Source organism: Fredinandcohnia onubensis, from assembly GCF_002734285.1.
Taxonomy (GTDB): Bacteria; Bacillota; Bacilli; order Bacillales; family Bacillaceae_L; genus Ferdinandcohnia; species Ferdinandcohnia onubensis_A.
This window is the reverse complement of sequence record NZ_NSEA01000023.1, coordinates 115344-173014: the sequence shown is the minus strand read 5'-3', so window position 1 is coordinate 173014 and position 57671 is coordinate 115344. Positions and strand designations below refer to the sequence as shown.

Genomic DNA, 57671 nt, shown 5'->3' with positions numbered 1-57671 from the left:
AAGCTTGAGGATTGGATAGCTGGAATTGAAGCAGTCACAAAGGAGGAAGTAGTCAATGTTGCCAAAAAAGTTGAACTTGATACCATCTACTTCCTTACTGGATTGGAGGGGCGGTCATAATGGATAAAATCACATTTGATCAACTCCAAGAGGTACTTTTTCACGAGAAGCTTGAAAATGGTCTTAACGTTTACATTCTTCCGAAAAAAGGATTTAATAAAACATATGCAACCTTCACGACTAATTATGGTTCAGTTGATAACCAATTTGTACCATTAGGGAAAAGTGAATTAACGGCAGTACCTGATGGGATTGCACATTTTTTAGAGCACAAGTTATTTGAAAAAGAAGATGGAGATGTGTTTCAGGACTTTAGTAAACAGGGTGCTTCTGCGAATGCTTTCACATCATTTACAAGAACAGCCTATCTTTTTTCGAGTACATCTAATGTTGAACTAAATCTAGAAACATTAATTGACTTTGTCCAAAGTCCTTATTTTACAGAAAAAACAGTTGAAAAAGAAAAAGGAATCATTGGTCAAGAAATTACAATGTACGATGATAATCCTGACTGGAGACTTTATTTCGGTGTAATTGAGAATATGTACAAAAATCATCCGGTCCGAATTGATATTGCTGGAACAATTGATTCCATCGCCAAAATTACAAAAGATATGCTCTACGAATGCTATGAAACCTTTTATCATCCGAGTAATATGGTTCTATTTGTTGTTGGTCCGATTGACCCGGAAAAAATAATGGCGCAAATCAAATCTAATCAATCCAAAAAAGATTATCAGGACCAATCTGAAATTAAACGCCATTTCGAGGACGAACCAATCGAAGTAAACGAAAAGAAGAAAGTACTAGAAATGAACGTTCAATCTTCAAAGTGTATGGTTGGTGTGAAGGCCCTAAATCCTTCACGTAAAGGTGATGAATTACTTAAACAGGAATTATCGATGACGATTCTCTTGGATTGGCTTTTTGGAAAAAGTTCCAAGCATTATCAGGCATTGTATGATGAAGGCTTAATTGATGATACTTTCTCGTTTGATTACACGGAAGAACAAGGATTTGGTTTTGCGATTGTGGGTGGAGATACCTCGAATCCCGATGAATTATCAGCAAAATTACGAAATATTATGCTCTCAAGTAAAAAACAAGGGATCACTTCAGAAGAATTGGACCGTGTTAAAAAGAAAAAGATTGGAGCATTTTTACGCTCTTTAAACTCGCCAGATTATATTGCAAACCAGTTTACAAGATATGCATTTAATGATATGAATTTATTTGACGTCGTTCCTATAATGGAAAGTATAACTGTTGATGATATTACGAAAACTGGAAATGAAATTTTCGATGAAATTAGAATGACGGAGTGTCAGGTAATACCTAAAAAGTAGTAAATGTTTAAGCATCCTTTACCAAAAGGATGCTTTTTTAAGGGGAAATGAATATGAAGAAATACGCATTAATTACAGGTGCTAGTGGAGGAATCGGAAGTGCTATTGCAAAAGAAGTTGCCAGTCTAGGTTATTCGTTATACCTTCATTACAACGAAAATGAAAAGGCAGTAAAAAGTTTAGCGGAAGCCTTAAATAGTAAAGGTGTAGAATCATATCTTGTAAAGGCTGATTTAAGTCAAAAAAACGGTGTAGAATCTGTGGTTACTCAAATCCAGCACCCAATTGACTCCATTGTTCATAATTCCGGAAAAAGCGTGTACGGACTAATGACTGATTTTAATCAAGAGACGGTCGATCAAATGGTGCAGCTTCATGTAAGTACACCTTATATGTTAACCCAAGCCCTTCTTCCTGCTATGATAACGAAAAAAAGTGGAAATATCATTGTTATTTCATCAATTTGGGGACTAACAGGGGCATCTTGTGAAGTGCTTTATTCCATGGTAAAGGGAGGTCAAATCTCGTTTGTAAAAGCATTAGCGAAGGAAGTTGCATTAAGTGGAATACGAGTGAATGCGGTGGCACCTGGTGCGATTAATACACACATGCTACAGGAGTTCACTGAAGATGATTTACAAGGTATTAGTGAAGAGATACCAATGGGAAGAATAGGTGAACCAATTGAGGTAGCGAATACGGTTGGATTTTTACTCTCCGACAAAGCTTCTTATATAACCGGACAAGTTTTGTCTGTAAATGGTGGTTGGCATTGTTAGTTTTTATAATGAGTGCAAGTGTGAAAACGTGACATAAATTTCAATGAATAATTTATCTTACAATCGACAAACTAACATTGTATTAACCTTATAAGGAGGGTCACTTATGTCAGTACTAGACAATTTTGAAGAGTGGAAAGATTTTTTAGGTGATCGCTTGCAGCATGCTAAATCTGAAGGAATGGATCAACAAGTTATCAGTAATATGGCTCAACAATTAGGTGATTACCTAGCTAATGAAGTAGAGCCAAAAAATGCTCAAGAAAAAGTATTACGGGACCTCTGGACCGTTGCTTCTGAAGAAGAGCAACAAGCGATTGCAAATGTAATGATTAAACTTGTCCAATAGGTTTGGTAGTAGGTTGAATGTAGAGAGGATTTTCCTCTCTTTTTTATTTAAGTAAATTTTATTCAATTTTTTTATGCCCCTCTATAAAATATGAACTGATTAGTTTATAATAAAAATGATGCAATATTTCATAGTTGGAAATTTTAACCACCGATTGTATGAGGGGCTGGGACACTTGGAGAAAAAAGAGTGGTATTTGGAATATGAAATAGCAAAAAATCGCCCAGGACTCCTAGGGGATATTTCTTCCTTACTAGGAATGCTTTCGATAAATATTGTTACAATAAATGGTGTAGACGATCGCAGAAGGGGCATGCTTTTATTAAGCGATAGCAATGAGCAAATCGAGAGACTTGAATCAATACTACATACAATGGATACGATAACCGTTACAAAGCTTAGGGAACCGAAGCTTCGTGATAAGCTTGCTGTTCGACATGGACGATATATTCAACGCGACGCTGATGATAAAAAAACATTTCGTTTTACGCGTGATGAATTGGGGCTGCTTGTTGATTTCATGGCAGAGCTGATTAAGCAAGAGGGGCATAAGTTAATTGGAATTCGGGGTATGCCGAGGGTAGGTAAGACCGAATCAGTTGTTGCTGCTAGTGTTTGTGCGCATAAAAAGTGGTTGTTTGTGTCATCTACATTATTGAAACAAACGATGCGAAATGAACTAATTCAGGATGAATATAATGCTGATAATCTTTTTATTATCGATGGCATTGTTTCAACAAGAAGGGCAACCGAGAGGCATCTACAGCTTGTTAGGGAAATTATGAGACTGCCCGCTGTTAAATTAGTCGAGCATCCGGATATATTTGTACGTCATACAGAATATACGTTGAATGACTTTGACTATATTATTGAACTTCGAAATAATCCTGAAGAGGAAATTACATACGATATAGAAGACCAACAGTTTTCTAGTTCTGATTTTTCCGGTTTTAATTTTTGAATTTATTAATGGATTAATCCTTTACTGAAAAAGAGAAAAATGCTAGTATTATGAACGCAAATAGGCCAATAGGTATCCCGGAATTGGTAGGTGAAAAAAATGTCTGAATTAGGATCTCGGCTTAAAGAAGCAAGAGAGCAAAAAGATTTAAGCCTCGATGATTTACAGCAAATTACAAAAATCCAAAAAAGGTATTTGGTGGGGATTGAAGAAGGAAACTATAATGTTATGCCAGGTAAATTTTATGTCCGTGCATTCATTAAGCAATATGCCGAGGCTGTGGGACTTAACCCTGATGAATTATTTGAGGAGTACAAGTCAGAAATTCCTGGTACATATAATGATGAAATTCCTGAACAAATATCAAGAGTGCAATCAAGAAGACAAATTTCTGCGACAAATTCGAAAATTGTTGATAAAGTACCAATCATCATATTGGCTCTTTTTCTTCTTGGTGGTGCAATGACAATCTACTGGTTTGTATCTAAAAAGGATGTTGCTGAGGAACCGGAAACACAACTAGAGAGTCAGGAAACGGAATACGACGAATCAAATGAACCACCTCCTGTTCAAGATCAACAAAAAGAAAAGCCTAAAGAAGGGGAGCAAGTAGCCGGTGAAACGGATAATACCCCTTCAGAAGAAGAAGAAGAGGAACCAGTGGAAGAAACTCCTGCTCAGGAGCTTGTAGAGGTTGAAAAAAAATCCAGTACTGCAACCTTTGAGTTGAAAAATGCAGATTCATTTAAGGTAAAAGTAACGGCGGCAGATGCTGGTCAATCTTGGGTCACACTTCAAAATCCCCAAAACGAAAGATTTATTTATGAAACCATTGCGAATGGTGCAACAAAAGAGGTTGATTTAACAAATCAAACTGAAGTGATTTTAACAGTTGGAAGGTCGTCTGATCTTCAAGTCGAAATCAATGGAGAGCCTTTTACGTACCCATTTGATACTGGCCAAATTGTTCGTCAAATTATTACGATAAAGTATACTCCAGGAACTGAAGAGTAATAAAAAGTCATCATTATGATGGCTTTTTGTTTCGTATAAGTGGTATTATCACTATTATAAGAATTTTAGTAAATGTTGGAGGTATAAGATTGTGAATTTACCAAATAAGATTACGGTAGCAAGAATTTGCTTAATTCCACTTTTTTTAATTGTCATGTTTGTTCCGTTTGGATGGGGTGATGTTGCGATTGGTTCAATGTCTATTCCAGTTGCCCATTTAGTAGGAGCAATTATTTTTATTGTTGCTTCTAGTACCGATTGGATTGACGGTCATTTGGCAAGAAAGCATAACTTAGTAACGAACCTTGGAAAGTTTTTAGACCCTCTTGCTGATAAGCTACTTGTATCAGCTGCATTAGTTAGTTTAGTTCAGTTTGGACTAGCACCAGCCTGGATGGTTGTTATTATTATAAGTAGGGAATTTGCTGTAACTGGCTTACGTTTATTACTAGCCGAAGGAGGAGAGGTTTCTGCAGCAAAAATGCTCGGGAAAATTAAAATGTGGGCTCAAGTAGTAGCTGTTTCTGCATTATTATTACATAACTGGCCGTTTGAATATCTTTCTATCCCATTTGATATGATTGCCCTCTGGGTAGCAGTTATATTTACAATTGTGTCTGGTTGGGATTATTTTGCGAAAAACAAAGGTGTCTTTGCAAACTCTAAATAGGATGGTGTGATTCTTCAATGAATGCTGAAATAATTGCCGTAGGTTCTGAGCTTCTCTTAGGTCAAATCGCAAATACTAATGCGCAGTTTCTTTCCAAACAGCTTGCTGAGCTTGGAATCAATGTGTATTACCATACAGTTGTTGGTGATAATTCTAACCGTTTAGAGGATGCAATAAAAATCTCTCAATCTCGTTCGGATTTAATCATTTTTACTGGTGGTTTGGGGCCAACAAAGGATGATTTAACAAAAGAAACAATTGCAAGGGTAGTAGGTAAACAGCTTGTATTTGATGAAGCTGCCTTACGGAGTATTGAAGATTACTTTAAGAAAACTAATCGCCATATGACCGAGAATAATAAAAAACAAGCACTCGTACTTGAGGGTTCTGAAATCCTTCCAAATGACCATGGGATGGCTCCTGGAATGGGATTTGAAGTTGATAAGATTACATATATGCTCTTTCCAGGACCACCAAAAGAGCTGAATCCGATGTTTCTATCATACGGTGCACCATTTTTATTAAAATCACTTGGTGTTGTAGAACGAATTGAATCAAGGGTGCTGCGTTTCTTCGGGATTGGAGAATCACAACTTGAAACAGAGATTGAGGATTTAATTGACAATCAAACAAACCCTACAATAGCCCCATTAGCTGGCGATGGTGAAGTTACACTTAGACTTACAGCAAAACATAACTCGCTTGATGTAGCAAATCAACTACTAGATTGTACTGAGGCTGAAATAGTAAAAAGAGTAGGTCAATTCTTATATGGGTATGACTCGACTTCGCTCGTTAATGAACTCATGAATAAGCTTAAAACTTCAAAGCTTACAATTGCGAGTGCAGAAAGCTTAACCGGCGGCTTATTTGCTGAGGAGCTTACCAATCTAGCGGGTTCGTCAGCAGTTGTGAAGGGTGGAATCGTCTGCTATACAAACGAAGTGAAAGAACATGTGCTTCATGTTAAGAAAGAAACCCTAGATACAGATGGGGCTGTTAGCAGTTCTACAGCAGAACAGCTTGCGGAGAACGTAAAGAAACTTTTAAAAACTGATATAGGAATTAGTTTTACAGGTGTAGCGGGTCCAAGTGAGTCGGAAGGAAAGCCAGTGGGGACAGTGTATATTGGAATTTCTTATTTAGATCAACCGACTAAGGTTTTTCCGTTGCAATTAGCGGGATCCCGTCAAGGTATTCGAGCTAGAACAGTCAAATATGGTTTTTATTATTTACTACAATTATTAAATGAACAGAGAAACTGATTTTTACTTCAAAAAGACGATCATGTTGGTCGTCTTTTTTGCTAATTTAAAAGGGTGTGATATACTTCAGTTCAATTATTAGAAATCAAATGAAATATCATTTACAATAATCATATTGTTTGAAACGGAGGAATGCATGATGTTAAATGACAAGCAGTCTAAATCTGAAGCATCTTCAACAGATGGAAAAGATGTTAATGGGGCATTGAAAGTACTGAATGGCATCAAGAAATTAAAAAGCTTGGACTTTGACAGTTCCTCAGGATTCGTCTGTGATATTAATACTGGGATTTGTGGTCCGGTAAATCAAGAGAAAGAGGGAAAACAATGAAAATAACAATTTGGTCAGATTTTGTATGTCCATTCTGTTTTATCGGGGAGTCCCATTTAGATAAAGCATTAGAAAATTTTTCACATGCAAAAGAAGTTGAAATCGAATATAAAAGCTTTTTACTTATGCCAGATGCGCAATATGTTCCTGGTCAAAATTATGCTGAAACCTTTTCTAGTATGAAGGGCGTTCCATTAGAACAGGCCGAAGCAATGCTTAAACAAGTGACAGACATGGCTAAAAATTCTGGTGTTGAGATCAACTACGATAAAGCTAAACTTACAAGCACATATGATGCACATCGCGTTTTTCAATATGCAAAGGAGCAGGGAAAAGGAAATGAATTTTTCAATCGTTTCTATGCTGCCCATTTTACTGAAGGTGAAGTCTTAAACGACACAGATACAGTTGTTCGCTTGGCTGAAGAGGTAGGTCTTGATGGGGCGCAAGTACGCAAAGTCATGGAAAGTAAAGAACACACTGATCAGGTGACGAATGACATCTCTGAAGCACGTTCGGTTGGTGTACAAGGGGTACCTTTCTTTGTAATTGATAACAAGTATGCTGTTTCAGGTGCTCAACCAGTTGAAGTGTTTAATCAAGTTCTGGATAAGGTATGGGAAGAAGAACATTTAAAATAAATAAAACGAATAAGTTGGAAAATATTTATAAAATGACGTAAGTGTGTCTGCTTACGTCATTTTTTATCATCTCTTTACTATTTTTGAAGAGCTGAAATGCAAATTTGGTGGTCTCTATCTCTTTGAAAATATGATTTTGGACTATCAAAAATTGGATTTAAGGGAAAAAACTATTAATAAAAATAAGCGAATAAATGTTCGACTTTTTGCTTGGCAAATCGAACAAAACATTGTATAGTAATAATAGTTTCACGAATAAAGGAGGAAATATAGTGAGTGATCGTCAAGCGGCCTTAGAAATGGCATTGAAGCAGATAGAGAAACAGTTTGGTAAGGGCTCAATCATGAAGCTTGGAGAACAAACTGATCGTAGAATTTCCACTATATCAAGTGGTTCACTAGCAGTAGACGTAGCATTAGGTGTTGGAGGATATCCAAGAGGACGGATAATTGAAATATATGGACCAGAAAGCTCTGGTAAAACAACTGTAGCACTTCATGCAATTGCTGAAGTACAAAAAACTGGTGGACAAGCAGCGTTTATTGATGCGGAACATGCGCTTGATCCAGCATATGCACAAAAATTAGGTGTAAACATTGATGAACTATTATTATCGCAGCCTGACACTGGTGAACAAGCATTAGAAATAGCTGAAGCATTAGTACGTAGTGGGGCAGTCGATATTTTAGTAGTTGACTCTGTTGCAGCCCTTGTTCCAAAAGCAGAAATTGAAGGTGAAATGGGAGATTCCCATATGGGTCTACAAGCCCGCTTAATGTCACAAGCATTACGTAAGCTTTCAGGTGCAATTAATAAATCAAATACAATTGCAATTTTCATTAACCAGGTCCGTGAAAAAATTGGGGTTATGTTTGGAAACCCAGAAACAACTCCAGGTGGACGTGCGCTTAAATTCTATTCTTCTGTAAGACTAGAGGTTCGGCGTGCGGAACAATTAAAACAAGGCAATGAACTTGTTGGTAATAGAACAAAAGTGAAGGTTGTTAAAAATAAAGTAGCACCACCATTTAAAACAGCTGAAGTAGACATTATGTACGGAGAAGGAATTTCAATTGAGGGCGAAATCATTGATATCGGTTCGGAACTTGATATCGTCCAAAAGAGTGGCTCTTGGTATTCTTATAATGAAGAAAGAGTTGGTCAGGGTCGCGAAAATGCAAAACAATTCTTAAAAGAAAACCCTGATGTTCGTAATGAAATCCTTCAGCAAATTAGAAATCATTATGGGCTTGACGGTGTTAAAGTAGCACCAGCTGATGAGGAACAGGAAGAGTTTGATTTACAAGACTAATCATCAAAGTCGAGGCACAGCTAATGTGTCTCTTCTTTATTTTCCCCATTAACTTACTTTTTTCAACACGATAGAAAAACCTCATTTCCTTCCAAAACCCTTTATAAACACATGATTAATCAATAAAATTTCCATTTTCATGTAATACTATTTCTGACAGGCCTTGACAATAAAAATTCACAGATTTACAATTAAAATGTATATTTTACATTTTGTTAGAATTAAAACGTTAGAAGCAAAACTCGGTTTGAGCTTTTGCTATTCAGACCCGGAGTAGTCTGAGCTGCTTTCGGTCGTAACCTAAGAATCTGATTAGCTTAAAAAGCCTTTGTGCTGTATATTATCTAACTTTATCAACAGGCTTTTAAACCCTGCTGATAAAGCTAAGCCTCCGGCGGATGCCACAGATTTTCAATGGAAGTTTTTCGAGCCTGCTCGAAAAAATCTGGGCGCAAATTCGCCAAGGCGCATTTGATTATGTACATGCCGACATTTTGATCTAGCAAGAAAAAGTTTATAGCAAGAGGAGGTGAAGAAGATGGATCCCATTTCTATAATCATCTCCGCTTTGGTTGGCCTGATCGTCGGTGCGATTGTTGGCTTTTATGTTCGTAAGTCTATTGCCGAAACTAAAATTGCTGGTGCAAAAAGTGTTGCCGAACAAATTATTGAAGATGCGAATAGAGAAGCAGATTCATTAAAGAAGGAAGCACTGTTAGAGGCAAAGGATGAAATTCACAAACTTCGTACAGAGGCAGAAAAGGAAATCCGTGATCGAAGAAACGAACTACAAAAACAAGAAAATCGTTTATTGCAGAAAGAAGAGAACCTTGATCGTAAGGATGAAACATTAGATAAACGTGAATCCATACTAGAAAAGAAAGAGGATTCTCTCGCTCAAAGACAACAGCATATTGAAGAGATGGAAAGCAAAGTGGAAGAGATGGTACACAAGCAACAAGCCGAACTTGAGCGTATCTCTAGCTTAACACGTGAAGAAGCAAAGCAAATCATCCTTGAACGTATTGAAAACGAGCTTTCCCATGATATAGCTATGATGGTTAAAGAAGCAGAAAATCGTGCAAAGGAAGAATCTGATAAAAAAGCAAAAGAAGTACTTTCTCTTGCTATTCAAAGATGTGCCGCTGATCATGTTGCAGAAACTACAGTATCTGTAGTTAACTTGCCTAATGATGAGATGAAGGGACGTATTATCGGAAGAGAAGGACGAAATATCCGTACACTTGAAACATTAACGGGTATTGACCTTATCATCGATGATACACCAGAGGCAGTTATTTTATCTGGCTTTGACCCAATTCGACGTGAAACAGCGAGAATCGCACTTGAAAAACTTGTTCAAGACGGACGTATTCACCCTGCACGTATTGAAGAAATGGTAGACAAATCAAGACGTGAGGTAGACGAATATATTCGTGAAGTGGGTGAACAAACAACCTTTGAGGTTGGTGTTCATGGTCTCCATCCGGATTTAATTAAGATTTTAGGTCGCTTGAAGTATCGTACAAGCTATGGCCAAAATGTCTTAAAACACTCAATGGAAGTATCGTTCTTAGCAGGCTTAATGGCTGCTGAGTTAGGTGAAGATGAAACATTGGCTCGACGTGCTGGACTACTACATGATATTGGTAAAGCGATTGACCATGAAGTGGAAGGTAGTCACGTTGAAATCGGTGTAGAACTCGCCACGAAATATAAAGAGCATCCAGTTGTAATTAATAGTATTGCTTCCCACCATGGTGATACAGAACCAACATCAATTATAGCTGTATTGGTTGCAGCAGCCGATGCTTTATCTGCAGCAAGACCAGGTGCACGAAGTGAGACACTTGAAAACTATATCCGCCGTTTAGAAAAGCTTGAGGAAATTTCAGAGTCGTATGAAGGCGTTGAAAAATCCTTTGCAATTCAAGCAGGACGTGAAGTTAGAATTATCGTAAAACCTGATGCAATTGATGACTTAAATGCACATCGATTAGCTCGTGACATCCGTAAACGAATCGAAGAAGAGTTGGATTATCCGGGTCATATCAAGGTTACTGTAATTCGTGAAACAAGAGCAGTTGAATACGCAAAATAAAAGTGGTCGATTTTTGACCACTTTTTTTGTTTTACTTAACATGTACTTGTTGAATTTTTTCATAAATATCACGCGGGACGTTGAGATTTTTTTATTTTTGTGCTTCACTTTATAGTGAAAGGGGCTTTTACATGAAGATTTTATTTATTGGTGATGTCGTTGGCTCACCAGGAAGAGATATGATTCGCGAATATCTCCCGAAACTTAAGGCAAAATTCCATCCAGCACTAACGATTATTAATGGAGAAAATGCAGCGTCTGGTAGGGGAATAACAAAGAAAATATATAATCAATTTTTAGAGAATGGTGCCCAAGCCATTACATTAGGGAATCATACATGGGACAATAAAGATATTTTTGAGTTTATTGATACAGCTAAAAACATGGTACGACCTGCGAACTTCCCTGAAGGAACACCCGGTCAGGGGATCATGTATAGTAAGGCAAATGGACAGGAAGTTGCGATTATTAATTTGCAAGGACGCACATTTCTTCCCGCTATTGATGATCCATTTAAAAAGTGCGATGAGTTGATTGAGGAAGCACATAAGAGAACCTCCATTATTTTTGTAGACTTTCATGCGGAAGCTACAAGTGAAAAAATCGCTATGGGCTGGTACCTTGATGGACGGGTAACAGCAGTTGTTGGCACACACACACATGTTCAAACCGCTGATAACCGTGTATTGCCAAAAGGTACTGCATTTATAACAGATGTTGGAATGACAGGCCCGTATGATGGAATACTAGGGATGGATAAAGAAGCAGTGATTCATAAATTTAAAACGGCTTTACCTGTTCGTTTTGAGGTTGTTGAAGGAAGAACTCAATTAAATGGAGTACTTATTGATGTAGACCCTAAAAGTGGGACTGCAAAAGGTATTCAACGACTTCTTATTAATGATGATCATCCATTCTTTGATTAGTAATTTCTGACCAAGGTATCATTGAGATACCTTGGTTTTTTCTTGTTTTTACTAAGTTTTTGAATTTTTAGAAAAAGATTAGAAACAAGCAGGAATACTGGTAGTTTCTAGTGAATATAGTAGTTATGGGATCATTATTCGTTATTCAATTCAGACTCGGGTAATCCCTGGTTGAATAAAGATAGCCTCTGGAAGGGTTTGCGATTATTTTAAAATTTAAGAGAGTATATAAAACTAAATCGCAAATTTAGCGGTGGTGATTCATTTGTATGGTTCTACCTGTCACTCATGGAACATTGTAAAGAACAAGGAGGAAAGTAGAAATGGAAATATTAAAAGTTTCAGCAAAATCTAATCCTAACTCTGTAGCAGGGGCACTTGCGGGTGTTTTACGTGAGAGAGGAGCTGCAGAAATCCAAGCGATTGGTGCTGGTGCATTGAATCAGGCAGTGAAAGCAGTAGCGATAGCTAGAGGATTTGTAGCCCCGAGTGGAGTGGACCTAATTTGTATTCCAGCGTTTACTGATATTCTAATTGATGGTGAAGAAAGAACCGCTATAAAATTAATCATTGAACCACGATAATACTATGTACTTTTATATAAAGTGGTTAAGTAGTGGATAAGTGGCCTGTTTGTCGAATGTGACAGACAGGTATTTTTGTGTAAAATAAAAGGAAAAGGAGCTGGTTTGTGTGAAAATTTTCGATGCCCATTCTGATGTTTTATATAAAATGTGGATGGACCCTACTATTGATTTTGCAAATTCATCAAAATTACATATTAACTATGATCGATTAAAAGCATCTGGCAGCAAGGTGCAAAGTTTTGCGATCTATATCCCAGAAGAAGTAAAACCAGAAAGTCGATTTGAAGTGGCATTAGAGATGGTAGAAATTTTTTATAATAAAGTAGTTGCGCCTTCTCCGTTATTAAAGGTGGTAAGGACAAAAGAAGATATTTTAGCTTTAAAAGAGGATGAAATAGGTGCTTTTTTAACTTTGGAAGGCTGCGATGCAATTGATCAGAGTATCGTAAAGTTACAGACATTAATAAGGCTAGGAGTATCCTCTGTTGGATTAACATGGAATTATGCCAATTTTGTCGCAGATGGCGTGGGTGAACCACGTGGAGCGGGGTTATCAAGCTTTGGTATAGAGGTTGTAAAAGAGCACAATAAGGCGTCGATATGGACAGATGTATCACATCTATCGATTAAAGGATTTTGGGATGTCATGGAAGTTGCAGATTATCCGATTGCATCTCATTCAAATGCCATGGCAATTTGCAATCACCGTCGTAATTTACTGGATGAACAGATTCTAGCATTAATTAAAAAGAACGGTATGATTGGAGTTACGTTTGTCCCCCAATTTTTAAGCAATCGAGAAACAGCAACTATTGACGATGTAATCAAGCATCTTGATTATATTTGTTCATTAGGCGGAGAAAATCATGTTGGATTTGGGTCTGATTTTGATGGAATAACAGAGACAACTATTGGACTTGAAAACTTTTCAGGATATGAAGGACTTGTAAATAAATTACTTAAATATTACTCTGAAATCCAAGTGAAAAAATTTTTGTATCAAAATTTTGTAGCGAATTTACCAGTATAAAATAATCATTTTATATCGGTTTAATATGAAATTGATTGAAAAATAAAAAAATATGCATTTTTCACCATAATTTACTTGCTAAGGGTTGCTTTTTTTCGTTGATAGGTCTAGAATTGAAAGCGTTTAGTACATATCCAACAGTATAGATTTGGATAGCATTTTACACTTCGTAATTGGAATTTTTTTCTAATTCGTTGTAAGAAATGTTCCATTTTCATTCAATAGAATTTACATAATACATTCAATACAACTCAGTTGGAAGGTGCTATGCTTAATAATTAATAAAAAACTTATATATAACGTATTCCAAAGGGGTGTAAGTCATGATCAATCAACTTTCGTGGAAAGTTGGCGGACAACAAGGGGAAGGAATTGAGAGTACGGGGGAAATCTTTTCCATCGCTCTGAATCGTTTAGGTTACTATTTATACGGTTATCGCCACTTTTCATCACGTATTAAAGGTGGACATACAAATAACAAAATTCGTGTGAGTACAACTCAAGTTCGTGCTATATCTGATGATCTTGATATTTTAGTAGCTTTTGACCAAGAAACTATTGATTTTAATTTTCATGAGTTACGCGATGGTGGGGTAGTATTGGCAGATGCTAAATTCGGCCCATCCATTCCTGAAAATACTAATGTTCATCTGTATTCTGTTCCTTTTACTGAAATTGCGACTGATCTTGGCACGTCCCTAATGAAAAATATGGTCGCAATTGGAGCTACTAGCTCATTATTAGATCTTGATTTAAATGTGTACCTAAATGTGGTTGATGAAATCTTTGGACGTAAGGGACAGCAAGTTGTAGAGAAAAATATGGAAGCAATTAAAGCCGGTGCAGAATTCCTAAATGATCTACTTAGTGAAGATGTAATAATGAAGTTAGAAAAAGCAGACGGCAAGCAACGCATGTTCATGATTGGAAATGATGCTATCGCTCTGGGTGCTCTAGCGGGTGGAGCAAGATTTATGCCTGCATATCCAATTACACCAGCCTCTGAAATCATGGAATACTTAATTAGCAAGTTACCTGAGTTTGGTGGAACAGTTATCCAAACAGAAGATGAAATTGCTGCATGTACAATGGCGATTGGTTCTAACTACGCAGGTGTTCGTGCATTTACTGCTTCTGCTGGACCAGGATTATCGTTAATGATGGAATCAATCGGGTTATCAGGTATTACTGAAACTCCGCTTGTTATTATTGATACACAACGTGGAGGTCCAAGTACGGGTCTTCCAACTAAGCAAGAGCAATCTGACTTAATGGCAATGATCTATGGTACACATGGTGAAATACCTAAGATTGTTATGGCTCCAAGTACTGTTCAGGAAGCATTCTATGACATTATTGAAGCATTTAACCTAGCAGAAGAATATCAGTGTCCGGTTATTTTCCTAACAGATTTACAACTTTCATTAGGTAAGCAAACTGTTGAACCACTTGATTATTCAAAAATAGAAATCAGACGTGGTAATCTACTTCTTGATGACGAATTACCAGAATTAGAGAATAAAGAATACTTCAAACGCTATGAAGTTACCGAGAGTGGAATTTCACCACGTGTAGTACCTGGTGTAAAGAATGGAATCCACCATGTAACTGGTGTTGAACATAACGAACAAGGTAAGCCATCTGAGGCTGCAAGCAACCGTAAGGATCAAATGGAAAAACGACTTAAAAAGACTAAAAACATCCGTTTCAATACACCTGTTCATAAAAACGGTAAACATGAAGAGGCGGACCTATTAGTTGTAGGTTTTAACTCAACTCGTGGTGCGATTGAAGAAGCGATGACTCGTCTTGAAAATGATGGTATTAAAGTGAATCATGCTCAAGTTCGTTTAATCCATCCTTTCCCAACTGAAGAAATTTTGCCGTTAATTCAATCAGCTAAGAAAGTATTAGTGGTTGAAAATAATGCTACTGGTCAGCTCGCAAACATTATGAAGATGAATGTAGGACATGCAGACAAGATTACTAACTTCTTAAAGTATGACGGTAATCCATTCCTACCTCATGAAGTTCACACAAAATGTAAGGAGTTGTTCTAATATGGCAACATTTAAAGATTTTCGGAATAATGTAAAACCTAACTGGTGTCCAGGTTGTGGAGACTTCTCCGTACAAGCAGCGATTCAACGTGCTTCTGCAAATGTTGGACTTGAGCCTGAACAGCTAGCTGTGATTTCAGGGATAGGATGTTCTGGACGTATTTCTGGATATATCAATGCTTATGGATTACACGGGATTCATGGACGGTCTTTACCAATTGCTCAAGGCGTAAAAATGGCAAACCGTGATTTAACTGTTATAGCTTCTGGTGGTGACGGTGACGGATATGCAATTGGGATGAGCCATACAATCCATGCAATTCGTCGTAATATAGACATCACATACATTGTTATGGATAACCAAATCTATGGTCTAACAAAAGGTCAAACTTCTCCAAGAAGTGAAATGGGCTTTAAAACAAAGAGTACTCCAAAAGGCTCCATTGAGTCTGCACTTTCTGTCATGGAAATGGCATTAACAGCTGGTGCTACTTTTGTTGCACAAAGCTTCTCAACGGACCTTAAAGATTTAACAGCACTAATCGAGGCTGGAATCAAGCACAAAGGTTTTTCTTTAATCAATGTATTTAGCCCATGTGTAACTTATAATAAAGTCAATACTTATGACTGGTTTAAAGAAAACCTAACAAAATTAGGTGATGTTGAGGGATATGACCCTTCAGACCGATCAGTAGCTATGCAAACGTTAATGAAGCATAACAGTCTTGTTACTGGGCTTATCTATCAAAATACAGAAAAGCCTTCCTATCAAGAACTTGTTCACGGATATGGTGAAGCGCCGCTTGTACATGCAGACTTGAATTTAGATGAAGAAAAGTTTAATAAACTAGTTTCAGAATTTATGTAATATAAACCAAACCCTACTAAGAACTAATCTCTTAGTAGGGTTTTTAATATAGTTTCAGTCAAAATCGGACTTATGACTACACTAGTCTTTCACAATTCTTTATATCTTTACTCGTTAATTGTTGAATGATAAAATAGGCATGTGTATCTGTTAGTAGAATAAATTACTTAAAGCTGCTAAAATTGTACATTTTTCTACATTTATACGGTTTTATTGTATTAATACTTGTTAAACCTTATACTAGTAAAATGGAATTTTATTTTTTGAAAATGTAGTTTTTCGATAAAGAAAGGAGATACAACATGAACGAAAAACAACGTCTTGAAAGTACTCAAGTAAAACCTGCGGACAAAAAATCCGAAAAGGATTACAGCAAGTATTTTCAATCCGTTTACCAACCACCTTCATTAAAAGATGCGAAGAAGCGTGGTAAAGAGCAAGTAAATTACTTAAAAGAATTTTCGATTCCTGAGGATATGAAGGATGCAGGAAAAGGAAAACGCTTTTTAATCCGTACGTATGGTTGTCAAATGAATGAACATGATACGGAAATAATGGCTGGTATTTTTATGGAAATGGGCTATGAGCCAACTGAAAATACGAAGGATGCCGACATCATATTACTAAATACATGTGCGATCCGTGAAAACGCTGAAAACAAAGTATTTGGTGAAATCGGTCATTTAAAACCTTTAAAACTTGAAAATCCTAATCTTTTAATTGGTGTTTGTGGATGTATGTCCCAAGAGGAATCAGTTGTGAATAAAATCCTTGAAAAACATCAATTCGTTGATATGATTTTCGGTACTCATAATATTCATCGCCTTCCTTATATTGTTAAAGAAGCAATGTTCAGCAAAGAGATGGTTGTTGAGGTTTGGTCTAAGGAAGGGGACATTATTGAAAACCTTCCAAAAGTACGTAAAGGAAATATCAAGGGTTGGGTAAACATTATGTACGGATGTGATAAATTCTGTACGTACTGTATCGTTCCATATACTCGTGGTAAGGAACGTAGCCGTCGCCCAGAAGATATCATTGAAGAAGTACGTCACTTAGCAAGACAAGGCTATCAAGAGATTACCTTACTTGGCCAAAACGTAAATGCGTATGGTAAAGATTTTGAAGATATTAAATATGGTTTAGGAGACTTAATGGACGAGTTACGTAAGATAGATATCCCACGTATTCGTTTCACAACAAGTCACCCACGTGATTTCGATGATCATTTAATTTCAGTGCTCGCTAAAGGTGGAAATCTTATGGAGCACATTCATCTTCCAGTTCAATCTGGGAGTTCACAAGTATTAAAATTAATGTCACGTAAATACACAAGAGAAACATATTTAGAGCTAGTTCGCAAAATGAAAGAACAAATTCCGAATGCTTCATTTACAACTGATATTATTGTTGGTTTCCCAAATGAAACGGATGAACAATTCGAAGAGACACTTTCCTTATATAGAGAAGTAGAATTCGATTCAGCCTATACCTTCATATATTCACCACGTGAAGGAACTCCAGCTGCCAAAATGGAAGATAATATTCCAATGGAAGTTAAAAAGGAAAGACTTCAACGTCTAAACGCACTTGTTAATGAAATTTCTGCACAGAAAAACCTTGCATACAAAGGGCAAACTGTAGAAGTTCTTGTTGAAGGTGAAAGCAAAAACAATCCAGAAGTACTTGCTGGATACACAAGTAAAAATAAATTGGTTAACTTCAAAGGTCCAAAGTCTGCAATTGGTAAGATTGTAAAAGTGAAAATTATCCAAGCGAAGACCTGGACTCTAGATGGAGAAATGATCGAAGAAGCGGTAGAGGTGAACTAAAATGGCACAATTTACAAAAGAACAAATCGTTGAACGCGCAACAGAACTAGCAAAAATGATTGCAGAAACACAAGAAGTTGACTTTTTTAAGCGTGCAGAAGCACAAATAAACCAGAACAAAAAAGTTCAAGAAATTATTGAAACCATTAAAAGCTTACAAAAACAAGCTGTCAATTTTCAGCATTATGGAAAGTCTGAGGCATTAAAGCAAGTTGAAGATAAGATTGATAATCTTCAAGCAGAACTAGACAGCATTCCGGTTGTAGAAGAATTTAAGAATTCACAACTTGAAGTGAATGATCTTTTACAGCTTGTGGCACATACCATTTCTAACAATGTAACAAATGAGATTATTACATCTACTGGTGGAGATTTGTTAGCGGGAGAAACTGGTTCAAAAGTGAATAACAATAGCGGCTGTGGCTGCCACTAAATAATCTAAGACAAAAGCGTTAAGCTTTTGTCTTTTTTTATTTGTAGAGCATGTCTCTCATTAGGTTTTATTTTTTGCTTGTACGGCTTTTAAAAAAAGGTACATAAATGGGCGAACCCGCATACAATGAACTATACGGTAATCGTAAGGTGAAGTATAAAGAGAACGACAATGCATTTTTTTAGTACTTACTTTGATTTTTTATTCAACTTTTTTCGGTGTACTCATCAGAAAAGCATCGAAGGAATTGCAAAAAGTTTTTAAAAAGAAATCAGTCTTTAGCACACTAGTCAAATGTCCCGCATAGGATGAATTGAAGATTGATTGAGGAGGGTTTGTTCGAATGTCTGAATACAGAGAGATTATCACTAAAGCTGTTGTAGGTAAAGGACGCAAGTTTTCACAGTCTACTTTTACCATTTCTCCACCTCACCACCCATCAAGCATTTTGGGATGCTGGATCATTAACCACAAGTATGAAGCAAAGAAGGAAGGCAACAAAATAGTAGTATATGGAAAATTTGATGTCAACGTGTGGTATTCTTATGGCAACAATACAAAAACTGAGGTTGTTACTGAAACACTTTCATACACAGACTACATCAAGCTAAAGTATAGAGACGAGAATTTCCTAGATGATGACTGTGACGTGATTGTTGATGTGTTACAACAGCCAAACTGCCTAGAGTGTACGATATCTCCAAACGGCAACAAAATTCTCGTTGAGGTTGAAAGAGAATTACTTGCAGAGATTATTGGAGAAACAAAGGTTTGCGTACATGTGAATCCAGATGGATGCTATCATGATGATAAGGATTGGGATGTAGACGACGAAGAATTCGAGGATTTAAATCCTGACTTCTTAGTTGGCGATTTAGAAGAATAATTGGAAACTAGGAGGCATGACTTCCTAGTTTTTTTTCATTTAATGGAAGACAAGTCCTGCCCTTTCCTTTTTTAAGTTATGTTATAATATTGGAAGAATTAAAGTGTTGGGGGATTTTTAAATGGCAGAGTATACGCCGATGATAAAGCAATATTTAACGATTAAGGCAGATTATCAGGATGCCTTTTTATTTTTTAGACTAGGTGATTTTTACGAAATGTTCTTTGATGATGCCATTAATGCATCACAAATTTTAGAAATAACGTTAACGGCTAGAGATGGTGGTGTCGAAGAAAAAATCCCGATGTGCGGGGTTCCTTATCACTCAGCTGCAGGATATATTGAACAATTAGTGAATCAAGGATATAAAGTTGCGATTTGTGAGCAAACTGAAGATCCAAAACAGGCAAAAGGTGTCGTAAAACGAGAAGTCATCCAATTAATTACACCTGGAACTGTGATGGATGGTAAAAACCTACTAGATAAAGAAAATAATTTTCTAGCAACTGTTTCAAGCTTTTCAGACGATTCTTTCGGATTTGCATTAACTGACTTAACAACAGGTGAAAACTGGGTCTCATTATTGTCTACTCAGTTTGAAGAGGTTATCGGAGAAATTTATGCGAATGGTGTAAAAGAGGTTGTTGTTTCAACTGAGTTTGACGATAAATATAAAAAAGCAATGATAGAACGGTGCCAGGTGACGATTTCGTATGAAGATAATTGCACCGTTGCTGAACATTTACAACAGCTTACCGAGGGGCTTGAGGACGAGAAATTGATCCTTACCTTTGGAAGATTATTAAATTATTTAATAAAAACGCAAAAGCGTTCACTAGATCACCTTCAACAGGTACGTATTTTTTATACGAATCAATTCATGAAAATTGATCTATATTCAAAACGTAATCTTGAACTTACTGAAACGATTCGTAATAAAGGGAAAAAGGGTTCATTACTTTGGCTTCTAGACCAAACAGTTACTGCAATGGGAGGGCGTCTGTTAAAACACTGGATTGACAGACCGTTATTAAATAAACATGAAATTGAAGCCCGGCTTAACATGGTTCAAACCTTTATTGATAACTATTTTGAAAGATTAGAATTAAGGGATCTATTGAAGGAAGTATATGACCTTGAACGACTGGCGGGACGTGTAGCTTACGGAAATGTAAATGCAAGAGACCTTTTACAACTCAAAAAGTCACTTGAGCAGGCTCCTGGAATTTATCAACTTATAACACAGTTGAAACATCCATATGCGGACAATCTTAGTAAGCAAATGGACCTTTGTGAATCATTAACCGACCTTCTTAAACGTTCCATTAAGGAATCACCTCCGATGTCCATCAAAGAAGGAGACATTATTAAAGATGGCTACAATGCCGCTCTTGACCAATATCGAGATGCAAGTCGAAATGGTAAAACATGGATTGCGTCGTTAGAAAAACAGGAACGAGAGAAAACGGGAATAAAGTCTTTAAAGATTGGATATAACCGTGTCTTTGGATATTATATCGAAGTGACAAAGTCGAATTTACAGTACTTACCCGAGGGTCTGTATGAAAGAAAACAAACTCTAACTAATGCGGAACGTTTTATCACCCCTGAACTTAAAGAAAAAGAAACATTAATTCTTGAAGCAGAGGAAAAGATTGTCCAATTAGAATATGATCTTTTTGTTGATATTCGCGAACAAGTTAAGAGCTATATCCCAAGACTTCAGACTTTAGCAAAGGTCATTAGTGAGCTTGATGTGCTGCAATGCTTTGCAACGATTAGTGAAGAACGCCATTATTGTATGCCTCATTTTTCTGAGGACAAGCTCTATATTAAAGATGGCCGTCATCCGGTTGTTGAAAAAGTAATGCAGGCACAGGAATATGTTCCAAATGATTGTGTGCTGGAGCAAGGACGGTCATTGCTTCTTATTACGGGACCAAATATGTCTGGTAAGAGTACGTATATGAGACAGATTGCACTTACCTCAATCTTGGCACAAATTGGTTGTTTCGTTCCAGCAAGCGAGGCAATTTTACCGATATATGATCAAGTATTTACTCGTATTGGTGCCGCAGATGATTTAATCTCTGGACAAAGTACTTTTATGGTAGAAATGCTTGAAGCAAAAAATGCCATTGTCAACGCAACATCGAAAAGCTTATTATTATTTGATGAAATTGGACGTGGGACATCTACTTATGACGGAATGGCGCTTGCACAAGCTATTATTGAATATATTCACCAAAATATCGGAGCACACACATTGTTCTCTACGCATTATCATGAGCTCACCGATTTAGAAGTCGGGCTAGAAAATTTAGTAAATGTTCATGTAAGTGCGATAGAGGAAAATGATAATGTAGTCTTCCTTCATAAAATTAAAGAAGGGGCAGCAGATAAAAGCTATGGGATCCATGTAGCAAAACTTGCTGAGCTCCCTGAAAACTTAATTGAACGAGCAAAAGAAATATTAAATCATCTTGAGCAAGGTGAAAAAGAAATAGCTGTAACTAAGGAAGAATCAAAGGACCTTACAGACAATCTACAGCTTTCATTTTTTGGGGAAACGAAGACGTCTTATCAGAAAGAAGAAAAGCATGTGTCTTCTAAGGAAAAGGACGTCTTGAAATCTATCAAAGATATGGATATTTTAGGACTAACACCATTAGAGGCCATCAATAAGTTATACGAAATTCAAAAACAATTAAAAGGATAAAAAAGAAGATTCAATGAATTTTTGAACATCCATGATATAGAAAATGAGGTGAAGGCATGGGGAAAATCGTTCTACTAGATGACCTTCTTTCAAATAAAATAGCAGCAGGGGAAGTAGTTGAAAGGCCTGCCTCAGTTGTGAAGGAATTAGTTGAGAATGCCATTGACGCAAACAGTACTGTTATCGAAATTGAAATAGAAGAAGCAGGCCTTTCCAAAATACGAATTATTGACAATGGTGACGGCATGGATAGTGAAGACTGTGTGAATGCCTTTCATCGTCATGCAACAAGTAAAATAAAGGACGAAAATGATTTATTTCGAATTCGGACATTAGGGTTCAGAGGTGAGGCGCTACCTAGTATTGCCTCTGTCTCTGAACTTGAGATGAAGACAAGTACAGGAGACAATTCAGGTACCCATATTCTCATAAAAGGTGGTCAGTTTGTAGAGAAAAAGGCAACAAATAGTCGTAAAGGAACTGACATCACGGTTTCTAATCTCTTTTTTAATACTCCAGCTCGCTTAAAATATTTAAAAACCGTTCATACAGAGCTTGGCAATATTACGGATGCTGTGAACCGGATTGCTCTTGCTCACCCGGAAGTTTCCTTTCGGTTATTGCATAATGGAAAACGACTTTTATATACAAGTGGCAATGGAGATGTTAGACAAGTACTTGCTGCAATCTATGGTCCAGGAATTGCAAAGCAAACGGTGCCTATTCATTTGCAATCATTAGACTTTAATGTAGAAGGCTTTATATCCATGCCTGAAGTTACAAGGGCATCGAGAAACTATATATCAACCATTATTAATGGTAGATATATAAGAAATTATCCACTAGTTAAGGCTATTCAGCAAGGCTACCATACCCTGTTACCGATTGGAAGATTTCCGATTGTCTTGCTCGATATTAAGATGGACCCATTGTTAGTTGATGTGAATGTCCATCCAGCAAAACTAGAGGTTAGAATTAGTAAAGAACAAGAACTTAATCAATTAATTGATCAAGGAATTAAGGATGTTTTTAAACATAAACAACTAATTCCGGATGCTATAAATCCGAAGAAGAAAGAAGTTCAAAAATCGGAGCAGCAACAATTTGTATTTCAGCATTCGATAAAAGCAGAACCACGAGAACAGCAACCATTTGTCCCTAAATTTGTAGAGACAATTCAACTGGATTCGAGGAAAGAAGAACCTAAAATTGAAACACAAACTCAGGTAATTCCATCGATTTATGAAGAAAGAGCACAGGAAAGGGAAAAACTGGTAATTGAAGAAAGTGACTTCACAACTACTGTTACCTTGGATGAGAATGAAGAGACCGATTTTGAAAGTACTGAAATAAAAATAAACGAAGCTGAACGGGTACCAGTTATGTATCCAATCGGTCAAATGCATGGAACATATATTCTTGCTCAAAATGAGAATGGTTTATATATAATCGATCAGCATGCTGCTCAGGAGCGAATTAAATATGAATATTTCAAAGAACGGGTCGGAGAAAATATTTCTGATCTTCAGGAACTACTTCTTCCGATTACATTGGAATATTCAACTGATGAATGTATCAACATAAATGCGCATAAGCAAGATTTAGAACAGGTTGGAATCTTCCTAGAACCATTTGGCCATAACAGTTACATTGTACGCTCACACCCACAATGGTTTCCAAAAGGTGATGAAAAGGAAGTTATTGAGGAAATTATCGAACAAGTGCTTAATGATAAGAAGATAGATATTAAGAAATTGAGAGAAGCAGCTGCGATTATGATGAGCTGTAAAGCTTCTATAAAAGCGAATCATCATTTACGCAACGATGAAATATTTGCATTACTTGAAACGCTCCGTAAAACAAGTGATCCGTTTACATGCCCGCACGGTCGACCAATCATCATACACCATTCGACCTATGAAATGGAAAAAATGTTCAAACGAGTCATGTAAATATACTATATAAAATGGCGGAAAACTCGCTAAATGGGCGAGTTTTCGCTTTATAAGACAAAAGTAGTAGGTAACTATTGAAAAGGTTTAAGAAAATTGTTATTTTCTAAGTCAATTTGGTTATAATAATTTAGTATTCGTCTTATTATCTATGTTACGATAATAGTATGAATTGAGGTAAAGGTAGTGATTGATTGGAAGAATTGAAAAAAGAAAAGCTTGTCGTTCTAATTGGTCCAACCGCAGTTGGAAAAACGAAACTAAGTATAGAGCTTGCTAAAAAGCTTAATGCCGAAATTATAAGTGGAGATTCCATGCAAATTTATAAAGGGATGGATATCGGTACTGCCAAAATCACAAGAGATGAAATGGAAGGGATACCACACCATCTCATCGATATTAAGGAACCACATGAGAGTTTTTCGGTAGCGGAGTTTCAAGAGGTTGTTAGAAAGTTAATTACGGAAATACATAATCGTGGTAAATTACCGATGATTGTTGGGGGTACAGGGCTTTATATACAATCTGTATTATATGATTATCAATTTACAGAAGATGCCTCAAATCCCGAGTATCGGAATATACTTGAACAAAAAGTTGCTGAAAGGGGAGTTGAACCTCTTTATCGGGAACTTAAAGAAATAGACCCGGACAGCGCAGTACGAATACACCCTAACAATGTAAGAAGAGTCATTCGAGCCCTAGAGATTTATAAAACAACCGGGAAAACAATGACCGAATATTTGGAGGGGCAAAAACATGAACTTATCTATGATGTTTCCCTAATTGGATTAACAATGGAACGAGAGAAATTGTATGATCGTATTAACCATAGAGTTGACTTGATGATAGAGTCAGGACTGCTTGAAGAGGTTTCATCATTCCGTTCGCAAGGTTTACGAGATTGCCAATCCATCCAAGCAATTGGATATAAAGAACTTTATAGTTATTTAGATGGGTCATCATCCCTAGAAGAAGCAATCCAACAACTAAAACAAAATACTCGCAGATATGCAAAGCGACAATTAACATGGTTTCGAAATAAAATGGATGTAAAATGGTTTGATATGTCAGCAAATAATGAGTTTGAAGAAAAATTTAATGAAATTTATAAATATATAGCAGGAAAGCTAGGAATTTAAGAGAATAGATAATAATAAGATGTATTCGATTGTCCAAAATTGGGCAATGACAGTTTCGGCATATTGCGCCGAAGATTCAAGAGGAGGACATTTCATGAAACAAGCAATCAATATCCAAGACCAAATTTTAAACACACTACGTAAGGATGGGACATTTGTAACTGTATTCTTATTAAATGGATACCAATTACGAGGATTAGTGAAAGGCTTTGATAACTTTACAGTTCTATTAGAAACTGAAGGCAAGCAGCAGCTTATTTATAAGCACGCAATCTCTACTTTCGCTCCACAAAAAAACATTAAACTTGAGCTTGAATAATATCCGAAAAACAACCTTACTTGTAAAAGTAAGGTTGTTTTTTTCATCTTGTCTAATTTTTCTTCAAGATTTGTAAATTGGCTCATATACTTATAGTGTTATGGAATATTTTCCGGGAAAGCGCAATCTTTGACAAAAAGCAAGAGTCTTTTGTAATAAAAGTGAGAAAATTGTAGAAATAAAAAGGGAAAAGGAAAAGTCTAACAATTTACGTCCAGTTCCAGCGCCTAGCCCCGCGAGGTCATAAGCCACTTTAGAATTGAAGGCAAAGAGCGCCTTCTATTCTAAATCGTCTTATGCTTGTCGGGGCTGAACAAGGCGCTTACACTTTTGTTTTTTCCTTGGGCTTTTGTCACGAAATTAACCCAACAACGTATAATGTACTGAAATGAGAGGTGAGAGCTCTTGGACCAACAACCCATTACAATGAAGAACAATGGACAAATAAATGTCGTTTTAAATGGAGAGAAAAAGAAGTTAAAAGTATTACACTCGACATCTAAAGAAGCCATTTCAACGAAAGTCCAGACAAAACATACAGCTCTAAAAGAAATAGAGGAAGAAATGAGCGCTCTTGTTGGTATGGATGAAATGAAGAAAATGGTAAAGGAAATCTATGCCTGGATTTATATTAATAAAAAAAGAGAAGAACAGGGTTTAAAGGTAGGAAAACAAGCATTACACATGATGTTTAAAGGGAATCCTGGAACAGGTAAGACAACTGTTGCTCGCTTATTAGGGAAATTATTTCTGCAAATGAACGTCCTATCAAAAGGGCATCTCATTGAAGCAGAAAGAGCCGATCTGGTCGGGGAATATATTGGTCATACCGCACAAAAGACAAGAGATTTAATTAAAAAGGCAATTGGTGGCATTTTATTCATTGATGAGGCGTATTCCCTAGCTAGAGGTGGAGAAAAGGACTTTGGTAAAGAAGCTATCGATACGTTGGTAAAACATATGGAAGATAAGCAGCACGAATTTGTTTTGATTTTAGCGGGATACTCAAAAGAAATGGAGCATTTCTTATCTTTAAATCCAGGATTATACTCTCGTTTTCCACTTGTTATTGATTTTCCGGATTATACGGTTGAACAATTAATGGAAATTTCAGCAAAAATGATGGTGGAACGTGAATATGTATTCAGTCCGGAGGCAGAAAGAAAATTACGTGAGCATTTACTCGCTGTTAAAATGGATTCTTACCCCGGAAAATTTAGTAATGGGCGTTATGTTCGGAATATCATCGAAAAATCAATTCGAAGTCAAGCAATGAGATTATTAATCGACGATACGTATAGTAAACAGGACCTTCAGACAATTAGAACACAGGATTTGATTTTCAAAGAATAAACGTGCCGCCTATTACTAGGCGGTTTATTTATTTCAAATTGGTATAGTTTCAATAAATTTGATATGATAACGTAAGAAAATCACCTTCCATGAAAGTAGGTAAATTGATTGGTAAATGAACAAAAGAAAGATATGGAAAAAGCGATACTTGTAGGCTGCCACATTCAAAACGAAGACGAAAGTCGGTTTGAATATTCGCTCGAAGAATTACAGTCATTAACTAAAACTGCCAAGGGCCAAGTTATGATGACTGTTACGCAAAAGCGTGCAAAAGTCCATCCAGCTACATACATTGGAAAAGGAAAAGTGGAAGAGTTAGTGCATCTTGAAGAAGAACTAGAACCTGATGTAATCATTTTTAATGATGAGTTATCCCCAAGCCAGGTAAGGAATCTATCTTCTAGTCTACAAGCCAGAGTGATTGATCGAACCCAGCTGATTCTGGACATCTTTGCTTCAAGAGCAAATTCAAAAGAAGGAAAATTACAGGTAGAGTTAGCCCAGCTCCAGTATCTATTACCCCGATTAACGGGTAAGGGGATTGAATTATCAAGACTCGGTGGTGGAATTGGGACGAGAGGTCCGGGGGAAACAAAACTTGAGACCGATAGAAGACATATCCATAAGCGGATTGATGATATCAAAAATCAATTATCAGTAATTGTACAGCACAGGGAGCGCTATCGCGAACGAAGAAAGAAAAATAATACATATCAAATAGCGTTGGTAGGTTATACGAATGCGGGGAAATCGACATTATTTAATAGACTAACTGAGGCAGATTCATTTGAAGAAAATTTATTGTTTGCGACACTTGACCCAATGACTCGTAAAATGATTCTTCCTTGTGGATTAACTACACTATTAACGGATACAGTAGGATTTATTCAAGATTTGCCTACTTCGCTAATAGCTGCGTTTCGCTCTACTTTAGAAGAGGTAAAAGAAGCGGATTTAATTGTTCATGTGGTTGATTCTTCAAATCCTGATTATTTTAATCATGAAAAAACGGTCATAAAGCTTTTAGATGAACTAGGCGTTGAATCAATTCCGATTTTGACTATATATAATAAAAAAGATAAAATTCACCCTGATTTTGTTCCTTCGTCAACATCTAAATCCATTTTAGTCAGTGCATTTGATGAAAATGATTTACTGGTGATTAAAACAAGGGTAGAGGATTCAATGATTGAGGAGATGAAAGAATACAAGGTTTCGTTACCTAGCTCGGAAGGTAGACTATTAGCACATTTAAAACAAGAAACGATTTTGAAAGAACTCCGTTACAATGAAGAAGCGGAAAAATACGATTGCACAGGTTTTATTTTTCCTAGTCACTCATTGAATGTTCAACTAGACGATTTTCATTCATAAAGGGGAAAACATCATGTTTACAGAATTAGATTATGGTCAACTAATTTCGAAATTAGTTGAAGAAACCGAAAAACAAATTAATGAGGTACATACGAAGATTGATAAGAATATCGATTATAATCAATTTCGAGTATTAAAAAGCTTTCAAGAAAATCGAGTAAGTGATTCTCATTTCATTCCCTCCACGGGTTATGGCTATGATGATATTGGACGAGATACATTGGAAGCGGTGTACGCCCATATTTTTGGGGGTGAAGCCGCACTTGTACGTCCACAAATCATTTCGGGGACGCATGCTATTTCAATTGCGTTATTTGGAGTGTTACGACCGAATGATGAATTGCTTTATATTACAGGAAATCCATATGATACATTAGAAGAAATTGTAGGCATTAGAGGTACAGGAAATGGGTCCTTAAAGGAGTTTCATATCGGCTATAATACAGTCGATCTTACACCTGAAGGAAGACCTGATTTTGAAGCAATAAAAAATGCCATTCATGAAAATACAAAAATGATTGGAATTCAGCGTTCAAAAGGATATGCAACAAGGCCTTCCTTTACGATTGCGGAAATAAAAGAAATGGTCCGGTTCGTCAAAGAAATCAAGTCTGATGTTGTTGTTTTCGTTGATAATTGTTATGGTGAATTCGTTGAATTACAAGAGCCATGTCATGTTGGAGCTGATTTAATTGCTGGCTCGCTTATTAAAAACCCAGGAGGCGGACTTGCAAAAACGGGCGGATATTTAGTAGGGAAAAAAGAACTTGTTGAAGCTTGCTCTTATCGAATGACGTCGCCTGGCATTGGTGCGGAGGCAGGGGCATCTCTTTATTCGCTACAGGAAATGTATCAGGGATTATTCCTTGCACCTCATATTGTTGGACAAGCATTAAAAGGAGCCGTATTTACAGCTGCGATATTAGAAAAAATCGGTTTAAAAACAGAGCCAAGCTGGGATTGTGAAAGGACAGATTTAATTCAATCTGTTCAATTTGATAACAAAGACATGATGGTTGCCTTCTGTCAAGCAATCCAATATGCATCGCCAATAAACTCACATGTAACGCCATATCCAAGTTATATGCCAGGGTATGAGGATGATGTGATCATGGCAGCAGGAACGTTTATTCAAGGTGCAAGCATTGAATTAACAGCGGATGGTCCAACACGTCCTCCATACGTTGCATATGTACAAGGTGGACTTACCTATTCTCATGTGAAAATTGCCATTTGCCTTGCGCTTAACCATTTACTTACTAAACAACTAATTTCAATAAAAACTGAGGATTAATTTCCTCTTTTTTTTATATATATTTCTATGTTATGTTTTCTGACATGGTGTTGACAGATAATCTAACATCATATAATATTAACTTATTCATTGCGAAAAGGAGGATCCCATATGAGTGACGAAATTCGACGTTCCATGCCACTCTTTCCGATTGGAATTGTCATGCAATTAACTGAATTATCTGCAAGGCAAATTCGCTATTATGAGGAAAATGGTTTGATTTCTCCAGCAAGAACTGAAACAAATCGAAGATTATATTCATTTAATGACGTTGATCGATTACTTGAAATAAAGAGCTTGATCGAACAAAAAGTCAATTTGGCAGGAATTAAACAAATATTCGCAGTCCGAAATTCCGGGCAAGTTCCGGAAGAAAAACCTGTTGAGCCTGTTAAGCAGGAAATATCTAATTCTGAGCTGAGAAAACTTTTAAGGAATGAATTGTTACAAGCTGGAAGATTTAAAAAGCAATCAGGTCCGCATCATAATGATATGTCGAGATTTTTTCATTAATAGCATATAGATTACAAAACTATACTTACAACTAGGGTTGGGGAGGAAACACAATGTCCAAATATACGAAAGATGATATTTTTCGTTTAGCAAATGAAGAGAATGTAAAATTTATTCGCTTACAATTCACAGATATTCTCGGAACAATCAAAAACGTTGAAATTCCTGTAAGTCAATTAGAAAAAGCATTGAGCAACAAAATGATGTTTGATGGCTCTTCAATTGAAGGCTTCGTTCGTATCGAAGAATCAGATATGTACCTATTTCCTGATTTAAATACATGGGTAGTTTTCCCATGGACTGCGGAAAAAGGGAAGGTTGCTCGTTTAATTTGTGATATTCATAATGCGGATGGTACTCCATTTGAAGGGGACCCTCGTAACAATTTAAAGAGAGTCTTGAAAGAAATGGAAGAACTAGGATTTACGGATTTCAATCTCGGCCCTGAACCAGAATTTTTCTTATTTAAGTTAAATGAAAAAGGTGAACCAACACTTGAACTTAACGATAATGGTGGTTACTTTGACTTAGCTCCAACAGACCTTGGTGAAAACTGTCGCCGTGATATCGTGTTAGAGCTTGAGGAAATGGGATTTGAAATTGAAGCTTCTCACCATGAAGTTGCACCTGGACAACACGAAATTGATTTTAAATACGAAGATGCTTTAACAGCATGTGATGAAATTCAGACCTTTAAGCTTGTTGTAAAAACAATTGCTCGTAAACATGGTTTACATGCAACCTTTATGCCAAAACCATTATTTGGAGTAGCGGGTTCAGGAATGCACTGTAATCTATCATTATTCAAAGGTGGGGAAAATGCATTCTTTGATCCAAATGCGGATCTACAATTAAGTGATAATGCAAGACATTTCATCGCGGGTATTTTAAAACATGCTCCTAATTTTACAGCTGTTACGAATCCAACTGTAAACTCATATAAACGATTAGTACCTGGTTATGAAGCACCTTGTTATGTGGCTTGGTCAGCTCAAAATAGAAGTCCACTTGTTCGTATCCCGGCTTCACGTGGTTTAAGCACACGTGTTGAGGTGCGTTCAGTTGACCCAGCAGCAAACCCTTATATGGCAATGGCTGTATTATTAGCTGCAGGATTAGATGGTATCAAGAACAAGTTGACACCACCAGCACCTGTTGACAGAAATATCTATGTAATGAATAAAGAAGAGCGTAATGAAGCTGGCATTGTGGATTTACCACCAACTTTATCTCTTGCATTAGATATGTTAAAGCAGGATGAAGTGCTAATCAAAGCATTAGGCGGACATCTGTTCGAACACTTCATTGAAGCAAAAGAGATTGAATGGGACATGTTCCGTACCCAGGTTCATCCATGGGAGAGAGAGCAGTATATGACAATGTATTAATAAATTAACCCTTAACACATTTTGTGTTAAGGGTTTTTTGCTAATAAAAAGGGAACATTTCATTTAGAAATGTTCCCTTTTGAAATTAATGAATTGTACGGTAAACGCCGATGACTTTTCCTAGTATGGCTACGTTTTTCAGGATGATCGGTTCGAGCATTGAGTTTTCCGGTTGCAAGCGGATATGGTCTTTTTCTTTAAAGAAACGTTTTACAGTCGCTTCGTCTTCCTCAGTCATAGCTACAACAATATCCCCATTGTTCGCTGAATGCTGTTGTCTGACAATCACATAGTCTCCGTCAAGTATTCCCGCTTCAATCATACTATCACCCATAATCTCAAGCATAAAGATTTGATCATCATGGGCTGCAAAACGATCAGGTAATGGGAAGTACTCTTCAATATTTTCCACAGCTGTAATTGGTTGGCCTGCAGTAACCTTACCAATGACCGGAACATTCACAACGTTTGCAGTTGGAATTGTTTCATTTTCATCAACCTGTAAAATCTCAATGGCACGAGGCTTCGTAGGGTCTCTTCGAATCAACCCTTTGCTTTCAAGTCTGGACAAATGTCCGTGTACTGTTGAACTTGATGCTAAACCGACAGCCTCACCTATTTCTCTTACGGAAGGTGGGTAGCCCTTTTCTTTAACTTCTTGTTTTATGTAATTCAATATATCCTGCTGTCTTTTAGAAAGTTTCGTTGTCATCTTCGCTCATCCCCTTGCATTTATATTTTATATGTATCTAAATCTTCTTTTCATAATCTCTCGGTTCAGTGACCAAGTAATTTCGACAAATACCGAATTTCTTAAGTTGAGTATAGCATGTTTTACTAGATTATACAAACATAAGTTCGAATTTTCGTTGACACAAAACAAATGTTCGGTTTATAATAAAAACATAAAATACGAACAAACATTCTGTAGGAGTGAAATAAAGATGTTAAAGAAATTTCAAGGCGGATTTATCTATTATGTACTATTTGTTTTATTAAGTATGGGTATGGTTATTATTAGTGCAAGCTAAATACGTAATGTGGATGACTTGTAAATTATCTTTTCATCTAGTACTATGAACTATGATTTAGAAAAGAATAACAAGGAGTAAAATTATGCTTGCAAAAGATAAAATTGATCGGATCAATGCCCTTGCAAAAAAAGCGAAGACAGTTGGTCTTACGGATAAAGAAAAAGAAGAACAACAAGAGCTTAGACAAGAGTATTTACGTGTTTTTAGAAGTTCAATGACTAATACATTACATTCTGTAAAAGTCGTTGACCCTGAGGGTAATGATGTAACCCCAGAAAAACTGAAAGACAGTAAACGGAAAAGATTACATTAATAAAGAATACATAGATTTCTATGTATTCTTTTTTTTTGTGCATACTATCAATGAAAGAACTGCTTTGTTCTATGTTAGTTCATAAGAAACTTTTGAAAGGATGTTTACTTTTATGACACACTCACTAACTGACTTGTCGATAGCGTCAATTCGAACACTTTCTATTGATGCAGTTGAAAAAGCAAATTCAGGACACCCAGGTATGCCAATGGGAGCCGCACCCATGACATATGCTCTGTGGACTCGACATATGAAACATAACCCGAAGAATCCAAATTGGTTCAATCGTGACCGATTTGTTCTATCTGCGGGTCATGGCTCTGCATTATTGTATAGTATGTTGCACCTATCAGGCTATGACTTAACGATTGATGATTTAAAACAATTTCGCCAATGGGGCAGTAAAACCCCAGGACATCCTGAGTATGGCCATACAGCTGGTGTTGATGCAACAACTGGCCCGCTCGGTCAAGGTATTGCAATGGCTGTTGGAATGGCAATGGCAGAACGTCATTTAGCAGGTGTCTATAATAAAGACTCATTTGAAATTGTTAACCATTATACATACGCGATTTGTGGAGATGGTGACCTGATGGAAGGAGTATCAGGTGAAGCTTCATCATTAGCAGGACATTTAAAATTGGGTCGACTAATTGTTTTATATGATTCCAATGATATTTCACTTGATGGTGATCTTAATCAAGCTTTCTCAGAATCAATCGAACAAAGATATAAGGCCTATGGCTGGCAATATGTACGTGTTGAGGATGGAAATGATGTAGAAGCGATTGATAAAGCAATTGAAGAGGCTAAAGGTGATTTATCCCGTCCAGCTCTCATTGAGGTTCGAACAACAATTGGTTATGGTTCTCCAAATCGGGCTGGAAAGTCAAAGGCACACGGTGAACCATTGGGAGCTGATGAATTAAAATTGACGAAGGAAGCGTATAACTGGACGTTTGAAAATGATTTTCATGTTCCAGGTGAGGTATATACTCATTTTGAGGAAACAGTGAAAAGAACTGGAGAACAAAGCGAACAAGAATGGAACCAAATGTTCAGTCGTTATAAGGAGACTAATCCAGAACTCGGAAAGCAGTTAGAAATGGCAATAGAGGGTACACTTCCTGATGGTTGGGAGAAGACGCTGCCAGTTTATGAGGTAGGTAAGAAGCTTGCAACTAGGGCATCTTCTGGTGAAGCATTAAATGCTATTGCAAAGAGTGTGCCGCAATTCTTTGGAGGATCGGCGGATTTAGCGGGATCAAATAAAACAATGATTAACGGTGCTGCTGACTTTATGCCAAAGGATTACAGTGGTCGGAATATATGGTTTGGAGTACGTGAGTTTGCAATGGGTGCTGCTTTAAATGGGATGGCTCTTCATGGTGGTGTTAAGGTATATGGGGGAACATTCTTTGTATTCTCCGATTATTTAAGACCAGCGATTCGATTAGCTGCTTTAATGAAAGTTCCTGTAACTTATGTTTTCACCCATGATAGTATCGCGGTTGGAGAAGATGGACCAACGCATGAGCCTGTTGAACAATTGCCAGCATTACGTGCAATGCCAAATTTATCTGTCATTCGACCAGCGGATGGAAATGAAACAGCGGCTGCATGGAGAACGGCTATTGAATCGAAAGAAATTCCTACAGCCCTCATATTAACGAGACAAAACCTACCAACAATAGAAGGAACAGCCGAGAAAGCTTATGATGGTGTTCAGAAAGGTGCTTATGTTATATCACCTGCAAAATCTGGACAGCCAGCAGCTCTTCTATTAGCAACAGGATCTGAGGTTAGTCTAGCAGTTGAGGCACAAAAACAACTCGCAAGTGAAAATATTGAGGTGTCAGTTGTAAGTATGCCTTCTTGGGATCGCTTCGAGGCCCAGTCAAAAGAATATAAAGAGTCCGTTATTCCTACAAATGTGAAAAAACGTTTAGCGATTGAAATGGCAACACCACTTGGTTGGGAAAGATATACTGGCGATGAGGGAGATATTCTTGGTATCCATGAATTTGGTGCTTCGGCCCCCGGTGAAATCGTACTGAAGGAATATGGCTTCTCAGTTGAAAATGTAGTAAACCGTGTTAAACAATTGCTTCAATAGCAAAGAAAAGGGGTCTATTCGGGCCCTTTTTCTACATAAACAAAAGTTTCGACAAAACTAGACGATTCTTACTCCAACGTCAGACAAAAAACACAGACTCTTTCGAATATACTATTCTTAACAGATAGTATTAGGAGGAAAGAGTATGAGAGAATACCACATTTATTTAATAGAAGAAGAATTTGCAACTCATTACTTTGGACGGGAATCACTAATCTATCATTTATTTTTAGAGCACAACCAATCTAACCATGAACGGAAAGAAATACTCAATAAACAAATTGATTTTATTACAAGAGCGATTCCATCATTACGTATCCACCAAAAAATTGAAGGAAGCCTAGCTCATTATTCCTATTATAGGCGTCAAAGTCATATGCACACTCTTGAATGGAATGAATTTAATAGCTTTGCAAAACTTACGATACATAATGATTCCATCCATTTAGAGTCTACAGGCAGCTTTGAAGCTGAGACGGCATTTTTTGAAATTCTTCGTAAATATGATCGTTGTTTCCTAGCGATGGATTTTAATGCAAACAAATATGGGTGGTTAAACCCGATTAAAGAAAGAAAGTTTGTATAAAAGCTAGGAAAACATAAAACAAATATTGTATAATAGCTAATGGTTTAGTACACTGTAATGAGACAACATGAAGGAGGAAGTTTTTTTATGCAAATGTGGTTAGCTATCTTACTAATCGTGGTAGCTTTACTTGGTGGCGTTGCATTAGGATTTTTTATTGCACGTAAATACATGATGGATTACTTGAAGAAAAATCCACCAATCAATGAGCAAATGCTAAAAGTAATGATGATGCAAATGGGTCAAAAGCCTTCACAAAAGAAGATCAATCAAATGCTAAAAGCAATGAACGGTCAAATGGACAAGCAATAATAACTTGGACATGCATCCAACTACCATAAAAAGCCATTTTTCTAGTGAGAATTTCACTCGAAAAGTGGCTTTTTTGTATTCACTCTTATAATTCCATTTGATCAACATTGAGCTCAATTAAATTTCCATCAGGGTCTGCACAAAAGATTTGCGCAAAACCACTGACACTATCCGGTTTTTCTAGAACGGTCACATTATTTATTGATAACCAATTTAATGTGTCATAGTAGTTTTCAACTCTTAGTGCAAAATGACCTTCACGACTACTAATACTTTTATCCTTCCGAATTGTTTGAGATTCCGGTAGGTTAATTAAATGTAACTGCTGGTTTCCAATCGCATACCAGGCGCCAGGGAAATCAAAATTAGGCCGTTCAATCTCGTTCAAACACAGAATATTGCTGTAAAAATCCTTTGCCTTTTCAAGATTCGTTACCGTTAAACTCACATGATGAAGTTCCTTATATTTAATCATGAATATTCACCTCATTTTTTCTCTAAACCCATTATAGTAGAACTTTTAAGCAAATAGAATATTTTACACTTATTTCTCACTAAAAGCTTGGAAGCATCTTCCTAGAATTTTAAAAATTTGGTAAACTATTATGGCACTTATTTCGTCTTTCGGAGGACTATAGGATGAAAATCTTTAAAGATTTAATGTGGTTTTTTAAACAAGAAAAAAAATCTTACATTACTGGTATCTTTTTATTAATGATTGTTGCTTTATTGGAATTAGTTCCACCAAAAGTAATTGGTATGACGGTTGATTTTATTGCACAGGGCACACTGACCAAAGAAATCTTATTTAGGTGGTTAGCTATTTTGTTAGGCACTGCGTGTACCGTTTATATCGTTCGATTCTTTTGGAGAATTATGATTTTTGGTTCGTCCGTCAAATTAGCAAGATTACTTAGGAACCGTTTGTATGAACATTTTACGAAGATGTCGCAAGGATTTTTCCAGAAAAGAAGAATTGGTGACTTAATGGCACATTCCACAAACGATTTGCAAGCGATTCAACAGACAGCGGGATCAGGTGTCCTGACTTTAGTTGACTCGCTTGCAACAGGTGGGTTTGTATTATTGACGATGGCATTTACAATAAATTGGAAGCTTACTTTGATTTGTCTCATTCCATTGCCGTTTATGGCTCTCTCTACAAATTATTATGGAACACTTTTACATAGAAGATTTCATAAGGCACAGGAGGCTTTCTCGAGTCTAAATGATAAAGTACAAGAAAGTGTTAGTGGGATTAAGGTTATAAAAACCTTTGGGCAGGAGGAAGAGGATACAAATGTCTTCCGAAAGCAATCCGATGATGTTGTTCAAAAAAATCTTTCCGTAGCAAAAGTCGATGCCCTTTATGATCCAACGATTTCATTAATTGTAGGTATTTCTTTCTTTCTAGCACTTGTGTTTGGTTCCAGGTATGTACTATCTGGTGAGATGACACTAGGAGAATTGGTCACTTTTACAACATATTTAGGTCTACTAATTTGGCCGCTACTTGCTTTTGGGTGGCTATTTAATATTGTTGAGCGTGGGAGAGCTTCCTATGACCGGGTTTCAAAGCTCCTGGCTGAACCTATGGAAATAAAAGATTGTGAGAATGCGAGTGAAACAACCCCATCAGGTGATGTCGCTTATTCAATTACTGATTTTGCATATGCTGGAGAACAAAAACAGACTCTTAAAGAGATCTTTTTTAACTTAAAACAAGGCCATACACTTGGTATTGTTGGAAAAACAGGTGCAGGAAAAACGACTTTGTTAAAACTATTAATTCGTGAAATAGAAGGCTATGAGGGTAAGATACTAATAGGTGATAAAGAGATTAAAGAGTATACACTAGACGCCTTACGAAAAGGCATTGGGTATGTTCCTCAGGATCATTTTCTCTTTTCGGCAACAGTGGCGGATAATATCGCGTTTGCAAAACCGGATGCAACAATAAATGAAGTTTTCGAAGCAGCAAAGCTTGCAAATATCCATGATGACATATTGCAGTTCACTGACGGATATGAAACAGTTGTTGGCGAACGTGGGGTGTCTTTATCAGGAGGACAAAAGCAACGAATTTCAATTGCTAGAGCTCTCTTAATGAACCCAGAAATATTAATTCTTGATGATTCATTATCTGCTGTTGATGCTAAAACAGAAGAGGGAATTTTACGTGCTTTACGAGAAAATCGACAAGGAAAAACAACGATTATCACATCTCATCGTTTAAGTGCAATTCAGCACGCCGATCAGATTCTTGTCATAGAGGATGGCAGGATCGCTCAACATGGTACGCATGACGAGCTTATGGAGGATGAAGGATGGTATCGTGATATGTATCATCGTCAGCAGCTTGAATCTCTTGTTGAGCATGGAGGGTAGAATATGGACAAAATGACGAAAAAAGACCAAAGGACTGCATTAATAAGACTGCTTTCCTATACGAAAACGCATACTCGAGAATTTATTTTTGCATTCCTATTGCTGTTACTCGCAACGATCGCGGACATTGTTGGTCCGATATTAATAAAAATTTTCATAGACGATTATTTAACACCACGACATTTACCTGTTCAGCCACTAATCTATTTGGGGGCGATTTACCTTTTTATTCATTTTTCAAAGGTAATCCTTCAGTATTTTCAATTGGTAAAGTTTCAAGAAATCGCATTGAAAATTATTCGTGAAATGCGGATTGAGGTATTTTCAAAGGTCCACAAGCTTGGATTAAAGTATTTTGATAAAACACCAGGTGGCAGTATTGTGTCTAGGGTTACGAATGATACGGAAGCAATCAAAGATATGTTTGTTGAGGTTGTTGCGACTTTTGTACAAAACGGTGTCTTTTTAATCGGAATTTTTATTGCGATGTTTTATCTTAATGTCCAGCTTGCTCTATTTTGCTTACTATTAATTCCAATTCTGTATATTTTAATGCAAACTTATCGCAAATTCAGTTCTAAATATTACCACGATATGCGAGAACGTATTAGTCAGCTAAACGCAAAGCTTAATGAATCACTTCAAGGAATGGCAATTATTCAGGTGTTCCGACAAGAGAAAAGACTACGTCGTGAGTTCGCTGAAATCAATGATGCGCATTATCAAGCGGGAATTAAAAATATTAAGCTAGACGGTTTGTTACTGAGACCGGCAGTTGATTTCATTTATATCGTGACAATAATTCTGGTGCTTAGCTTTTTCGGAATTTCATCACTTGAGAGTCCGATAGAAATTGGTGTACTTTATGCATTTGTAAATTATCTTGAACGGTTTTTTGAGCCAGTAAATAATATGATGATGCGTTTATCTCTGCTACAACAAGCAGTTGTTGCATCAGGAAGGGTATTTGAACTTCTAGATCATGATGAGCTGGCTCCCCAAACAATTGGGACTGAGAATCCATCGGTAAAAAAAGGAGAAATTGAATTTAAAAATGTCAGCTTTTCTTATGATGGAAAACGAGATGTTTTAAAAAATATCTCTTTTACAGCCAAACAAGGGGAAACAGTTGCTCTTGTTGGTCATACAGGTAGTGGGAAAAGTTCGATTATAAATTTACTAATGAGATTTTATGATATTGAACGTGGAGATATTTTAATTGATGGACATTCTATTAACTCATATGAAAATAATGAACTACGTCACAAAATGGGCTTAGTGCTTCAGGATCCATTTTTATTTGTTGGGACCATTAAAGACAATCTACGTTTAAATAATCCAGATATTAAAGATCATGACATTGAAGAAGCAGCTAAATTTGTTCAGGCAGATGGTTTTATTAAAAAATTAGAAGGTGGATATGATTTTCAGGTAGTAGAACGAGGGTCGACTTTCTCGAGTGGTCAAAGGCAGCTTCTAGCGTTTGCAAGGACCATTGTGACGAATCCGAAAATATTGGTATTGGATGAAGCTACTGCAAACATTGATACAGAAACAGAGGAAGAGATTCAAAAGGCACTCGAAAAAATGAGGAGAGGAAGAACGACAATCGCAATCGCTCATCGATTGTCAACAATTCAAGACGCGAATCTAATTTTGGTATTACACCAAGGGGAAATTGTAGAAAGGGGAACACATAAAGAATTATTAGCCCAAAAGGGGTTATATTACAAAATGTATTTACTGCAGAACGGCAGTGTAGATCATGTCGAAAATGCAGTTATGTAAAAAGCCTTTCATTAATTTGAAAGGCTTTTTTCCGTTCTACCCGTATTATATTGATTTAATAGATTGTCTAAATCTTGACTTACTTTAATGGTATGTGTTGCTGTAAAACCGTGTTTCAAGACAATTTCAACCAACTCAGTTCTTTTTTGTTCAATTTTAAGTAGAAGTTGTTCTTTAGACACAGAAATTACCCTCTCATTTGTTATTAAGCTCCGTCATGGACGAGTTTTTTATAGTATAACATATAATGGTAAATCGATGGTAAATAACTTATTTGGAAATATATTCAACATAAGAATAGGGCTATGACACAAAACGTTCATATTAATAATTATGATTACTGAGGTATTTTTGCTAGAATGATATTGATGAACGAATTAGGAGTTGTTAAAATGGCAGATGTTAATGCATTTCTTGCTTTTGGTGCAGGGTTTTTATCCTTTATTTCGCCTTGTTGTTTACCGCTATATCCAGCATTTTTATCTTATATAACGGGTGCATCAGTAAGTGAATTGAAATCAGACAATGCAATGTTGCAAAGACGGAGTATTTTACATACAATTTTCTTTTTAATTGGATTCTCGATTATTTTCGTTATGCTCGGTTTCGGGACATCCTATGTAGGACAAATTTTCAGTGACTATAAGGACTTAATTCGTCAAATTGGTGCAATCCTCATTATATTCTTTGGTCTTGTTGTGCTTGGGATCATCCGTCCTGGATTCTTAATGAAGGACCGCAAAATCGAATTTAAGAATCGACCAGCGGGTTATGTTGGATCTATTTTTATCGGTATGGCATTTGCAGCAGGTTGGACACCTTGCATGGGTCCTATTTTGATGTCCGTTATTGCACTTGCTGGTACAAATCCAGATTCTGCAATGTTGTATATGGTGTTGTACTCTTTAGGATTCTCTATTCCATTTCTTGTCCTTTCATTTTTCATCGGACGATTACAATGGATTCGCAAAAACAGCATGAAAATTGTAAAAATCGGCGGATATGCAATGATTATTATGGGTGTTGTTCTTTATTTTGACTGGATGACAAAAATAATTGCATACGCAACTGCTATTTTTGGAGGATTTACTGGTTTTTAGTCGAAGTTAGCTACTTAAGAAGTAGTTTAAGGGGGACCAGAATAGTGGCTAGAATTCTAGTTGTTGATGATGCTAAATTTATGAGACTTACTCTCACAGATATATTTGTTAAGGCTGGTCATGAGGTTGTTTCAGAGGCTGTAAATGGTATTGAGGCGATCGAAAAATACAAAGAGACAAATCCAGACCTAGTCACAATGGATATCACGATGCCTGAAATGAATGGCATTGAGGCCGTCAAAATGATTAAGGAAATCGATCCAAAGGCACGTATTATTATGTGTTCTGCCATGGGTCAGCAAAAAATGGTCGTTGATGCAATCTCAGCTGGAGCTAAAGATTATCTAGTAAAGCCTTTTGATGCTAGTCGGGTTGTAGAGGCGGTTAATAGAGTATTAAATTAGATATAAACCCATTTAAGATTGATCGTCTTAAGTGGGTTTCATTTGCTAAAAGTGAAATTTCTAGACGATTCATAAAAAGGACTGATTTATTTGGTTATTGCATCTTCCATTGTCGCAATTATGATGGCGATTTTCGTAACCTTTCTAAGAGCAAAATCTGCCCAAAAACCCGCTTCAGTTAAAAAAATAATTTTACCTCCCGTTTTCATGAGCACAGGTGCACTCATGTTTGTCCATCCAATGTTTCGCGTGACACCAGTTGAGGTCCTAGAGGCTGTCGTGGTAGGGATTCTATTTTCAATCCTTTTAATCAAAACTTCATCATTTGAAATTAGAGAAAATGAGATATATATGAAACGTTCAAAGGCGTTTATTTATATTTTAGTAGGGTTATTGGTCATTCGAATTGTTTTAAAATCGGTATTAAGTACTTCGATTGATTTCGGAGAATTGAGTGGAATGTTTTGGATTCTTGCTTTTGCCATGATTGTACCATGGCGAATTGCGATGTATGTAAAATATAAAAAGCTTGCTTCATCCCTATAAAGAAGAAACCTCAGTAGCCAATACCGAGGTTTTTTCATTATAATCAAAATAATTCTTTATAAGGAGTGACGTCTATTTGTTTTTCTTTTAATGTTTTTAATAAGAATTTGTGGTCTCGTTTCGGTGTGGCTATGATATAACCTCTAACCACCAAATCTTGTGAAATTTGTTTTGCTTTTTCTGTTAGAGCCAATTCACCAATTTTTCCAGCGATTTTTTGTCTAGCAACATCACGAAAAAGCTCTGGTACTGGCTTAACTAAATCCTCCAATAACGCCTTCTGCTCACTTGGCCACAAATGACGTGTTTCTTCTATGTAATAATCCTGCCAATCTAAATCAGACTTTCCATCCTCCTTTGGAAGCTTTTTCAAAAACTTACGGAACATAAAAAAGCCGCCAATTGCAAGAAGTGTAATGAAAAAGAATACCCATATCAATATAAACCATAAAAACCAACCAGTTAACTCCCACTGCATGAATTGCTCACCTCAATGCTTCATTATACCTTAACTGACAGGTTTTTTAAAAGAAAGAAACCTTCTTTTATATGAAAATTTCGGTTTTTATAAGACTTCATATTATCTTTGTGATTGGGAAATATATGGATATGAAAAAGATCCTATTTTTTACGTGTATGTTTTTATTTGCATTCGGTCTTTATCAGGGGAGTGCCGAAGAATTAGTACGTGTTCGACTTGAAAATTTTGTCGGGGATACGAAAGAAATTCAGATGCGCATCACTGGAGACTATTTCACTATAGACCCGACACTATCATTACAAGAAGGAGTGAACTACCGGCTATATGTCAAAAAAGGGAATTTGTATCTCAGAGGAGGAGAAGTCAATCAACAAGTAGACCCTAGCTTTTTATTAATTCCCCGAAATTATGATGAGAATCATCGTGTCTATATTGATGAACGACCATATTTAGGTGCTATGGAGTTTCAAGTGGAAAATAATCATTATGTGCGTCCTGTTAATCAGCTCCCTTTGGAAGATTACTTAAAAGGGGTTGTCCCACTTGAGGTGTTTTCCTCATGGAATATTGAAGCATTAAAGGCCCAAGCCTTAGCAGCAAGAACGTATGCAGTTTCCCGTATGAAAGAAGATATGGATGATACGACTTTCTATCAGGTATATGGGGGATATGCTTGGAATGTACGTACCACACAAGCTGTTGAAGCAACAAGGGGGCAAGTGATCACATATAAAAATAAATTAATTGATGCTTTTTATTCAGCAAGCAATGGTGGTATGACCGAGAATAATAAAAATGTGTGGGGAGGGAAAAGTAGGTCATTTTATCCAATTAAAGAAGATCCATTTGATCCAGTCCACCCGTGGGAATTTACAATATCGAAAACCCAAATAAATCTAGAAGACATAGATTGGGATTCTATTGATGTATTTGATGGGCTAAAGGAAAAAGATAAAGAGATAGCAGCTGCCATGAAAAGATCAATAAATCGTCAAGGTTATCCAGGAGATATAGCCATCCTTTCGATCCCAAAATTTGAGGTGAATCCAAAGAAATATAACTCAAAACGTTCCATGACGGGTTCAATTGAAGTGGAATTTTTGCAAAGATTAATTGATGGTACGATCCTTTTAGGAAATATTACCCTCCATGATGTGAACCTGAATAGAATACGACCGATGATTGGTGGTACGATTTTTAAGAGCTATTATATAGACTCTCTTGATTCAGACGATTCGAAATATGTGATGCGTGGCAGAGGATACGGGCATGGAGTAGGGATGAGTCAATGGGGAGCAAGTATAATGGGAGATAAAGGAAAAAACTATGATGAGATTATACAATTTTATTTTCCCGGAACGTCAATTACGAATTATGAACATAAATAAAATAGAAAGGGTCCTGTAGCTTTCACAGGACTTTTATTTTTATTTTGTTCCTCTTTTTTTTGCGTTTGCCAATTTTTTTAATATATATTTCAAGGATTTCATTTCGAAATAGTGCTTCTATCTTCTTTTTTTCTAATTCGAAAGGAAGGGTTACAACTCTTTCCGTTAATACTTTGTTATTTGGAGGATTTTTGCAATCTGTTAATTTGATATGGAACGTATCATCCTTAACGTCTAACTGGATCTGCTCGGGCTGATAACCTGAAAGTTCAGCCTCGATAATATAGTCATTTTGTGTTTCAAATAAATCAATTCGAAATTGATAATCATCTAATAGATATGGGTCTTCGAGAAACTGTTTCATCCACTCCTCCAAGCCATTTAAGGAAAGAGGATTTGAATCATCAAAATTATTCATGTTCTGACCTCCATGGAATTCTATATTCAGGATATTCACAAGTGAAGGTGTTCGTGATAGTGAAATAGTAAAAATGGTACAATCTGTTTGTAAAGTAGGCGGCAATCATGTAAAAATAGACGTAAACCTGCTTTAGTGGAGGAATAGAGGATGAAAAATTTGTTTCAACTGCTCCCTGCAATTCATGAGCTGCAAGCTTATACAGCATTTGAACAGTTTCAAAATAAATATGATGTGGATAAGGAATATCTGACTAACATTATGAGGGATGTCGTAAATAATGTTCGTAATGAAATTATTAATGGGGATTGGAATGAAGAGGCTTCTTCAAAGGAAGATATGGTTCGTTTTATATATCGAAAGAGCGAAGAGGAGCTAGAACACAGTACGAAATACTACCTAACCAAAACAATCAATGCGACTGGAACGGTTTTACATACCAATTTAGGAAGGGCTAGACTTAGTGATGAAGCTATTCAACATGTTGTAGAAATCGCAAAGGGGTATTCTAATTTAGAATATAACACGAAAGAGGGGATTCGTGGCTCACGACATTCTATTGTGGAGTCACTTCTCACGGAATTAACAGGTGCAGAGAGTGCGATGGTAGTAAACAATAATGCTGCGGCCGTTTTTTTTATATTACGTGCTTTGGCTAATAGCAAAGAAGTCATTGTTTCTCGAGGTCAATTAGTTGAGATTGGCGGTTCATTTCGGATATCAGCGATAATGGAGGAAAGCGGTGCAAGACTAGTTGAGGTAGGAACAACCAATAAAACACATCTTGAAGATTACGAGAATGCCATTACTGAAAGAACATCGATGGTTCTTAAAGTACATACAAGTAATTTCAAAACAATTGGCTTTACAAAGACTGTTGGTATCTCAGAACTTGTTACATTAAAGGAGAAAAAAGAAAACCTTGTTATTTATGAAGACCTAGGAAGTGGTGTTCTTTATGATTTAAAAGGACACGGAATTGGGGATGAACCTGTTATAAAGGATGTTTTAGCACAAGGGGTTGACCTTGTATCCTTTAGTGGTGATAAGCTTCTTGGTGGACCACAGGCGGGTATTATTGCAGGGAAAAAAACATGGATAGACCAATTAAAAAAACATCAACTTGCTCGAGTATTGCGAGTTGATAAATTGACATATGCAGCATTAGAAGCCACGTTATTTTCATATCTTAAAGGCAATTCTTCGACGATTCCTACAATTCGGGATATATTGGCTACTGAAGAAGAGATAAAAGAACGTTGTCAACGGTTTGTACATTGTTTAGCTGATAAAATAAATCATTATCATATTGAACTAAGAAAAGAGGGTTCACCAATCGGGGGCGGAACAATGCCAGGTGTGGAAGTGCCAACCTTCGCGGTTTGTTTAAAACATCCTAAAAAAACAGCTGTTGAAATCGCAACATTGCTTCGTCAGCAATCACCACCAATTATTGTACGAATAAAAAATGACGAAATACTTCTAGATTTTCGTACCATAGAACAAGATGAAATTGAAGGAATTGCAATAGCTTTTGCGAAAATCGATAAAAAGCCGCTAGATTAGCGGCTTTTTATTATCCATGATTTATTACATATCATGTCCTTGGTTATTTTTTTGTCTAGTGTGATTGCGGTTTTTCACTTTTTTTGAACCACTTAATGGTTGTGGTTGGCTTCCTGTACTTTGGCCGCCATTTGCTCTAATATCCTTAAATGTATTCTTTTCACCCATGTTTATCCCCCCTTCATATGTATTAGGATAATGATTTTCCACTTTTTTATGCGACCTAAGTTCTGAATGATTTTCTGGAAAAAAGGTAAGCTATAATTGCACGATTACCTTAAGGGAGTTGAATAATATGCCGTATCATAAGGATAAACAGCAAGCTTTTCAAGCAGCACAACAAGGAACAGAGGAAGCGAAAGATGTATATGCAAATATCGTAAGCAATGATCCTGACTATGGTGCTCATTTAAAGCGATTGAAAAATGAAGTGAATGAAGCCTATCAACAAATTGAAAATGCCTTAGAAGTGGCATCAGAACATCAGAAAGCCCAGCTGGAACAGTTTCAATCGGATCTACAATCCATCATGAATGAAGTTAACGAATAAAATAAGCCCGCGTGAAGCGGGCTCGCCAAATTATATGATTATTGATTTTTCTTTCGCTTCTTATTATTTTGTCGTTGTTCTGCCGTTAATGGCTCATTAGAAAATTCCTCATTATACCCCGCACCTATACCTTGGGCACTTGCGTCATTCATACCTGGTCGAACATGATTCGCTTTACGCTTCGACATTCTTTTCACCTCCGACCTTATTTTATTCTTTTTTCACTAAATTATCCTACAAGTCGATAAGAAAAACTTATAGAGCATTATAACAATCTTGTTATTTACTTATGTATATAGTTATATTAATATATGTATGCAGGGAAATTAAATGGGAGAGTTTATAATCTCTTAAATTTCGACAATCATTTAAAATTGCGTTATTATTTATACGAAGGGGGCATACATATGGCAAAGCATGATGTATTTAATGCACGTTCTTCTTTTGAAGCAAACGGCAAAAAGTATAACTATTATAGCTTACAAGCATTAGAAGATGCGAAAATTGGTAACGTTTCAAAATTGCCGTATTCCATCAAGGTTCTTTTAGAATCCGTATTACGTCAAGTTGATGGAAGAGTAATTACAAAAGAGCATGTTGAAAACTTAGCAAAATGGGGAACTGATGAGTTACAAGAGGTTGATGTTCCATTTAAGCCTTCTCGTGTAATTCTTCAAGATTTTACTGGAGTACCAGCTGTAGTTGATTTAGCTTCACTTCGTAAAGCAATGGCTGACATGGGTGGAGACCCACAAAAAATCAACCCGGAAATTCCAGTTGATCTCGTTATTGACCACTCTGTACAAGTTGATAAAGCGGGTACACTAGATTCTTTAAAGTTCAATATGGATCTAGAGTTTGAACGTAATGCAGAGCGTTATAAATTCTTAAGTTGGGCTCAAAAATCATTCGATAACTACCGTGCTGTACCACCAGCAACTGGTATCGTTCACCAAGTTAACCTTGAATATTTAGCAAATGTTGTTCATGCTGTTGAAGGTGAAAACGGTGAATTTGAAACATTCCCTGATACACTTGTTGGTACTGACTCTCATACTACAATGATTAACGGTATCGGTGTACTTGGATGGGGTGTTGGAGGAATTGAAGCAGAAGCAGGAATGCTTGGTCAACCTTCATATTTCCCAGTACCTGAAGTTATCGGTGTGAAATTAGTAGGTACATTACCAAACGGTACAACAGCTACTGACTTAGCACTTAAAGTAACTCAAGTATTACGTCAAAAGGGCGTTGTAGGTAAATTTGTTGAATTCTTCGGTCCTGGAGTTTCTCAACTTCCACTTGCAGACCGTGCAACGATTTCTAACATGGCTCCAGAATACGGTGCTACATGCGGATTCTTCCCAGTAGATAACGAAGCGTTAGAATATCTTCGTTTAACAGGCCGTGACGAAGAGCAAGTTAAAGTTGTGGAAGAATACAGTAAAGCTAACGGCTTATTCTATACACCAGATGTTGAAGATCCAACTTTCACAGATGTTGTTGAAATCAATCTTTCTGAAATTGAAGCGAATCTTTCTGGTCCTAAGCGTCCACAAGATTTAATTCCACTTTCAAAAATGAAAGAAGCTTACCAAACTGCATTAACAGCAACTGGTAACCAAGGATACGGTTTAACTCCTGAAGAAATCAATAAGGAAATTACTGTAAAGTTCAACGATGGCGAAGAAGTAAAAATGAAGACTGGTGACATTGCAATCGCTGCAATCACAAGTTGTACAAATACTTCAAACCCATACGTAATGTTAGGTGCTGGTCTTGTTGCGAAGAAAGCAGTTGAAAAAGGCCTAGAAGTTCCTAAATTTGTAAAAACATCTTTAGCACCTGGTTCTAAAGTTGTTACTGGTTATTTAGAAGATTCAGGATTACTTTCGTACCTCGAAAAGCTTGGTTTTAGCACTGTTGGTTATGGATGTACAACATGTATCGGTAACTCTGGTCCATTAGCTCCTGAAATTGAAAAAGAAGTTGCTGAAAATGACTTAGTGATCACTTCTGTTCTTTCTGGTAACCGTAACTTTGAAGGACGTATCCATCCACTAGTAAAAGGTAACTACCTTGCATCACCACCACTTGTAGTGGCATATGCACTAGCTGGTACTGTTGATATCGATCTTGAAAAAGAACCAATCGGTAAAGACAAAGACGGTAACGATGTATTCTTTAATGACATCTGGCCTACTGCAGAAGAAGTTAAGGCAGAGGTTAAAAAGACTGTTACTCCTGAGCTATTCAGAAAAGAATATGAGCGTGTATTTGATGATAATGAGCGTTGGAATGCAATTGAAAGTACAGACGAAGCACTTTATGTGTGGGATGAAGATTCAACATACATTCAAAACCCACCATTCTTCGAAGGTTTATCTAAAGAACCAGGTGAAGTTAAACCATTAAGTGGATTACGTGTAGTTGGTAAATTCGGTGATTCCGTAACAACTGACCACATTTCACCAGCAGGTTCAATTGGTAAAGATACACCAGCAGGTAAATACCTACAAGAAAAAGGTGTTACACCTCGTGACTTTAACTCTTATGGTTCACGTCGTGGTAACGACCGCGTTATGACAAGAGGAACTTTTGCGAATATCCGTATTCGTAACCAAATCGCTCCTGGTACAGAAGGTGGATGGACTACTCACTGGCCGACAGGCGAAGTTATGTCTATCTATGATGCATGTATGAAATACAAGCAAGATGGTACTGGCTTAGTTGTTATCGCTGGTAACGACTATGGTATGGGATCATCTCGTGACTGGGCTGCGAAAGGTACTAACCTTCTAGGCATTAAGACAGTTATTGCTGAAAGCTTCGAGCGTATTCACCGCAGTAACCTTGTATTAATGGGTGTACTACCACTACAATTCAAACAAGGTGAGAATGCTGAAACTCTTGGCTTAACTGGAAAAGAAACAATCGAAGTTCAAATTGACGAAAATGTAAGACCACGCGACTATGTAAAAGTAACAGCTACTGACGAAGAAGGAAACAAGAAAGAATTTGAAGTTCTTGTTCGTTTCGATAGTGAAGTTGAAATTGATTACTACCGTCACGGTGGTATCCTACAAATGGTACTTCGTGAAAAAATGAAGGGTTAATAACCTTTTCTATCTAAGGCAGTTTTGTGGATTTCACAAAACTGCCTTTTAATATTGTCCTTTTACATGGGTAAATTGTTATAATGATAATAGGGAAAACCTTTGATATTGCTTATTTTTTACGGAGGATACAAATGGTTAAAAAAATTATTATTCCACTTATTCTTATTGGCCTTATCGGATATGCAGTTTTTGATTTTGTAGAAGATAAAAAAAGAGGGATAACCGGTATTGAAATTGGTAATATGGCCCCAGATTTTGAACTTCAGCTATTAAATGATGAAAATGAAACAATTCGTTTATCGGATCTAAAAGGCAAGAAAGTTGTTGTTAATTTTTGGGCATCATGGTGTAAACCATGTCGTGAGGAAATGCCTGAGATTCAAGAGTTTTATGAAACGAAAAGTGATGACATTGAAGTGCTTGCAGTCAACATGACAGCTTCTGAAGTAAAGGCAGAAAACGCACATGAATTTGTTGAAGGAAAAGGTTATACATTTCCACTCTTAGTTGATCCAAAAAATCAAGCAAGTAGTGATTATAAGGTATTAGGATTACCTGAAACTTTTTTCATTAACTCCGATGGAACGATTAATGATTTCATCAAAGGACAGATGGACCTAGAAATGTTAGAAGCTAAAGTAGGAAAATTAAAGTGAAGATGAGAACCAACTTGATTTGGTTCTTTTTTTTATGCCTTTTTTAGTAAAAATGCACTTCTTTCTAATTTTTAAATAAATTTTCGAAAATTTGTAATAATTTAATCGTTTTTTGGAGATTATTACTATTACAATGGTAGATAGAGGAAGGTGAGAATATTGAGAAAAGTTAGAAAGGTTTCTTTTGCAGATTTGGTTAATGAAAACAAACAGCAATTATTGAAAGACCAAGAAGCAATGGAGCGTATTGAGGCGAGACTTGAGCAAAAAAGATTAGAAAAAGCTGAGTAAATTTCCCATCAAATCTTTTATTTGGATAGAGGATCCACTCTTCTTTTTACATGAGAAAGCCCTTTCCGGGTGATAATGTAAAGGAGGAGGGGTAAATAAAATGCCGAAAAATTATCATAACCAATTTAAAAATAACCAAACTGGTACACAACCACGTGGATTTGGTGGAAATAAAGGGAAAAAAATGCAGGATACATCAGGAAAGCATGCTCAGGTTATGCAAACTAAAGGTGAATAATGCTACCATTAGCACACACGAGTAAAAGGACGTTTTCAAAAACGTCCTTTTATTTTTTTTCCAGAAATAAAATGATCATAACTGAAGCAAAATAGAGATGTATTACTAATACATAGGAGGAATAAGATATGACGCACAACAAAGCTAAACCAGATGATAGAAGTGATAATGTAGAAAGACTACAAGACATGGTCCAAAACACGATTGAGAATATCGAGGAGTCACATGATGCAATGCAATTTTCAAATGAAGAAGAGCGCCAGAGAATCCAGGCCAAGAACGAACGCCGTGAAGAATCTATAGCTGCAATGCGCGAAGAAATAAAGGACGAAGCTGCCGCTCGCGAAAATGGTTATAAGTAAAACTTGTAGAGTATGCCACCTTATATGGCATACTCTATTTTTGTAATTTCTAATGAAATCATTTTTAGGGCTTTTCCAACTTATGTTACTATATATGTAAAGCATCTTTAGAACTCAATAGGGAGAGGTTAGAATTGTTCATTTCAAAAAAAGAAGTCGAAGTACGTTATGCAGAAACAGACCAAATGGGTGTTGTTTATCATGCAAATTATTTAGTTTGGATGGAGCTAGGAAGAACCCAGTTAATTAAGGATTTAGGTTTTAGCTATGCAGCAATGGAGAGCGATGGCATTATTTCTCCTGTAATTGATCTACAGGTTTCCTACAAAAAACCATTACGATATGGTGAAACAGCTTTAGTGAAGACGTGGATTGAACAGTATGACGGTCTAAGAGTCATATATGGCTATGAAATTGTACGCCCAGATGGAGAAGTTTCCGTAAATGCTACATCTTCACATGTTTGTGTGAAAAAAGATTCATTTCGTCCAATTTCGATTAGAAAACATTACCCTGAATGGCATAAGGCATATGAAACTGCAAAAAAGAAAGTTGAATAGAAAAAACAAGGCATTTAAGTGCCTTGTTTTTTTAGTTACTGCTTTCTTGGTTAAGCCATTGATTCATATGGTGGGTCATTTCATCGTATTTACTTAAAGCATTACTTAATCCGAAGGTGCCGGCATTTTCGAGAGGTACTACCTTAAAGTTTTTGTTATGCCTGTTTGATACAAATGTTGGTGTAAATTGTGGGTTTTGAATACGAATGATGGATTCATCTTTTGATTTTACTTCTTTTATAATTTCAACTTTTAAAACCCCACCAATATCTTTATAATCCCACATCTGTCCAGATAAGAAATTACCTAATGAGTAAATAACGAAGGTTTGATTTCCATCCTTACCCTTTAACCAATCCATCGGTTGTAAGACGTGAGGATGGTGACCAATAATGAGGTCAACACCTTCATCTGCAAGTTGTTGTGCTAATTGTTTTTGATGGTCATTCGGAAGTAATTGATACTCATTTCCCCAATGCATACTTACTGACACGACATCCGCTATCTCTTTTGCTGCTTTTATATCTTTTTTTATGAGTTCCATGTCAATTAAGTTAACAAGGTGATCTTTTCCCTTAGGGACAGGTATCCCATTTGTCCCATAAGTGTAGGAAAGGAATGCAATGTTAATTCCATTTTGATTTAATACCCTAATTCTACTTTTATCTTCAGGACTCTGGTACCCTCCTGTATATTCCATTCCAATTTTGTTTAAATAATTTGTAGCACTAATAATTGCCTTTTCACCACGGTCGAGGGTATGGTTGTTCGCAATAGATACAATATCTACCCCAGCATCCTTAAATGCATCAGCTACATCATAGGGGCTGTTAAAACTCGGATAAGTAGATAATCCGATTTCAGTTCCACCAACAATTGTTTCTTGATTGGCAATCGTAATGTCTGCGTTTTCAAGTAAGTGCTTCACATTTGCAATCATTGGTTTGAAATCATATCCATTGTCAGTTTTTGCATCATTATATACGGTGGAATGAATTAAGATGTCCCCAATCGCTGATAGTGTCATTGATGTTGTAAACGGTTTGAAATTCTGCTCAGTCTTTTTGAATTCATGATTTTGAGCAATGTAAGCCTCTGTTTTTGTATTTGCTTTAACATTATTTAGAGTGAAATAAATGCCCAATGGAATAAGTAATAAAATCATTGTACTAATGAGATATTTGGTGCTAAATAGTGTCCTTTTTTTCTTTCTGCTTCGTCTCATATAACATTGCTCCTTACCAGAGTATGATAATTCTACTATAATACAAAACTATGAAAAAATGTTAGAAATTTATCGAATATTGTCAATGATTCGAAAGATATTTCATCTTTCGAAATAAATTGGCAGGAGATTTTAGAAAACTGTCGAATTATTTGCATGTGGATTGAAATCTAAAGAAGTAGGTGTTTAAGGATGAAATTTCAAAAGCCAGATGTAGAACAATTTTTTAAAACCTTTGGGATACAGAATTTTACGATTAGTCCCGATGAAAAACAGGTAGTATTTAGTACAAACTTAAGTGGAAAATATAATCTTTGGGGAATCGACCTGCCTAATCAATTTCCATATCCATTGACTTTTAATGATCAAAGCTGTCAAGAGCTTACTTATGATAAAAATGGTCAATTTTTAATTGCAGGCTTTGATAAAGATGGCGATGAAAATACACAGTTATATGCTATTCAGCCGCAGGGTGGAGAATTAAAGCCTATACGAATTCAGGAAGGGCAGAGACATATGATTGCACTCCTGTCTAAGGATGGGAAGAAATTATACTATACTTCAACAAAGGATAATGCAATGTGTTTGAATTCATATTGCTATAACCTCGAAACAGAAGAAGAATTGGTTATGAACGTGGGAAAAGATGCAGCGACCTACTTGTTAGCGCTTAGTCCAGATGAAAGTAGTCAAATCTATTTAAAGCATTTTGCCAATACATATTCCTTAGCTTTTTTACATAAAGATGGCACCGAAGTACGCTTAACACCAGAGACAGAGCAACAGCACACTGTATCTGATGTTCTATTTACATCAGATAGTACGATTTACCTATTAACGGATTATAATGATGATTTTTCATATCTTGCTAAATATGATGTGACAACAAACACATTTTCTAAAGTTGCTTCATTTGAAAAGGAAGAAATGAAATCAATTCAATATAACAAACAATCTCAAACAATCTACATTGTGAGTGAAAAAGGTGTTGAGGATTTTCTCTATAAATATCATATTGAAACAGGAGAAGTAGAAAAGTATAATACGCCTTCATCCGTAATTGAAAAGCTAATTGTATCAGAAAATAACAACCTGTATGTCCTAGGGCGTTCTGCTACAAATCCGCTTAACATCTATAAGCGTAGTGCTACTGAAAATGTGTGGGAAGCCATTACGAACTATGGAGTTCCTGGAGTTAAAGAGGAAGAACTTGTTCAGCCTGATGTAATCACTTATCCCTCTTTTGATGGGTTAGAGATTGAGGCGTTATTGTTTAAGGCAAATAAAGATGTTTCAAATGGACATGTCATTTTATGGCCTCATGGAGGACCACAGGCAGCAGAACGAAAGTCATTTAGGGCGATGTTTCAATTTCTAGTGAATCGGGGTTATAGTATTTTTGCGCCGAACTTCCGAGGTTCCACAGGATACGGATTGAAATTTGCGAAAATGGTAGAGGGTGACTGGGGACTTGGTCCTCGTCTAGATAATATCGAAGGACTTGAATGGTTAATTACGAACGGATACGCAGACCGTGAAAAAATACTTCTGTTAGGTGGTAGCTATGGTGGATATATGGCACTCTTGCTTCATGGTAAACACCAAGAATACTTTAAAGCTGTCATTGACATCTTTGGACCGAGTGATTTGTTCTCATTTATTAATTCGGTTCCAGAGCACTGGAAGCCTGTTATGAACCAATGGGTTGGCGATCCGGTGAAAGATCGTGAGAAGTTAATAGAGTTTTCACCAATTACCCATTTTGATGGCATGGTAAAACCAATGTTAGTTATCCAAGGGGCCAACGACCCACGTGTTGTAAAAGCGGAATCTGATAAAATCGTAGAGGCATTGCAAGATAAAGGTAGGGAAGTTGAATATTTGGTTCTTGAAGATGAGGGGCATGGATTCTCGAAAAAAGAAAATGAAATCAAAGTAAATCGAAAAATACTAGAGTTTTTTGATCGATTTATTTAAAAAGTAAGACGTGTGACTATCTAAGGGTCACACGTCAAATTTCCTTTTTATGGACATAAACTCATTTTATAGCCATTTAATTTTCGGTTCTGTTTTATTCTTAATTCGTGCGATGTTTGCTCGGTGGCGATAAAACACGAAAACGGCAAGTAATGAGACTACAATGATAAGCGGGTAATCAGTTTTTATAAAAATACTATAAACAATACTGAAAGACACGCAATAAATTGAAACTAGCATAGAAGATAGTGAAACCATTTTCGTCAATTTCAAGAAAATAAAAAAGCATAGTAAAGTTGTAATAAAAAGGATTGGGTTATAACCCAACAGAACCCCGCCAGAGGTTGCGACTGCTTTTCCACCTTTAAAACCTGCAAAAATTGGGTACATATGACCTACAACAGCCACCATTCCAACTAATAAAGGAAAATAATCTGGAAATGAACCATTCAATAATAGAATGGGAAGTAGAGTTGCTAATGTCCCTTTTAAAATGTCTGCACTTGTAACGATTAAGCCTGCCTTTTTCCCAAGTGTCCGAAACGTATTTGTCCCACCTAAATTTCCGCTACCATGCTCCCGAATGTCTATACCATAGCCAATCTTCCCAACGATTAATCCAGAAGGAATCGAACCAAGAAGATAAGCAAGGAGTATAATAATAATATTTAGTACCATACTCTTAACTCCTTTAATAAAATAATAAAGATAATTGCTTCTTGACACATTGTATCATTCTTTCTCGATAATACCATGCTTGTACAAGTATTCTCATTATACAAGATATTTTTACTTACAATGATTTTTTCTTTTAATTTCGACAAAAAATATTGAAAAACGATGCAGAAATATTCAAATACGTTGAATATCAAAATAAATGCAGGAATATCTAGGCTTGGGACCGAAATACTATGAGAGATATTATCTGTTAGAATATATAAAGGGAGGACCCAATAAAATGTCATTGGAAATTCCGACTCGTGCTGAACTCGGTAACATTTTAAAGAAAAGTAAACGGATTGCTGTTGTTGGTTTATCTGATAATCCTGAAAGAACTTCCAATATGGTAAGTAAGGCTATGCAGGATGCTGGGTATGAAATCATACCTGTAAATCCAACTATTGACGAAGCATTAGGTGTAAAAGCCGTTAAATCAATAAAAGATATCGAAGGACATATTGATATTGTTAATGTTTTTCGAAGATCGGAATATTTAATTGATGTTGCGAAAGAATTTGATGATATTGATGCGGATGTGTTTTGGTCGCAGCTTGGATGTGTTAGTGAAGAAGCATACAACTATTTGAAGGAACGTGGGATTACTGTGGTAATGGATCGTTGTATAAAGGTTGAACATGCTTTGACAAAATAACAAACCATGAGATAAAATCCTTGTTCTTATACAAGGATTTTCTCCTTTTCGCGAGAAACGGTTTGCGAAATTTCGATAAAGATATAAAATAAAAGGTGAGGCATTAAAAAACAAAACGTTTGTTCTGTTAAGTAAGAAACAACTAAATTAGTGATACTACTTATATAGAGAGAGGCTATTTATTAGCTATGTACTTGGGTTAAAAGTTAAAAACCCAAGTGTTTTGTATATGAAAGGGGTATGTTTTTTGGCTAAGCAACAATTTGACTACAATGATGATGCAATACAGGTATTAGAAGGCCTTGAAGCCGTTAGAAAGAGACCTGGTATGTATATTGGAAGCACTGATAGTAAAGGACTTCACCACCTCGTTTATGAAATTGTAGACAACTCGGTCGACGAAGCCCTATCAGGTTATGGGAATCACATCATTGTTAGAATCCATAAAGACAATAGTTTAAGTGTCCAGGATAAAGGACGTGGAATGCCAACTGGCATGCATAAAATGGGTAAACCAACACCTGAGGTTATTTTTACTGTGCTACATGCAGGCGGTAAATTTGGACAAGGTGGGTATAAAGCAAGTGGAGGTCTCCATGGGGTTGGAGCATCGGTTGTTAATGCATTGTCTGAATGGCTTACAGTCACGATTAAGCGTAATGGATTCGTATATGAACAGCGCTTTGAAAATGGTGGCAAACCTGCTACTACCCTTGAGAATATCGGAAAAACAAATCAATCGGGTACCACGATCCATTTTAAGCCGGACCCTACGATTTTTAGTACGACTACATTTAATTTTGAAACATTGAGTGAGCGCTTAAGAGAATCCGCCTTTTTATTAAAAGGGCTAAAGATTGAGATCTTTGATGACCGAAATGATTTCCATGAGGTTTATCATTATGAAAATGGGATTGAAGCGTTCGTAGAATACTTGAATGAGGAAAAGGATGTACTACATCCTGTCGTTTCTTTTGAAGGGGTTCAGAACCGAATTGAGGTAGATTTTGCGTTTCAATTTAATGATGGGTATTCAGAGAATATCTTATCCTTTGTAAATAACGTTAGAACAAAGGATGGAGGTACACATGAGGTTGGATCAAAAACAGCCTTGACCCGTGCTTTTAATGAATATGCTCGTAAAACAGGCCAATTAAAAGAAAAAGATAAAAATCTTGATGGTTCTGATATTCGCGAGGGGTTAACGGCTATTGTATCCGTTCGTATTCCTGAAGAATTATTGCAATTTGAAGGACAAACAAAAGGAAAGCTTGGAACTAGTGAAGCACGCTCAGCTGTCGATTCAGTTGTTTCCGAAAACCTCGCTTACTTTCTTGAGGAAAATCCAGATGTAAGTACCCTTCTTGTTAAAAAA

Annotated in this window: 59 protein-coding genes (2 of these 59 cut by a window edge); 50 read left to right on the top strand and 9 right to left on the bottom strand. The window is 36.5% G+C overall.

The window, feature by feature from the left end:
- The 29 genes from yfmF to glnA all read left to right on the top strand — a co-directional run.
- On the top strand, window positions 1-120 hold the final stretch of the coding sequence (gene yfmF, locus CKJ95_RS20520; RefSeq protein WP_099355317.1) for an EF-P 5-aminopentanol modification-associated protein YfmF. It extends 1161 nt beyond the left edge of the window; 120 of the gene's 1281 nt are visible here — the last part of the coding sequence; the start codon falls outside the window, past its left edge; the stop codon is at window positions 118-120.
- Window positions 120-1406, top strand: a complete 1287-nt coding sequence (gene yfmH / locus CKJ95_RS20515) for an EF-P 5-aminopentanol modification-associated protein YfmH (protein WP_099355316.1) — start codon at window positions 120-122, stop codon at window positions 1404-1406. Before yfmF ends, yfmH begins: the two co-directional genes overlap by 1 nt.
- A gap of 53 nt (window positions 1407-1459) precedes the next feature.
- Window positions 1460-2185: an elongation factor P 5-aminopentanone reductase gene (gene ymfI / locus CKJ95_RS20510; RefSeq protein WP_099355315.1), complete on the top strand. Its 726-nt coding sequence runs from the start codon at window positions 1460-1462 to the stop codon at window positions 2183-2185.
- Between the two features lie 106 nt (window positions 2186-2291).
- Window positions 2292-2534, top strand: coding sequence for a DUF3243 domain-containing protein (locus tag CKJ95_RS20505; protein WP_099355314.1), 243 nt, complete (start codon window positions 2292-2294; stop codon window positions 2532-2534).
- Between the two features lie 175 nt (window positions 2535-2709).
- Window positions 2710-3495, top strand: a complete 786-nt coding sequence (locus CKJ95_RS20500; RefSeq protein ID WP_099355313.1) for a YmfK family protein — start codon at window positions 2710-2712, stop codon at window positions 3493-3495.
- Between the two features lie 99 nt (window positions 3496-3594).
- Window positions 3595-4509 carry a RodZ domain-containing protein gene (locus CKJ95_RS20495; protein WP_099355312.1) on the top strand — a complete coding sequence of 305 codons (915 nt, stop codon included), beginning with the start codon at window positions 3595-3597 and terminating at the stop codon, window positions 4507-4509.
- Between the two features lie 91 nt (window positions 4510-4600).
- Entirely contained in the window at window positions 4601-5179 is a 579-nt protein-coding gene (gene pgsA, locus CKJ95_RS20490; RefSeq protein WP_099355311.1) for a CDP-diacylglycerol--glycerol-3-phosphate 3-phosphatidyltransferase, read from the top strand.
- Window positions 5180-5196: 17 nt separating this feature from the next.
- Complete coding sequence (locus tag CKJ95_RS20485; RefSeq protein WP_099355310.1) at window positions 5197-6444, top strand: competence/damage-inducible protein A; 1248 nt, start codon at window positions 5197-5199, stop codon at window positions 6442-6444.
- 139 nt (window positions 6445-6583) lie between these two features.
- Window positions 6584-6775, top strand: coding sequence for a hypothetical protein (locus tag CKJ95_RS20480; protein WP_099355309.1), 192 nt, complete (start codon window positions 6584-6586; stop codon window positions 6773-6775).
- Window positions 6772-7416 (top strand): DsbA family oxidoreductase, encoded by a 645-nt coding sequence (locus tag CKJ95_RS20475; RefSeq protein WP_099355308.1) that lies wholly within the window; start codon window positions 6772-6774, stop codon window positions 7414-7416. Before CKJ95_RS20480 ends, CKJ95_RS20475 begins: the two co-directional genes overlap by 4 nt.
- 272 nt (window positions 7417-7688) lie before the next feature.
- A complete protein-coding gene (gene recA / locus CKJ95_RS20470; protein ID WP_099355307.1) occupies window positions 7689-8729 on the top strand; it encodes a recombinase RecA in 1041 nt (346 codons plus the stop codon).
- A 538-nt stretch (window positions 8730-9267) separates the two neighbouring features.
- Window positions 9268-10830, top strand: coding sequence for a ribonuclease Y (gene rny, locus CKJ95_RS20465; RefSeq protein ID WP_099355306.1), 1563 nt, complete (start codon window positions 9268-9270; stop codon window positions 10828-10830).
- A 131-nt stretch (window positions 10831-10961) separates the two neighbouring features.
- Window positions 10962-11756 (top strand): TIGR00282 family metallophosphoesterase, encoded by a 795-nt coding sequence (locus tag CKJ95_RS20460; RefSeq protein ID WP_099355305.1) that lies wholly within the window; start codon window positions 10962-10964, stop codon window positions 11754-11756.
- A 323-nt stretch (window positions 11757-12079) separates the two neighbouring features.
- Entirely contained in the window at window positions 12080-12340 is a 261-nt protein-coding gene (gene spoVS, locus CKJ95_RS20455; RefSeq protein ID WP_029281188.1) for a stage V sporulation protein SpoVS, read from the top strand.
- Window positions 12341-12449: 109 nt separating this feature from the next.
- Window positions 12450-13373, top strand: coding sequence for a dipeptidase (locus tag CKJ95_RS20450; protein WP_099355304.1), 924 nt, complete (start codon window positions 12450-12452; stop codon window positions 13371-13373).
- Window positions 13374-13696: 323 nt separating this feature from the next.
- Window positions 13697-15433 (top strand): 2-oxoacid:acceptor oxidoreductase subunit alpha, encoded by a 1737-nt coding sequence (locus tag CKJ95_RS20445; RefSeq protein WP_099355303.1) that lies wholly within the window; start codon window positions 13697-13699, stop codon window positions 15431-15433.
- Between the two features lies 1 nt (window position 15434).
- Complete coding sequence (locus CKJ95_RS20440) at window positions 15435-16301, top strand: 2-oxoacid:ferredoxin oxidoreductase subunit beta (RefSeq protein WP_099355302.1); 867 nt, start codon at window positions 15435-15437, stop codon at window positions 16299-16301.
- A 302-nt stretch (window positions 16302-16603) separates the two neighbouring features.
- Entirely contained in the window at window positions 16604-18133 is a 1530-nt protein-coding gene (miaB, locus tag CKJ95_RS20435) for a tRNA (N6-isopentenyl adenosine(37)-C2)-methylthiotransferase MiaB (RefSeq protein WP_099355301.1), read from the top strand.
- Between the two features lies 1 nt (window position 18134).
- Entirely contained in the window at window positions 18135-18566 is a 432-nt protein-coding gene (locus CKJ95_RS20430) for a RicAFT regulatory complex protein RicA family protein (RefSeq protein ID WP_099355300.1), read from the top strand.
- Between the two features lie 343 nt (window positions 18567-18909).
- The gene (locus CKJ95_RS20425) at window positions 18910-19452 is read left to right on the top strand and encodes an outer spore coat protein CotE (RefSeq protein WP_099355299.1); all 543 of its coding nucleotides are present in this window, start codon (window positions 18910-18912) and stop codon (window positions 19450-19452) included.
- A 121-nt stretch (window positions 19453-19573) separates the two neighbouring features.
- The gene (gene mutS / locus CKJ95_RS20420) at window positions 19574-22171 is read left to right on the top strand and encodes a DNA mismatch repair protein MutS (protein WP_099355298.1); all 2598 of its coding nucleotides are present in this window, start codon (window positions 19574-19576) and stop codon (window positions 22169-22171) included.
- Window positions 22172-22227: 56 nt separating this feature from the next.
- The gene (gene mutL / locus CKJ95_RS20415; RefSeq protein ID WP_099355297.1) at window positions 22228-24123 is read left to right on the top strand and encodes a DNA mismatch repair endonuclease MutL; all 1896 of its coding nucleotides are present in this window, start codon (window positions 22228-22230) and stop codon (window positions 24121-24123) included.
- A 194-nt stretch (window positions 24124-24317) separates the two neighbouring features.
- Complete coding sequence (gene miaA / locus CKJ95_RS20410) at window positions 24318-25265, top strand: tRNA (adenosine(37)-N6)-dimethylallyltransferase MiaA (protein ID WP_099355296.1); 948 nt, start codon at window positions 24318-24320, stop codon at window positions 25263-25265.
- A 94-nt stretch (window positions 25266-25359) separates the two neighbouring features.
- On the top strand, window positions 25360-25584 hold the full coding sequence (hfq, locus tag CKJ95_RS20405; RefSeq protein WP_057999880.1) for an RNA chaperone Hfq: 225 nt from the start codon (window positions 25360-25362) through the stop codon (window positions 25582-25584).
- A 405-nt stretch (window positions 25585-25989) separates the two neighbouring features.
- Entirely contained in the window at window positions 25990-26937 is a 948-nt protein-coding gene (gene spoVK / locus CKJ95_RS20400) for a stage V sporulation protein K (protein ID WP_257215880.1), read from the top strand.
- 132 nt (window positions 26938-27069) lie between these two features.
- A complete protein-coding gene (gene hflX / locus CKJ95_RS20395) occupies window positions 27070-28311 on the top strand; it encodes a GTPase HflX (RefSeq protein ID WP_099355338.1) in 1242 nt (413 codons plus the stop codon).
- Between the two features lie 13 nt (window positions 28312-28324).
- Window positions 28325-29605, top strand: a complete 1281-nt coding sequence (locus CKJ95_RS20390) for a methionine gamma-lyase family protein (RefSeq protein ID WP_099355295.1) — start codon at window positions 28325-28327, stop codon at window positions 29603-29605.
- A 111-nt stretch (window positions 29606-29716) separates the two neighbouring features.
- Entirely contained in the window at window positions 29717-30118 is a 402-nt protein-coding gene (locus CKJ95_RS20385; protein WP_099355294.1) for a MerR family transcriptional regulator, read from the top strand.
- A gap of 53 nt (window positions 30119-30171) precedes the next feature.
- Window positions 30172-31506, top strand: a complete 1335-nt coding sequence (gene glnA / locus CKJ95_RS20380) for a type I glutamate--ammonia ligase (RefSeq protein ID WP_099355293.1) — start codon at window positions 30172-30174, stop codon at window positions 31504-31506.
- A gap of 85 nt (window positions 31507-31591) precedes the next feature.
- On the opposite strand, the gene lexA is transcribed toward glnA, so the two are convergent.
- Window positions 31592-32218 carry a transcriptional repressor LexA gene (gene lexA, locus CKJ95_RS20375; protein ID WP_099355292.1) on the bottom strand — a complete coding sequence of 209 codons (627 nt, stop codon included), beginning with the start codon at window positions 32216-32218 and terminating at the stop codon, window positions 31592-31594.
- A 404-nt stretch (window positions 32219-32622) separates the two neighbouring features.
- Here lexA and CKJ95_RS20370 point away from each other — a divergent pair, with 404 nt between their 5' ends.
- From CKJ95_RS20370 to CKJ95_RS20355, 4 genes are all read left to right on the top strand, one after another.
- Window positions 32623-32853, top strand: coding sequence for a DUF896 domain-containing protein (locus CKJ95_RS20370; protein ID WP_099355291.1), 231 nt, complete (start codon window positions 32623-32625; stop codon window positions 32851-32853).
- 112 nt (window positions 32854-32965) lie between these two features.
- Window positions 32966-34969, top strand: coding sequence for a transketolase (tkt, locus tag CKJ95_RS20365; RefSeq protein WP_099355290.1), 2004 nt, complete (start codon window positions 32966-32968; stop codon window positions 34967-34969).
- 145 nt (window positions 34970-35114) lie between these two features.
- The gene (sirA, locus tag CKJ95_RS20360; protein WP_099355289.1) at window positions 35115-35555 is read left to right on the top strand and encodes a sporulation inhibitor of replication protein SirA; all 441 of its coding nucleotides are present in this window, start codon (window positions 35115-35117) and stop codon (window positions 35553-35555) included.
- 87 nt (window positions 35556-35642) lie between these two features.
- Window positions 35643-35867: a YneF family protein gene (locus tag CKJ95_RS20355; protein ID WP_099355288.1), complete on the top strand. Its 225-nt coding sequence runs from the start codon at window positions 35643-35645 to the stop codon at window positions 35865-35867.
- 85 nt (window positions 35868-35952) lie between these two features.
- On the opposite strand, the gene CKJ95_RS20350 is transcribed toward CKJ95_RS20355, so the two are convergent.
- Window positions 35953-36342, bottom strand: coding sequence for a VOC family protein (locus tag CKJ95_RS20350; RefSeq protein WP_099355287.1), 390 nt, complete (start codon window positions 36340-36342; stop codon window positions 35953-35955).
- Window positions 36343-36506: 164 nt separating this feature from the next.
- Between CKJ95_RS20350 and CKJ95_RS20345 the strand changes: the two genes are divergently transcribed.
- On the top strand, window positions 36507-38255 hold the full coding sequence (locus CKJ95_RS20345) for an ABC transporter transmembrane domain-containing protein (RefSeq protein ID WP_099355286.1): 1749 nt from the start codon (window positions 36507-36509) through the stop codon (window positions 38253-38255).
- A gap of 3 nt (window positions 38256-38258) precedes the next feature.
- The gene (locus CKJ95_RS20340) at window positions 38259-40043 is read left to right on the top strand and encodes an ABC transporter ATP-binding protein (protein ID WP_099355285.1); all 1785 of its coding nucleotides are present in this window, start codon (window positions 38259-38261) and stop codon (window positions 40041-40043) included.
- An 11-nt stretch (window positions 40044-40054) separates the two neighbouring features.
- Here the strand turns inward: CKJ95_RS20340 and CKJ95_RS20335 are convergent, their stop codons facing one another.
- A complete protein-coding gene (locus CKJ95_RS20335; RefSeq protein ID WP_099355284.1) occupies window positions 40055-40225 on the bottom strand; it encodes an aspartyl-phosphate phosphatase Spo0E family protein in 171 nt (56 codons plus the stop codon).
- A gap of 210 nt (window positions 40226-40435) precedes the next feature.
- Here CKJ95_RS20335 and CKJ95_RS20330 point away from each other — a divergent pair, with 210 nt between their 5' ends.
- From CKJ95_RS20330 to CKJ95_RS20320, 3 genes are all read left to right on the top strand, one after another.
- Window positions 40436-41143, top strand: a complete 708-nt coding sequence (locus tag CKJ95_RS20330) for a cytochrome c biogenesis CcdA family protein (protein WP_099355283.1) — start codon at window positions 40436-40438, stop codon at window positions 41141-41143.
- 41 nt (window positions 41144-41184) lie between these two features.
- Window positions 41185-41547 carry a response regulator gene (locus CKJ95_RS20325; protein WP_180271259.1) on the top strand — a complete coding sequence of 121 codons (363 nt, stop codon included), beginning with the start codon at window positions 41185-41187 and terminating at the stop codon, window positions 41545-41547.
- A gap of 84 nt (window positions 41548-41631) precedes the next feature.
- Window positions 41632-42093 (top strand): CcdC family protein, encoded by a 462-nt coding sequence (locus CKJ95_RS20320; protein ID WP_099355281.1) that lies wholly within the window; start codon window positions 41632-41634, stop codon window positions 42091-42093.
- Between the two features lie 43 nt (window positions 42094-42136).
- Here CKJ95_RS20320 and CKJ95_RS20315 read toward each other — a convergent pair whose 3' ends face one another.
- On the bottom strand, window positions 42137-42571 hold the full coding sequence (locus CKJ95_RS20315) for a DUF2621 domain-containing protein (protein ID WP_099355280.1): 435 nt from the start codon (window positions 42569-42571) through the stop codon (window positions 42137-42139).
- A 131-nt stretch (window positions 42572-42702) separates the two neighbouring features.
- Here CKJ95_RS20315 and CKJ95_RS20310 point away from each other — a divergent pair, with 131 nt between their 5' ends.
- Complete coding sequence (locus CKJ95_RS20310; RefSeq protein ID WP_099355337.1) at window positions 42703-43962, top strand: SpoIID/LytB domain-containing protein; 1260 nt, start codon at window positions 42703-42705, stop codon at window positions 43960-43962.
- 22 nt (window positions 43963-43984) lie between these two features.
- On the opposite strand, the gene CKJ95_RS20305 is transcribed toward CKJ95_RS20310, so the two are convergent.
- Window positions 43985-44380: an Hsp20/alpha crystallin family protein gene (locus tag CKJ95_RS20305; protein ID WP_099355279.1), complete on the bottom strand. Its 396-nt coding sequence runs from the start codon at window positions 44378-44380 to the stop codon at window positions 43985-43987.
- Window positions 44381-44530: 150 nt separating this feature from the next.
- Between CKJ95_RS20305 and selA the strand changes: the two genes are divergently transcribed.
- On the top strand, window positions 44531-45946 hold the full coding sequence (selA, locus tag CKJ95_RS20300) for an L-seryl-tRNA(Sec) selenium transferase (RefSeq protein WP_099355278.1): 1416 nt from the start codon (window positions 44531-44533) through the stop codon (window positions 45944-45946).
- A gap of 24 nt (window positions 45947-45970) precedes the next feature.
- Here selA and CKJ95_RS20295 read toward each other — a convergent pair whose 3' ends face one another.
- Window positions 45971-46114 (bottom strand): small acid-soluble spore protein P, encoded by a 144-nt coding sequence (locus tag CKJ95_RS20295; protein ID WP_099355277.1) that lies wholly within the window; start codon window positions 46112-46114, stop codon window positions 45971-45973.
- 127 nt (window positions 46115-46241) lie between these two features.
- On the opposite strand from CKJ95_RS20295, the gene CKJ95_RS20290 reads away from it, so the two are divergent.
- A complete protein-coding gene (locus CKJ95_RS20290; protein ID WP_099355276.1) occupies window positions 46242-46496 on the top strand; it encodes a hypothetical protein in 255 nt (84 codons plus the stop codon).
- 38 nt (window positions 46497-46534) lie between these two features.
- On the opposite strand, the gene sspO is transcribed toward CKJ95_RS20290, so the two are convergent.
- On the bottom strand, window positions 46535-46684 hold the full coding sequence (gene sspO, locus CKJ95_RS20285) for a small acid-soluble spore protein O (protein WP_099355275.1): 150 nt from the start codon (window positions 46682-46684) through the stop codon (window positions 46535-46537).
- A 219-nt stretch (window positions 46685-46903) separates the two neighbouring features.
- On the opposite strand from sspO, the gene acnA reads away from it, so the two are divergent.
- The 6 genes from acnA (at window position 46904) to CKJ95_RS20255 (ending at window position 51722) form a co-directional block, all read left to right on the top strand.
- Window positions 46904-49612 carry an aconitate hydratase AcnA gene (gene acnA, locus CKJ95_RS20280; RefSeq protein ID WP_099355274.1) on the top strand — a complete coding sequence of 903 codons (2709 nt, stop codon included), beginning with the start codon at window positions 46904-46906 and terminating at the stop codon, window positions 49610-49612.
- A gap of 134 nt (window positions 49613-49746) precedes the next feature.
- A complete protein-coding gene (locus tag CKJ95_RS20275; protein ID WP_099355273.1) occupies window positions 49747-50271 on the top strand; it encodes a TlpA disulfide reductase family protein in 525 nt (174 codons plus the stop codon).
- A 159-nt stretch (window positions 50272-50430) separates the two neighbouring features.
- Window positions 50431-50562 carry an FbpB family small basic protein gene (locus CKJ95_RS20270; RefSeq protein ID WP_010282194.1) on the top strand — a complete coding sequence of 44 codons (132 nt, stop codon included), beginning with the start codon at window positions 50431-50433 and terminating at the stop codon, window positions 50560-50562.
- Window positions 50563-50662: 100 nt separating this feature from the next.
- Window positions 50663-50800, top strand: coding sequence for a small acid-soluble spore protein N (sspN, locus tag CKJ95_RS20265; RefSeq protein ID WP_099355272.1), 138 nt, complete (start codon window positions 50663-50665; stop codon window positions 50798-50800).
- A gap of 128 nt (window positions 50801-50928) precedes the next feature.
- A complete protein-coding gene (gene tlp, locus CKJ95_RS20260) occupies window positions 50929-51162 on the top strand; it encodes a small acid-soluble spore protein Tlp (RefSeq protein WP_099355271.1) in 234 nt (77 codons plus the stop codon).
- A gap of 134 nt (window positions 51163-51296) precedes the next feature.
- Window positions 51297-51722: an acyl-CoA thioesterase gene (locus CKJ95_RS20255; protein WP_099355270.1), complete on the top strand. Its 426-nt coding sequence runs from the start codon at window positions 51297-51299 to the stop codon at window positions 51720-51722.
- A gap of 31 nt (window positions 51723-51753) precedes the next feature.
- Here CKJ95_RS20255 and CKJ95_RS20250 read toward each other — a convergent pair whose 3' ends face one another.
- Complete coding sequence (locus tag CKJ95_RS20250; protein WP_099355269.1) at window positions 51754-52947, bottom strand: CapA family protein; 1194 nt, start codon at window positions 52945-52947, stop codon at window positions 51754-51756.
- Between the two features lie 192 nt (window positions 52948-53139).
- Here CKJ95_RS20250 and CKJ95_RS20245 point away from each other — a divergent pair, with 192 nt between their 5' ends.
- Window positions 53140-54924, top strand: coding sequence for a S9 family peptidase (locus tag CKJ95_RS20245; protein ID WP_099355268.1), 1785 nt, complete (start codon window positions 53140-53142; stop codon window positions 54922-54924).
- A gap of 66 nt (window positions 54925-54990) precedes the next feature.
- Here CKJ95_RS20245 and plsY read toward each other — a convergent pair whose 3' ends face one another.
- On the bottom strand, window positions 54991-55602 hold the full coding sequence (plsY, locus tag CKJ95_RS20240; protein WP_099355267.1) for a glycerol-3-phosphate 1-O-acyltransferase PlsY: 612 nt from the start codon (window positions 55600-55602) through the stop codon (window positions 54991-54993).
- 280 nt (window positions 55603-55882) lie between these two features.
- On the opposite strand from plsY, the gene CKJ95_RS20235 reads away from it, so the two are divergent.
- The gene (locus CKJ95_RS20235; RefSeq protein ID WP_099355266.1) at window positions 55883-56296 is read left to right on the top strand and encodes a CoA-binding protein; all 414 of its coding nucleotides are present in this window, start codon (window positions 55883-55885) and stop codon (window positions 56294-56296) included.
- A 229-nt stretch (window positions 56297-56525) separates the two neighbouring features.
- Window positions 56526-57671, top strand: partial view of a DNA topoisomerase IV subunit B gene (gene parE / locus CKJ95_RS20230; RefSeq protein WP_180271614.1) — the 5' portion only. It continues 837 nt past the right edge of the window; 1146 of the gene's 1983 nt are visible here — the first part of the coding sequence; it begins with the start codon at window positions 56526-56528; its stop codon lies off the right edge, out of view.

Bases quoted from the DNA above. Each gene is read 5' to 3' on its own strand.
- CKJ95_RS20275 (WP_099355273.1), top strand. From the start codon at position 49,747: ATGGTTAAAAAAATTATTATTCCACTTATTCTTATTGGCCTTATCGGA.
- CKJ95_RS20475 (WP_099355308.1), top strand. From the start codon at position 6,772: ATGAAAATAACAATTTGGTCAGATTTTGTATGTCCATTCTGTTTTATC.
- sspN (WP_099355272.1), top strand. From the start codon at position 50,663: ATGCCGAAAAATTATCATAACCAATTTAAAAATAACCAAACTGGTACA.
- ymfI (WP_099355315.1), top strand. From the start codon at position 1,460: ATGAAGAAATACGCATTAATTACAGGTGCTAGTGGAGGAATCGGAAGT.
- tkt (WP_099355290.1), top strand. From the start codon at position 32,966: ATGACACACTCACTAACTGACTTGTCGATAGCGTCAATTCGAACACTT.
- CKJ95_RS20425 (WP_099355299.1), top strand. From the start codon at position 18,910: ATGTCTGAATACAGAGAGATTATCACTAAAGCTGTTGTAGGTAAAGGA.
- CKJ95_RS20485 (WP_099355310.1), top strand. From the start codon at position 5,197: ATGAATGCTGAAATAATTGCCGTAGGTTCTGAGCTTCTCTTAGGTCAA.
- CKJ95_RS20330 (WP_099355283.1), top strand. From the start codon at position 40,436: ATGGCAGATGTTAATGCATTTCTTGCTTTTGGTGCAGGGTTTTTATCC.
- rny (WP_099355306.1), top strand. From the start codon at position 9,268: ATGGATCCCATTTCTATAATCATCTCCGCTTTGGTTGGCCTGATCGTC.
- CKJ95_RS20310 (WP_099355337.1), top strand. From the start codon at position 42,703: ATGAAAAAGATCCTATTTTTTACGTGTATGTTTTTATTTGCATTCGGT.
- selA (WP_099355278.1), top strand. From the start codon at position 44,531: ATGAAAAATTTGTTTCAACTGCTCCCTGCAATTCATGAGCTGCAAGCT.
- CKJ95_RS20440 (WP_099355302.1), top strand. From the start codon at position 15,435: ATGGCAACATTTAAAGATTTTCGGAATAATGTAAAACCTAACTGGTGT.
- lexA (WP_099355292.1), bottom strand. From the start codon at position 32,218: ATGACAACGAAACTTTCTAAAAGACAGCAGGATATATTGAATTACATA.
- CKJ95_RS20250 (WP_099355269.1), bottom strand. From the start codon at position 52,947: ATGAGACGAAGCAGAAAGAAAAAAAGGACACTATTTAGCACCAAATAT.
- hflX (WP_099355338.1), top strand. From the start codon at position 27,070: ATGGAAAAAGCGATACTTGTAGGCTGCCACATTCAAAACGAAGACGAA.
- CKJ95_RS20315 (WP_099355280.1), bottom strand. From the start codon at position 42,571: ATGCAGTGGGAGTTAACTGGTTGGTTTTTATGGTTTATATTGATATGG.
- CKJ95_RS20430 (WP_099355300.1), top strand. From the start codon at position 18,135: ATGGCACAATTTACAAAAGAACAAATCGTTGAACGCGCAACAGAACTA.
- yfmH (WP_099355316.1), top strand. From the start codon at position 120: ATGGATAAAATCACATTTGATCAACTCCAAGAGGTACTTTTTCACGAG.
- CKJ95_RS20495 (WP_099355312.1), top strand. From the start codon at position 3,595: ATGTCTGAATTAGGATCTCGGCTTAAAGAAGCAAGAGAGCAAAAAGAT.
- sspO (WP_099355275.1), bottom strand. From the start codon at position 46,684: ATGTCGAAGCGTAAAGCGAATCATGTTCGACCAGGTATGAATGACGCA.
- CKJ95_RS20480 (WP_099355309.1), top strand. From the start codon at position 6,584: ATGTTAAATGACAAGCAGTCTAAATCTGAAGCATCTTCAACAGATGGA.
- tlp (WP_099355271.1), top strand. From the start codon at position 50,929: ATGACGCACAACAAAGCTAAACCAGATGATAGAAGTGATAATGTAGAA.
- CKJ95_RS20355 (WP_099355288.1), top strand. From the start codon at position 35,643: ATGCAAATGTGGTTAGCTATCTTACTAATCGTGGTAGCTTTACTTGGT.
- CKJ95_RS20445 (WP_099355303.1), top strand. From the start codon at position 13,697: ATGATCAATCAACTTTCGTGGAAAGTTGGCGGACAACAAGGGGAAGGA.
- CKJ95_RS20370 (WP_099355291.1), top strand. From the start codon at position 32,623: ATGCTTGCAAAAGATAAAATTGATCGGATCAATGCCCTTGCAAAAAAA.
- sirA (WP_099355289.1), top strand. From the start codon at position 35,115: ATGAGAGAATACCACATTTATTTAATAGAAGAAGAATTTGCAACTCAT.
- hfq (WP_057999880.1), top strand. From the start codon at position 25,360: ATGAAACAAGCAATCAATATCCAAGACCAAATTTTAAACACACTACGT.
- CKJ95_RS20295 (WP_099355277.1), bottom strand. From the start codon at position 46,114: ATGGGTGAAAAGAATACATTTAAGGATATTAGAGCAAATGGCGGCCAA.
- plsY (WP_099355267.1), bottom strand. From the start codon at position 55,602: ATGGTACTAAATATTATTATTATACTCCTTGCTTATCTTCTTGGTTCG.
- CKJ95_RS20460 (WP_099355305.1), top strand. From the start codon at position 10,962: ATGAAGATTTTATTTATTGGTGATGTCGTTGGCTCACCAGGAAGAGAT.
- glnA (WP_099355293.1), top strand. From the start codon at position 30,172: ATGTCCAAATATACGAAAGATGATATTTTTCGTTTAGCAAATGAAGAG.
- CKJ95_RS20390 (WP_099355295.1), top strand. From the start codon at position 28,325: ATGTTTACAGAATTAGATTATGGTCAACTAATTTCGAAATTAGTTGAA.
- CKJ95_RS20345 (WP_099355286.1), top strand. From the start codon at position 36,507: ATGAAAATCTTTAAAGATTTAATGTGGTTTTTTAAACAAGAAAAAAAA.
- CKJ95_RS20350 (WP_099355287.1), bottom strand. From the start codon at position 36,342: ATGATTAAATATAAGGAACTTCATCATGTGAGTTTAACGGTAACGAAT.
- CKJ95_RS20305 (WP_099355279.1), bottom strand. From the start codon at position 44,380: ATGAATAATTTTGATGATTCAAATCCTCTTTCCTTAAATGGCTTGGAG.
- acnA (WP_099355274.1), top strand. From the start codon at position 46,904: ATGGCAAAGCATGATGTATTTAATGCACGTTCTTCTTTTGAAGCAAAC.
- CKJ95_RS20340 (WP_099355285.1), top strand. From the start codon at position 38,259: ATGGACAAAATGACGAAAAAAGACCAAAGGACTGCATTAATAAGACTG.
- spoVS (WP_029281188.1), top strand. From the start codon at position 12,080: ATGGAAATATTAAAAGTTTCAGCAAAATCTAATCCTAACTCTGTAGCA.
- CKJ95_RS20505 (WP_099355314.1), top strand. From the start codon at position 2,292: ATGTCAGTACTAGACAATTTTGAAGAGTGGAAAGATTTTTTAGGTGAT.
- mutS (WP_099355298.1), top strand. From the start codon at position 19,574: ATGGCAGAGTATACGCCGATGATAAAGCAATATTTAACGATTAAGGCA.
- miaB (WP_099355301.1), top strand. From the start codon at position 16,604: ATGAACGAAAAACAACGTCTTGAAAGTACTCAAGTAAAACCTGCGGAC.
- CKJ95_RS20290 (WP_099355276.1), top strand. From the start codon at position 46,242: ATGCCGTATCATAAGGATAAACAGCAAGCTTTTCAAGCAGCACAACAA.
- CKJ95_RS20235 (WP_099355266.1), top strand. From the start codon at position 55,883: ATGTCATTGGAAATTCCGACTCGTGCTGAACTCGGTAACATTTTAAAG.
- mutL (WP_099355297.1), top strand. From the start codon at position 22,228: ATGGGGAAAATCGTTCTACTAGATGACCTTCTTTCAAATAAAATAGCA.
- CKJ95_RS20245 (WP_099355268.1), top strand. From the start codon at position 53,140: ATGAAATTTCAAAAGCCAGATGTAGAACAATTTTTTAAAACCTTTGGG.
- CKJ95_RS20385 (WP_099355294.1), top strand. From the start codon at position 29,717: ATGAGTGACGAAATTCGACGTTCCATGCCACTCTTTCCGATTGGAATT.